The organism is Robertmurraya sp. GLU-23 (genome assembly GCF_052983275.1).
Window position 1 is genome coordinate 115,344 of record NZ_JBRKCV010000010.1, and the last position, 57,671, is coordinate 173,014.

At 35.1% G+C, this 57,671-nt stretch carries 48 protein-coding genes and 3 riboswitches (1 of these 51 only partly in view); of the genes, 12 read left to right on the forward strand and 36 right to left on the reverse strand.

Annotated elements, in window-relative coordinates; genetic code table 11:
• Nucleotides 1–332 carry the beginning of an acyltransferase family protein gene (locus ACVBAX_RS16215; protein WP_447117930.1) on the reverse strand. It extends 730 nt beyond the left edge of the window, so the window shows 332 of its 1,062 coding nt (coding positions 1–332); the start codon lies at nucleotides 330–332; its stop codon lies off the left edge, out of view.
• A gap of 245 nt (nucleotides 333–577) precedes the next feature.
• On the opposite strand from ACVBAX_RS16215, the gene ACVBAX_RS16220 reads away from it, so the two are divergent.
• Nucleotides 578–1,576, forward strand: a complete 999-nt coding sequence (locus tag ACVBAX_RS16220; RefSeq protein WP_447117931.1) for an LCP family glycopolymer transferase — start codon at nucleotides 578–580, stop codon at nucleotides 1,574–1,576.
• Between the two features lie 23 nt (nucleotides 1,577–1,599).
• On the opposite strand, the gene ACVBAX_RS16225 is transcribed toward ACVBAX_RS16220, so the two are convergent.
• The 7 genes from ACVBAX_RS16225 to ACVBAX_RS16255 all read right to left on the reverse strand — a co-directional run bounded on the left by ACVBAX_RS16225 (nucleotide 1,600) and on the right by ACVBAX_RS16255 (nucleotide 8,098).
• Nucleotides 1,600–2,316: a glycosyltransferase family 2 protein gene (locus ACVBAX_RS16225; protein ID WP_447117932.1), complete on the reverse strand. Its 717-nt coding sequence runs from the start codon at nucleotides 2,314–2,316 to the stop codon at nucleotides 1,600–1,602.
• Nucleotides 2,313–3,272 carry a lipopolysaccharide biosynthesis protein gene (locus tag ACVBAX_RS16230; protein ID WP_447117933.1) on the reverse strand — a complete coding sequence of 320 codons (960 nt, stop codon included), beginning with the start codon at nucleotides 3,270–3,272 and terminating at the stop codon, nucleotides 2,313–2,315. Before ACVBAX_RS16230 ends, ACVBAX_RS16225 begins: the two co-directional genes overlap by 4 nt.
• Nucleotides 3,273–3,361: 89 nt before the next feature.
• Entirely contained in the window at nucleotides 3,362–4,498 is a 1,137-nt protein-coding gene (locus tag ACVBAX_RS16235; protein WP_447117934.1) for an SDR family NAD(P)-dependent oxidoreductase, read from the reverse strand.
• 118 nt (nucleotides 4,499–4,616) lie between these two features.
• The gene (locus tag ACVBAX_RS16240; RefSeq protein WP_447117935.1) at nucleotides 4,617–5,924 is read right to left on the reverse strand and encodes an O-antigen ligase family protein; all 1,308 of its coding nucleotides are present in this window, start codon (nucleotides 5,922–5,924) and stop codon (nucleotides 4,617–4,619) included.
• 101 nt (nucleotides 5,925–6,025) lie between these two features.
• Nucleotides 6,026–6,508, reverse strand: a complete 483-nt coding sequence (gene pssE / locus ACVBAX_RS16245) for a PssE/Cps14G family polysaccharide biosynthesis glycosyltransferase (RefSeq protein ID WP_447117936.1) — start codon at nucleotides 6,506–6,508, stop codon at nucleotides 6,026–6,028.
• Complete coding sequence (pssD, locus tag ACVBAX_RS16250; RefSeq protein ID WP_447117937.1) at nucleotides 6,505–6,990, reverse strand: PssD/Cps14F family polysaccharide biosynthesis glycosyltransferase; 486 nt, start codon at nucleotides 6,988–6,990, stop codon at nucleotides 6,505–6,507. Before pssD ends, pssE begins: the two co-directional genes overlap by 4 nt.
• A gap of 4 nt (nucleotides 6,991–6,994) precedes the next feature.
• Complete coding sequence (locus ACVBAX_RS16255; protein WP_447117938.1) at nucleotides 6,995–8,098, reverse strand: glycosyltransferase; 1,104 nt, start codon at nucleotides 8,096–8,098, stop codon at nucleotides 6,995–6,997.
• 240 nt (nucleotides 8,099–8,338) lie between these two features.
• Here ACVBAX_RS16255 and ACVBAX_RS16260 point away from each other — a divergent pair, with 240 nt between their 5' ends.
• Nucleotides 8,339–9,643 (forward strand): UDP-glucose dehydrogenase family protein, encoded by a 1,305-nt coding sequence (locus ACVBAX_RS16260; protein ID WP_447117939.1) that lies wholly within the window; start codon nucleotides 8,339–8,341, stop codon nucleotides 9,641–9,643.
• A 17-nt stretch (nucleotides 9,644–9,660) separates the two neighbouring features.
• Here the strand turns inward: ACVBAX_RS16260 and murJ are convergent, their stop codons facing one another.
• The 8 genes from murJ to ACVBAX_RS16300 form a co-directional block, all read right to left on the reverse strand.
• Entirely contained in the window at nucleotides 9,661–11,202 is a 1,542-nt protein-coding gene (murJ, locus tag ACVBAX_RS16265) for a murein biosynthesis integral membrane protein MurJ (protein WP_447117940.1), read from the reverse strand.
• Nucleotides 11,203–11,217: 15 nt separating this feature from the next.
• Nucleotides 11,218–12,129, reverse strand: coding sequence for a glycosyltransferase family 2 protein (locus ACVBAX_RS16270; protein WP_447117941.1), 912 nt, complete (start codon nucleotides 12,127–12,129; stop codon nucleotides 11,218–11,220).
• 148 nt (nucleotides 12,130–12,277) lie between these two features.
• Nucleotides 12,278–14,509, reverse strand: a complete 2,232-nt coding sequence (locus ACVBAX_RS16275) for a SpoIID/LytB domain-containing protein (protein WP_447117942.1) — start codon at nucleotides 14,507–14,509, stop codon at nucleotides 12,278–12,280.
• A 113-nt stretch (nucleotides 14,510–14,622) separates the two neighbouring features.
• Nucleotides 14,623–15,315: a hypothetical protein gene (locus tag ACVBAX_RS16280; RefSeq protein ID WP_447117943.1), complete on the reverse strand. Its 693-nt coding sequence runs from the start codon at nucleotides 15,313–15,315 to the stop codon at nucleotides 14,623–14,625.
• A 59-nt stretch (nucleotides 15,316–15,374) separates the two neighbouring features.
• Nucleotides 15,375–17,468, reverse strand: coding sequence for a cell wall-binding repeat-containing protein (locus ACVBAX_RS16285; RefSeq protein ID WP_447117944.1), 2,094 nt, complete (start codon nucleotides 17,466–17,468; stop codon nucleotides 15,375–15,377).
• 70 nt (nucleotides 17,469–17,538) lie between these two features.
• Nucleotides 17,539–19,155, reverse strand: coding sequence for a cell wall-binding repeat-containing protein (locus ACVBAX_RS16290; protein ID WP_447117945.1), 1,617 nt, complete (start codon nucleotides 19,153–19,155; stop codon nucleotides 17,539–17,541).
• Nucleotides 19,156–19,284: 129 nt separating this feature from the next.
• Nucleotides 19,285–21,777, reverse strand: coding sequence for a S8 family serine peptidase (locus ACVBAX_RS16295; protein ID WP_447117946.1), 2,493 nt, complete (start codon nucleotides 21,775–21,777; stop codon nucleotides 19,285–19,287).
• Nucleotides 21,778–21,788: 11 nt separating this feature from the next.
• Nucleotides 21,789–22,199, reverse strand: a complete 411-nt coding sequence (locus ACVBAX_RS16300; RefSeq protein ID WP_447117947.1) for a hypothetical protein — start codon at nucleotides 22,197–22,199, stop codon at nucleotides 21,789–21,791.
• A gap of 146 nt (nucleotides 22,200–22,345) precedes the next feature.
• Here ACVBAX_RS16300 and tagU point away from each other — a divergent pair, with 146 nt between their 5' ends.
• Nucleotides 22,346–23,287, forward strand: coding sequence for a polyisoprenyl-teichoic acid--peptidoglycan teichoic acid transferase TagU (gene tagU, locus ACVBAX_RS16305; RefSeq protein WP_447117948.1), 942 nt, complete (start codon nucleotides 22,346–22,348; stop codon nucleotides 23,285–23,287).
• Between the two features lie 133 nt (nucleotides 23,288–23,420).
• Here tagU and ACVBAX_RS16310 read toward each other — a convergent pair whose 3' ends face one another.
• From ACVBAX_RS16310 to ACVBAX_RS16365, 12 genes are all read right to left on the reverse strand, one after another.
• On the reverse strand, nucleotides 23,421–24,800 hold the full coding sequence (locus ACVBAX_RS16310) for a sugar phosphate nucleotidyltransferase (protein ID WP_447117949.1): 1,380 nt from the start codon (nucleotides 24,798–24,800) through the stop codon (nucleotides 23,421–23,423).
• A 118-nt stretch (nucleotides 24,801–24,918) separates the two neighbouring features.
• Entirely contained in the window at nucleotides 24,919–26,220 is a 1,302-nt protein-coding gene (locus tag ACVBAX_RS16315) for an O-antigen ligase family protein (RefSeq protein ID WP_447117950.1), read from the reverse strand.
• A gap of 1 nt (nucleotide 26,221) precedes the next feature.
• Nucleotides 26,222–26,983: a WecB/TagA/CpsF family glycosyltransferase gene (locus ACVBAX_RS16320; protein WP_447117951.1), complete on the reverse strand. Its 762-nt coding sequence runs from the start codon at nucleotides 26,981–26,983 to the stop codon at nucleotides 26,222–26,224.
• 24 nt (nucleotides 26,984–27,007) lie between these two features.
• On the reverse strand, nucleotides 27,008–27,691 hold the full coding sequence (locus ACVBAX_RS16325; protein ID WP_447117952.1) for a sugar transferase: 684 nt from the start codon (nucleotides 27,689–27,691) through the stop codon (nucleotides 27,008–27,010).
• A gap of 138 nt (nucleotides 27,692–27,829) precedes the next feature.
• Nucleotides 27,830–28,942 carry a glycosyltransferase family 4 protein gene (locus ACVBAX_RS16330; protein ID WP_447117953.1) on the reverse strand — a complete coding sequence of 371 codons (1,113 nt, stop codon included), beginning with the start codon at nucleotides 28,940–28,942 and terminating at the stop codon, nucleotides 27,830–27,832.
• Between the two features lie 10 nt (nucleotides 28,943–28,952).
• On the reverse strand, nucleotides 28,953–30,122 hold the full coding sequence (locus ACVBAX_RS16335; protein ID WP_447117954.1) for a glycosyltransferase: 1,170 nt from the start codon (nucleotides 30,120–30,122) through the stop codon (nucleotides 28,953–28,955).
• A gap of 83 nt (nucleotides 30,123–30,205) precedes the next feature.
• A complete protein-coding gene (galU, locus tag ACVBAX_RS16340) occupies nucleotides 30,206–31,117 on the reverse strand; it encodes a UTP--glucose-1-phosphate uridylyltransferase GalU (RefSeq protein WP_447117955.1) in 912 nt (303 codons plus the stop codon).
• 327 nt (nucleotides 31,118–31,444) lie between these two features.
• On the reverse strand, nucleotides 31,445–32,695 hold the full coding sequence (locus tag ACVBAX_RS16345; RefSeq protein ID WP_447117956.1) for a flippase: 1,251 nt from the start codon (nucleotides 32,693–32,695) through the stop codon (nucleotides 31,445–31,447).
• Between the two features lie 44 nt (nucleotides 32,696–32,739).
• The gene (locus ACVBAX_RS16350) at nucleotides 32,740–33,651 is read right to left on the reverse strand and encodes a glycosyltransferase family 2 protein (RefSeq protein WP_447117957.1); all 912 of its coding nucleotides are present in this window, start codon (nucleotides 33,649–33,651) and stop codon (nucleotides 32,740–32,742) included.
• A 9-nt stretch (nucleotides 33,652–33,660) separates the two neighbouring features.
• The gene (locus tag ACVBAX_RS16355; RefSeq protein WP_447117958.1) at nucleotides 33,661–34,776 is read right to left on the reverse strand and encodes a glycosyltransferase family 4 protein; all 1,116 of its coding nucleotides are present in this window, start codon (nucleotides 34,774–34,776) and stop codon (nucleotides 33,661–33,663) included.
• Nucleotides 34,777–34,852: 76 nt separating this feature from the next.
• Nucleotides 34,853–36,595, reverse strand: a complete 1,743-nt coding sequence (locus tag ACVBAX_RS16360) for a phospho-sugar mutase (protein WP_447117959.1) — start codon at nucleotides 36,593–36,595, stop codon at nucleotides 34,853–34,855.
• A gap of 146 nt (nucleotides 36,596–36,741) precedes the next feature.
• Entirely contained in the window at nucleotides 36,742–37,809 is a 1,068-nt protein-coding gene (locus ACVBAX_RS16365) for an acyltransferase family protein (RefSeq protein ID WP_447117960.1), read from the reverse strand.
• Nucleotides 37,810–38,362: 553 nt separating this feature from the next.
• Here ACVBAX_RS16365 and manA point away from each other — a divergent pair.
• The 4 genes from manA (at nucleotide 38,363) to ACVBAX_RS16385 (ending at nucleotide 44,197) form a co-directional block, all read left to right on the forward strand.
• Complete coding sequence (gene manA / locus ACVBAX_RS16370; protein ID WP_447117961.1) at nucleotides 38,363–39,310, forward strand: mannose-6-phosphate isomerase, class I; 948 nt, start codon at nucleotides 38,363–38,365, stop codon at nucleotides 39,308–39,310.
• Between the two features lie 175 nt (nucleotides 39,311–39,485).
• Nucleotides 39,486–40,766, forward strand: coding sequence for a flippase (locus ACVBAX_RS16375; RefSeq protein ID WP_447117962.1), 1,281 nt, complete (start codon nucleotides 39,486–39,488; stop codon nucleotides 40,764–40,766).
• Nucleotides 40,759–41,646 (forward strand): glycosyltransferase family 2 protein, encoded by an 888-nt coding sequence (locus ACVBAX_RS16380; RefSeq protein ID WP_447117963.1) that lies wholly within the window; start codon nucleotides 40,759–40,761, stop codon nucleotides 41,644–41,646. The genes ACVBAX_RS16375 and ACVBAX_RS16380 overlap by 8 nt, the downstream gene beginning before the upstream one ends.
• Before the next feature lie 481 nt (nucleotides 41,647–42,127).
• A complete protein-coding gene (locus ACVBAX_RS16385; protein ID WP_447117964.1) occupies nucleotides 42,128–44,197 on the forward strand; it encodes an LTA synthase family protein in 2,070 nt (689 codons plus the stop codon).
• A gap of 61 nt (nucleotides 44,198–44,258) precedes the next feature.
• On the opposite strand, the gene galU (ACVBAX_RS16390) is transcribed toward ACVBAX_RS16385, so the two are convergent.
• Nucleotides 44,259–45,137, reverse strand: a complete 879-nt coding sequence (gene galU, locus ACVBAX_RS16390) for a UTP--glucose-1-phosphate uridylyltransferase GalU (RefSeq protein WP_447117965.1) — start codon at nucleotides 45,135–45,137, stop codon at nucleotides 44,259–44,261.
• Nucleotides 45,138–45,312: 175 nt separating this feature from the next.
• Nucleotides 45,313–45,398: riboswitch (cyclic di-GMP riboswitch) on the forward strand.
• Between the two features lie 21 nt (nucleotides 45,399–45,419).
• Here galU (ACVBAX_RS16390) and ACVBAX_RS16395 point away from each other — a divergent pair.
• Nucleotides 45,420–45,551, forward strand: coding sequence for a hypothetical protein (locus ACVBAX_RS16395; protein ID WP_340905653.1), 132 nt, complete (start codon nucleotides 45,420–45,422; stop codon nucleotides 45,549–45,551).
• Between the two features lie 62 nt (nucleotides 45,552–45,613).
• On the opposite strand, the gene ACVBAX_RS16400 is transcribed toward ACVBAX_RS16395, so the two are convergent.
• Nucleotides 45,614–46,078, reverse strand: a complete 465-nt coding sequence (locus ACVBAX_RS16400; protein WP_447117966.1) for a hypothetical protein — start codon at nucleotides 46,076–46,078, stop codon at nucleotides 45,614–45,616.
• 901 nt (nucleotides 46,079–46,979) lie between these two features.
• On the opposite strand from ACVBAX_RS16400, the gene ACVBAX_RS16405 reads away from it, so the two are divergent.
• Entirely contained in the window at nucleotides 46,980–47,468 is a 489-nt protein-coding gene (locus tag ACVBAX_RS16405) for a VanZ family protein (protein WP_447117967.1), read from the forward strand.
• Between the two features lie 78 nt (nucleotides 47,469–47,546).
• On the opposite strand, the gene ACVBAX_RS16410 is transcribed toward ACVBAX_RS16405, so the two are convergent.
• Nucleotides 47,547–48,317: a transposase gene (locus ACVBAX_RS16410; RefSeq protein ID WP_447117968.1), complete on the reverse strand. Its 771-nt coding sequence runs from the start codon at nucleotides 48,315–48,317 to the stop codon at nucleotides 47,547–47,549.
• A gap of 316 nt (nucleotides 48,318–48,633) precedes the next feature.
• A complete protein-coding gene (locus ACVBAX_RS16415; RefSeq protein ID WP_447117969.1) occupies nucleotides 48,634–49,374 on the reverse strand; it encodes a hypothetical protein in 741 nt (246 codons plus the stop codon).
• Between the two features lie 70 nt (nucleotides 49,375–49,444).
• Nucleotides 49,445–49,527, reverse strand: a riboswitch (cyclic di-GMP riboswitch).
• A gap of 314 nt (nucleotides 49,528–49,841) precedes the next feature.
• Between ACVBAX_RS16415 and ACVBAX_RS16420 the strand changes: the two genes are divergently transcribed.
• The 3 genes from ACVBAX_RS16420 (at nucleotide 49,842) to ACVBAX_RS16430 (ending at nucleotide 52,758) form a co-directional block, all read left to right on the forward strand.
• Nucleotides 49,842–50,300, forward strand: coding sequence for a hypothetical protein (locus ACVBAX_RS16420; RefSeq protein ID WP_447117970.1), 459 nt, complete (start codon nucleotides 49,842–49,844; stop codon nucleotides 50,298–50,300).
• A gap of 518 nt (nucleotides 50,301–50,818) precedes the next feature.
• Nucleotides 50,819–50,908, reverse strand: a riboswitch (cyclic di-GMP riboswitch).
• A gap of 371 nt (nucleotides 50,909–51,279) precedes the next feature.
• Nucleotides 51,280–51,750 (forward strand): sigma-70 family RNA polymerase sigma factor, encoded by a 471-nt coding sequence (locus tag ACVBAX_RS16425; RefSeq protein ID WP_447117971.1) that lies wholly within the window; start codon nucleotides 51,280–51,282, stop codon nucleotides 51,748–51,750.
• Nucleotides 51,751–52,215: 465 nt separating this feature from the next.
• The gene (locus ACVBAX_RS16430) at nucleotides 52,216–52,758 is read left to right on the forward strand and encodes a competence protein ComK (RefSeq protein WP_447117972.1); all 543 of its coding nucleotides are present in this window, start codon (nucleotides 52,216–52,218) and stop codon (nucleotides 52,756–52,758) included.
• Nucleotides 52,759–53,065: 307 nt separating this feature from the next.
• On the opposite strand, the gene ACVBAX_RS16435 is transcribed toward ACVBAX_RS16430, so the two are convergent.
• The 4 genes from ACVBAX_RS16435 to ACVBAX_RS16450 form a co-directional block, all read right to left on the reverse strand.
• On the reverse strand, nucleotides 53,066–54,364 hold the full coding sequence (locus tag ACVBAX_RS16435; RefSeq protein ID WP_447117973.1) for a hypothetical protein: 1,299 nt from the start codon (nucleotides 54,362–54,364) through the stop codon (nucleotides 53,066–53,068).
• Between the two features lie 68 nt (nucleotides 54,365–54,432).
• Nucleotides 54,433–55,443: a diguanylate cyclase domain-containing protein gene (locus ACVBAX_RS16440; RefSeq protein ID WP_447117974.1), complete on the reverse strand. Its 1,011-nt coding sequence runs from the start codon at nucleotides 55,441–55,443 to the stop codon at nucleotides 54,433–54,435.
• Between the two features lie 169 nt (nucleotides 55,444–55,612).
• Nucleotides 55,613–56,035, reverse strand: coding sequence for a hypothetical protein (locus tag ACVBAX_RS16445; protein ID WP_447117975.1), 423 nt, complete (start codon nucleotides 56,033–56,035; stop codon nucleotides 55,613–55,615).
• Nucleotides 56,036–56,327: 292 nt separating this feature from the next.
• Nucleotides 56,328–57,164 (reverse strand): NERD domain-containing protein, encoded by an 837-nt coding sequence (locus ACVBAX_RS16450; RefSeq protein ID WP_447117976.1) that lies wholly within the window; start codon nucleotides 57,162–57,164, stop codon nucleotides 56,328–56,330.
• Nucleotides 57,165–57,671: the final 507 nt, after the last annotated feature.

The window sequence follows — 57,671 nt, forward strand, 5'->3', positions numbered from 1 at the left end:
CCTAATAAGAAGATAGACAGCATAACACACAGGATAAGACCAGGGAAGATCCTTAATACTCTAGCTTTAAAGTAATAAACAGGATCCTTCGATCGATCAAAACTTTGAGTGATAAGAAAACCACTTATCACAAAGAAGATACTAACCGCGAATTCACCAAACGTCATTTGCCCTTTTGTAAACACAGCAAATGGCTCTGAAGCATTGTTACCGGTCGTTAACGGATAAGCATGCGAAAATAAGACCAAACTAGCTGCAATGAAACGAATAATATCTAAGTTGTTTTTCCGTGTATCAATACACTCATTTATATATTTCCCCTTAAGAAACATTCAGCATCCACCTTTTCAATTTTTAATATATAGAAATGAAATGTTTCTCTGAAACTAACTTTTTTCACTTATGGGTAACCTGTAATACCAAAAGAAATTATAGCATTAACATGTCGGATTTTGTATCACTTTATTTTCCAATTACTTAATATTTGTTGATATTATACAGCATCAAGATTATAATTTTGGTTATGCAATAAATTTGTAAGACCTTTAAAAATTCTATTAAAGAAGGGATTTTCTAAGTGATTAATAGAGCAAATAGAGTAGAGAAGAAAAGAAAGAAAAAGCTCCGTCTTCTTCGAGTATTCTTCTTAAGTCTTTTTATATTATTTGTCGGTGCCGGCGTTTATTTTTATAATGTATACTCAGATGTGGCGAATGCTGTCGATAAAATGCATAATCCTATAGATCGAGAAGTATCAGAAAAGCGTGAGCAACAAGTTGAATTTGATCGAGAAGATCCTTTATCTATTCTTCTTGTCGGGGTAGATAAGCGCGAAGGAGATAGTGGTCGAACAGACTCGATGATTGTAGCAACGATTAACCCTGATACAAATAGCACGAAATTACTAAGTATCCCGCGCGATACAAAGACAGAGATCATTAGTAATAGTGATCCTGATAAAAATAGAACAACTAAGATGAATTCAGCGTACGCTTATGGTGGAATAGAAATGACCATTGATACTGTTGAAAACTTCTTGAATGTTCCCATTGATTACTATGTAGAGGTTAACATGGAAGGCTTTAAAGACATTGTCGATGCAGTCGGTGGAATTGATGTTAATAATCAATATGAGTTTGAACTAGATGGTACAACCTTATATGAAGGCCAACAACATCTCGATGGGGAAGAAGCTCTTCAGTATGCAAGGATGAGAAAAGAAGATCCACTTGGTGATTTTGGCCGTCAAGAAAGGCAAAAAGAAGTCATATCAAAAGTTGTTAAAAAAGGTGCAAGCTTATCCTCATTAGCGAATTATGATGATATTTTAGAAGCTCTACAAGATAATGTACTAACAAACTTAACTCTTGATGATATGATTGGTATCCAAGCAACGTACAAAGGTGCAGCGAAAAAGATCGAAAAGCTTCAAGTAGAAGGTGAAGGCAAAACGATCAGTGGTGATGGTTGGTATTTTTTTGTAACAGATGAAACTCGACAAGCTTTGTCTGATGAATTACGAACACATCTTGGTCTTCCGACAGATGCTGTTGCTGAAATAGATGTTGATTACTAAAAAAAGCCCAATATGGGCTTTTTTTATTTGTGTTTTATATATGACTGTAATAGTAAACCCGAGATTTGAAATCTCCACATAATCTTCTCTTTTAATGAAGAAGTATTTTCAACAGTTGTTACCGTAGACTCATGTCTTCGATAATAAATAAGCTTTTCAGGTATGAGCAATGCACCTTTATTCATATCCGCCACTAGCCCAATCCACATATCATGCATAGGGGCATTCCTAGGGATAGGAAGAACTTTGTCCTTTAGTTCCTTCCTAAATGACATAGCACAACCAATATAGCTGTTTTTAATAATGTTTTTTATTACACCTGCACGACTGCCTCGATAGTCATAAAACGATTCCATCGTTGGCTGTAGATTATTATCTACTACTGTGATATCAGACATAATCATTAGAACAGCAGGATGTTTTTTATAATAGGTCTTTACTGTTTCAACCTTTTCAGGTTTCCAAATGTCATCTTGATCACTTAAAAAGATGATTTCATTTTTCGTATGTTTAATCGCATTTTCAAAATTAGGGGTAACTCCTTTTTCATCCTGCATAAACAACTTTACTCGAGGATCAGTACTAATATAATCATTTATAATTGAAACAGTATTGTCCTTTGAATGATTATCAGAAATAACCAACTCATCTTCATCGTCAAGTTGAGAAAGAATGCTATCAATCTGCTGTCTAATATATTTTTCTCCATTATAAGTGGCCATTGCTACAGAAACATTCATTGTTGTCCTCCACTAGCTTTCGAAAAGAAATTGTATCCTTCTTCTCCGGTTATACCAAGTATGTCTTTCACAAAATACTGAATCGAGTATCGTTCCTTCACTTTCTCGTCCACTGGAACATAGGGAGTAGTCATAAATTCTGTCGGTACAACCACATGATTTCTGTCAACAACACAAATATTATTTGGATGATAGAAATCATAATTCTTAATTTCTTCATTAGTAGTAATCATTTTTTTATTTGCACCGAGCATTTCAATGGTTCTCATCGTTAATCCCGTTTGTTTTGGATGCTGAATATCAACTACAGCCCTAGATTGTTTTAACTTAGATGTCAGTTGTTCACTCGGTAATCCAACAAAGGAAAATTCAGATATCTTACTACCCTTCACATCACTAGTAAACCATTTTCTTTGATAATACATTAACTTACTAGGTAGAAATAAATAATAAAACACCTTAAGCTGATTTTTCTCGAATTGCTCCCTAACTTCTTTTAAAATGCGATAGCGATCACTATGGACTGTTCCAACGAAGAATAGGTCATAGCAAAGTTCTGTCTTTTCTTTAGCATTTTGTTCATATTCAATATCAAAAAATAAAGGTCTAAAGGTTAAACCGAACTTCTCACAATCTTGTTTATCAAACGAGAAAACTTCATCAAAATACTCTAACTTTTCTAGGGTATTTACCTTATTAGCTACTGAATCCCAAAGCATTAGTACCATTCTTGCTTGTGGATTCAATTCTTTTACCTTATTTAGGAAAAACTGAGGAGTCGCCTCCGCCTGACAGATAAAGATATAATCGTACTTTTTATTCGTTATCTTGGAAGTGATTTCTTCATAATATCTATTTACTTGTCCTGTGACAAAATTCCGGTTGATTCTTAATAGGGCTTTTGAAAATACAGTATTTGAAGGGCGTTCATCGAAATAATCAACTTCTGCCCCCATAGACTCCATTGCCCTCATTATTTTTTTATGATAATTAAAAAACAAGGGACATAAAAATAAAATTTTTTTATTTTGCAATGAAGAGACCATTACTTATATAACCCTTTTTTCTTCATTTCTTCAATTGATTTCTGATAGTTGTCTTCAACGACTTCTTGCTGGTTTACCCAATCAACAAATTTGCTAATTCCTTCTTCAAAGCTTACCTTAGGCGTAAACCCAAGCTTCTCATGAATTTTAGTCAAGTCAGCGAAGTTATGACGAATATCACCTAAACGATAATTGCCACTAATAACAATATCCGTTTCAGACTGGTATTTTTCCTTAAGAAGAGTTGCCACTTCCAATACGTTTGTACAAACACCTGTCCCTACATTAAAGCTTTCATAATTTGCTTCTTCTTTTTCAATTCCTAGAATTGTTGCGTCAACGATATCATCAATAAATACAAAATCCCTTGATTCTTTTCCGTCCTCAAAGATATTAATATTGTTTCCATTTTTAATAATCGTTGAAAAGATGGACAGAATTCCTGTGTATGGATTCTTTAATGATTGTCCAGGACCATACACATTCTGATAGCGATAACCCACGACTGGAATATTTAACGACTTACCTACCACCATACACATATCTTCCTGCATTTGTTTCGTAATTCCGTAGATAGATGTTGGATGAATTTTCGTTTCCTCTGTAGTAGCCATAACCTCCACATCACGGTTACAGATTGGGCATTTCACTTCGAAATCCCCCTTACTCATATCTGCTTCTGTTCTCGCTACAGGGTATACCGTTCCGTGCTCTGTACAATGGTACATTCCCTCACCATAGATAGCCCTTGAAGCAGCAATCACTATTTTCTTCACTTGGTGCTCTTCATTCGTTAGAATGTCTAATAGATTCGATGTTCCCTTTACATTTACATCAATGTATTTATTGATTTCATACATGGATTGACCAGTACCCGTTTCAGCTGCTAAATGAACAACCACATCTTGTCCCTTTAATGCCTTTTTCCAATCCTCACTGTTCACTACGTCACCTTGTATAAAATTCACTTTGTCTTTAATGTTTAAGAAGAGTTCAGACTTTGTTCCATCTTCCCCATGAATTTGTGGAGATAGATTATCCAGAACCGTTACTTGGTAACCTTTATCTAATAGTTTTAAAGCTAAATTACTACCGATGAACCCTGCTCCACCAGTGATTAATATATTTTTTATCATAAAAGTTCCTACTTCCTTTAGTAAAGAATAGTTATCACAACTATGTACGATACACCTAAGTTTCGCACACTATTATACAAAAAGTAATAAATAAGTTCAAACATCGTTTTTACTATGCCTAATAGCCTTGTTCCTCTACATTCTTATTTTGAGCAAAGGTGAGCACAAGTAAGAAAAAAACAATTCCTATTGGGTTATTAATAAAGGGATTGATATTCGTTAAAAGAACCATTCCAACAAAAGCACCTATTAAGGAACGATCTACTGTTGTTATTTCATATCCATTCTTGTAAGCAATATGATAATGGTATAACACAAGCAAGCATAGATATAGCCAGATGGATAATCCTATCGCCCCTTGTTCGACCCAAATATCCAGGAAACTCATTTCAATTCCTTCTACTCGACCTGCAATGCTGGTTCCATATCCTTCACCAAATATAAAGTTGATCGGATTCCTCAGTAATATCTCTTTTGAATCTAATAAAAACTCTATTCTTGCACCCACACTCGTATCCTTCACATTGCTTTGTTCTTCGTTTGTTTGATCCTTAAATCTTTCCAATGTTGTATATTGGTACAGATATGGAACAAGAATCGTTAGCAAAACAAGCACAACGACTTTTGTCATGATTTGTCTGTTTTTTAAGATGGCCCTGCTTTTTTGTAACCATTCTTCAATTGAATCCGTAAAGATCTTCATATCGAAAAATACAATCACAAATAAACCTACTAATAAAGCAATAGAAAAACCTCTCGTGTCTGACCAAAAAATAGATATGGATCCTAAGAGCACATTGAGAGTATTAATCGTAGAGTATTTTTTTGACAGTATATCATTTAAAGATAGCACTAAACCTATTAGTACATAGAAATGACTCTTATAAAACACGCTATGACTCCGTCTAAATAGTAGATCGTCATTCATAAAACTTTTCCAAAAGGCCATATAAGACTCGAAATTCGAGCTAAAGATGGTCTTACCTAATAAAGCAATCACAATCGTGTATATGGCTACGACAAGTGCTCCATATTTTAGAAGGCTAATAATTTTCTTCTTTGAAAACCTACTCTCCGATATATAGTATGCTAGTGGAAAATATGCAGCAAAAAATGAAACTCTAAAAAAATCCATAGCTATTACTGATCGAGAATTTCCATTAAAAAATCCAATCAAAGCACTAACGAAAAACCAAGATATGAGTACATAAACTCCAATTGAAACAGGGTTGAACCGAATAAAAGTATTCACATCTCTGTTGAAATATGCCTTTTCTTTTACAATCCGAAAAAGGAATGTAACAAAAAGTAAGATAAACAATACCTGTCTAATGGAAAGAAATCCGAAGTCGATGAGTCTCCCTCCACCACCTATAAACAATTCCACAAAAAATATGGTTAGTAACATTTTTTCAAATGTATTCATACGCGTTTCCTTCCTGTGTAACTAGGCTTATCTTAAACAAAAGCTCCTCTTTGTTCAGTACCTTCAGAATGCTTTGTACTAACGAAAGAGGTCTATAACTTTTATGCTTGATGATTAATAAAGTCCTTAAGTAGATTTAATATCTTCTTATTTCCACTATGAAATTCGGTAGGTTGAAAATGTGCCACCTGTTGAATGATATCCCTAAATTTTAGTGGCTCATTCCAGTATAAAATATGACCTGTTTCATAAAACTGTTTCACAATCTCTAACTGGTGATCATCATTGTGTTCTCCATATTTTATTAACCGGGGAACAGCAATCACTTTTTTTCCCATTTTCATACCCATCGTAATTGAACCCGTACCGCCATGGGTGATAATTAAGCTTGCCTTATTATATAACTCCGCCATATGCTCGTACGTTGTAAAATCAATGATTTCCATTAAATTCGATTCATATTTGGTATGACCTGCCTGTACAAGGACTTCCTCTTGAATCGTCCCTGCTATGATTTCTTTCTCTATTTCCTCGAGCAAACGATTAAAGGGAAGTTCATGAGTTCCTAACACTACAACTATCAATAGATTGAACCTCCATAAACCGCTTTCGGATAATGCTTTTTCATACTTTGCCATTGGACGATAAAAAGATCAGCTATTGGATAAACCATTTTACCTGATATGGTTGGTGTCGATGTTTTAGCAAAACTTTCAATAAATACGACCTTTTTCCCAAATACCTTGGCTATATAGCAAATCGGAACGGCTGTATGGGCTCCCGTTGTTACAATCACATCTGGTCTTTCTCTTAAAAAATAATACAAAGATGTAAGGATATTATAGCTTAGCTTAAAAATATATTTAAATGGATAATTCCTTGCACCATACATAAGAAAAGAGATACGATATTGCTTGCTTAGGTCCTCTGTAATGATCGATTTTTCCGTCACAATATGATAATCATATTCCTCGAAAAGGGGTTTTAGTTGTAGCAATTGAGTCAGATGTCCACCTAGTGAGGAGATAAAAAGCACTTTTTTTCGTTTTCGTTTTGCATTTCCCATTTTATTACCCTCCAGAAGGAAAATAAACATTGATAACCTTTTGTAGTAATTGTCCTTGTTCGTTTTCCTCTGCTTTTTTTAAGCCATTTTTAATTAATGTATCTCTCGTATCCTTTGATGAAAGAACCTCCACCATAGCATTTGCCAATTCAACAGGATTTTTCACACTAGTTATGATACCAGCATTTCCTGATAATAGATGTCTCAATCCTCCTACGTTCGTTCCAATTACCGGAGTTCCACATGACATCGCTTCTAATGCCACAAGTCCAAATCCCTCGATATGTGCAGGTAACACTAGACAGTCAGCTGCACTCATCCAAAGCGCAATGTCAGCTTGCTCCTTTGTCCCTAGGAAATGCACTCTGCTTTCTAGTTGTCTCTCGTTTATCTCATCCTCTAATTGCTTTTTAAATAATGGTTGTTTCTCTGCACCAATTAAATAGAGTTGAACATCATCCCTACTATTGATAGCAATTTCAAAAGCTTCAATAAGCTCTAGTAACCCTTTTTGCTCAATGAGATTCCCTACAAATAAAACAACATCTTCTTTCCTATCAAATCCGCACTGAATTCTTGCTTCCTGTTGATTAACCGGTTGAAAGATCTGACGATTTACTCCCATATTTATAATAGATAGTTTATCAGGAGGTATTAAATAGTCCTTCTTTATTTGTTCATCAAGATCTTCTCCAACAGCAATGATATGGTCAGCCCCATGCAATACCGTTCGAGTCATACGAAAAAGTCGAGGGCTCTTTTTAGCCATCTTCTCAATGTCTCCACCGTGTGCCGTTACAATGAGTCTTGTTTTAAATAGCTTTTTAAAAATAAGACCTAAATATCCACTTGGGAAAACATAATGAGCATGAACAACATCATATTTGGATCCTTTAAAAATTAGAAGGAAAATAGTCTTGAGAAACCAAAATAGATACTTGGTTAAAACACTGACTTTTCCGCTCTTTGGATTTGTAATAGCAACCACATCTACCTGTAGTTGTTGCTCCTTTAATGCATCTACTTGATTTTTAACAAAAATGCCAAAGCTTTTGTACTGAGAACTAGGATACATATTTGTTATAACAAGAATATTTTTATTCTCCATTTTGGTATCACACCTAATTTTACTCTACTCGTAGTTTCTTATTTTAAAAAAAACACATAAAGACATTATAACAATTTTCACATATGAAAAGAACCAAAAACGTAAATTCGTGTCGCCTTATGTCTTATTTACTAGAAATATTACAGAACCAAAAAATATTATATATCGTTTATGATTTGAGCTATAATAGAATGGTTGTTAAAATACATGGGGAATATTACGGTTTAAAGAAGGGATAACATGAAGATAACCATTACTGGTACAGGCTATGTTGGTCTCGTGACTGGTGCTTGCCTTGCAGAAGTAGGTCATCAGATTACTTGTTATGATATAAACGAAGAGAAAATCTCCATATTAAAACAAGGAATCTCACCTATCTACGAACCAGGCCTTGATGATCTGTTACAAAAAAATATAAATAGCCAAAACTTGGCTTTTACATCTTGCCCAAAGGAAGCCTACCAAGATACAGATTGTATCTTTATTGCTGTGGGAACTCCATCAAATGAGGATGGATCTGCAAATTTGACCTATATTGATAAGGCAGCCATTGAAATTGCAGAGCATTTACAAAAGAGTAGTACCGTCGTAATTAAAAGTACGGTCCCAGTTGGTACAAATGAACGGATTGGACGCTTAATACAAGAAAGAGTTTCTCCTTCTATTAATATAGAGAGTGTATCGAACCCAGAATTTTTACGTGAAGGAACCGCTATTAAAGATACCTTTCAAGGTGACCGAATTGTTATTGGTTCCCACTCTTCTGAAGCTGCAAAGAAAATTGAACAAATATATGAACCGTTCCAACTACCTATCGTGCATACAGATATCCGAAGTGCAGAAATGATTAAATATGCCTCCAATTCCTTCCTCGCCTTAAAGATTAGTTTTATTAATGAAATTGCTAATCTATGTGAAAGAATTGGTGCGAATATTGATCATGTATCAAGAGGAGTTGGACTTGATAAACGAATTGGTAATAAATTTCTTCATGCTGGAATTGGTTTTGGTGGCTCATGCTTTCCAAAGGATATTAACGCATTAAATCATTTAGCTAATGATTTAGACTATGACTTTAAAATCCTACAATCGGTTATAGATGTGAATCATAGACAAAAAGAGCTTCTATTCAAAAAAGCAAAGACCTATCTTCACTCTATGTCTGGAAAAAAAGTCACCGTTTTAGGACTAACCTTTAAACCGAACACGGACGATATTCGTGACTCTGTTTCTTTGCAATTGATTCAAGACTTACTTTTAGAGGATGCAGAGATAACAGTATATGACCCAATTGCAATGCCACAAGTTGAAAAAATTTATGGCAATAAAATAACTTACGCGAAATCTGCATTACAGGCACTCTCAGACTCTGAAGCTGCATTCATCGTAACGGAGTGGGACGAAATTGTTCAGTTATCTTTAGAAAAAGTGAAAGAAACGATGGCAGTTCCCATCATCTTTGATGGACGTAACTGTTATTCAATAGAAGAAGCAGGTAAACACGGGATACAGTATTACTCTATCGGTAGACCTACAGTGAAGTAATTATACAAAAAGGGAGCTCAGCTGCTCCCTTTTTCCTTTTTTATAGAAAAGCGGTTATTCGCAAGTAATTCGGTTAGTGTATTTGATCGCATTAGCTTTAAAACCCCAAAGTACACTAGTGCTCCAAGTGGAACCAGCATGGCCAACAATGTCCAATCATTCAACTGAATAAAGAAATCGATTTCTTTAAGGACCGCCACGATTCCAAGCATTATTCCTGTCGCCAAACCAAACTTTACAAATTCTTTGGTTAGATCATTTAAATGAAACCCTCCGGAAATACGGTTTAACGTTGTAAAGGTGAGAACCGAATACACCATACCCACAAATGAAGCAGATAAGGCCAGTCCCTCTGGACCCATCCATTTCGCAAACAAATAGTTAGATACAATATTTAATACAATAGAAAACAAGCCAATTCTCATAAAAGAACTACCCTTGCCCAATGTATAAAAACCTTTAGCCACAACGGCTTGTATACTATAAAAAAAGACGGAGCCCATATAAAACAAGGCGTATTCACTAGTAAGCATCGTAGTAGCAGGAGTAAAAGCCCCTCGCTCATAAACAATCCGCACGATTGGCTCAATCAGAATCATCATCCCTGCTACAGAAGGTGCAATAAGCAGAAACATTGTTCGAAGACCTTTTTCAATTCCACGATTAAATAAATTCATATCATTATTAGACATGGCTTTAGCCAATGAAGGATAAATAATGGTTGCAATCGTTACACCGAAAATAGCTTGAGGAATCGTAACCAGTCGAAATGCATAGTTTAAATTCGAAACAACACCTTCTCCCATCCTCGAAGCATACAGCATGTTCACCATCAAGTTTATTTGCCCTACTGCTATCGTTACTCCTACCGGTAAAAAGATGAGATAAAAGCGATTAATTTCCGACCAATGTGGGCTCTGGTTCCAAGCCATCATTTTATTGGGCTTTAAAACAATCACTTTTAGAACAAAGGACAGAACAGTACCTACCAAATATCCGATTGGTACAGAATAAATATCTAAAGTCCGGTAAAAGACTAACGCAAATAAAAGTGTGGTTAACACAACAATGGTTTGTGAAAAGGTAGAAAAGGAAAACTTCTTCTGTGTATCAAAGTATCCCTCATACACTGCATTTATCCCAACAAATATGATGGACAGAAAATACAGTACCATCGTCCACACAGAAATACTAAATCCATCAGGATACTGGCTGAATTCAGGGTATAACCATTTCACAAGGGTTGGCGAAATCCCAGCTCCTATCACAGCAACAATGATAGAGAACACAAATGTACCCTTTACGATATTCGTAAGATGGGAAAACCCTTGTCCCAAACGATCATACGAATAGTAACTAGGAAGAAACGCGTCCTTCATACCTGTTAACATAAACAAAATAATCGCATTCGGTATCGTCATGGAAGCAAAGTACGCATCAGCCTTATACGATGCTCCATAAAAACCAGAAATCACTAAGTCTCGAAACATACTAGAAAACTTTAATAGTATGGTGGAGAAAAGAAATAAAAAAACGGAGATTCGAAATTTAGACATCATTCAATTTCCTTCATTTTAATAGCTCTTTAACGCGTATAATAATTTAAAAATAATCGTATCTCTTTGATTCTGCCTATATAAAGGGGTATTCATGGTATAAAGGAAACGATTTATGAACGACTCCCTTTTATAAAGAAAATCCTCCACAAGCTTTCTTTGATCAGATGAAAGCTCGTCTTTAAATAAACGGTAAAACTCTTCTGCTTGCTTCGTAAACGGCTTTTCTTTTCCAGTTTTCTGAAAGTTTTTATAGCGTATCATCGCACTCTTTAGTTTATTGTTTGCCATTCCTAATGTATTTGAGGAGTGCTGACGATAAAGAAGATGCGACTCTTCATCGTAGACAGTTTTGCCAAATGCAGTAGCAAGCAAATAAAACCAAGCATCATGCATGGTTACTTTCTCTACATTCGGAACCCTTGACTTGAAAAGCTCAAGCATGGCACGATTAAACACAATCGTACAACCAGTAGCAATATTTTGAATTAGCGCATTTTCCAATCCTGTGCCTCTGGGTGGAATTTGTGAATGCTTTAAAAACTGAAGCTGGTCATCAACTAGATCCAATTTAGAAAAATAAAGGAGTGGAATTGAAGGATCTTCCTTCTCTAATAAGGAAATAGCTCTAGATAACTTCGAAGGCTTCCAATAGTCGTCCTGATCACAAAAAGCAAAAAAATCAGCATCAGCATGCTGAGCCAATTCAAAAAAGCTTGAAATGACCCCTACATTTTTTCCTTTAATTGATTTAATAGTAGAATGTTTTTCTTGAAAATCCTCTACTAAGTGGAAAGTTGAATCTTTTGATCCATCATCGCGGATTAATATGTTTATATTAGGGTAATCCTGTTTTATTAAGCTTTCTAGCTGTTCTTTAATATATTTCTCACCGTTATAGGTCGACAATAATATCTGGACTTTATTCACTTCATTAGCTCCTATCAACAAAATACGGTATTTGTCTACATTAGAAAAAGTATCAATCATTAATGATACAGGTTTCTACCCACTAAATCAAAGGATAAAAAAAGTACCCCATGTATAACTACAGGGTACTTCATAATTTTATCGTTCCTTACTGAGTTAGAATAGCACCTGGATAATAGAAATTTAAGATATCGCCATAACCATGTCCCATATCACCCATGTTCTTTGCACCATACTGACTCATTCCTACTGCATGTCCATAGCCGAGACCATTTACTGTTACATTTGAGCCATTGTCTACAACACTAGTAATCTGGTAACTCTTAAACAATGTACCTCCTAATATTGAGCGCATCGTTCCAATGCCAATATTTTCTCGAACCAGAGTGTGCTTTTTGATATCGCCAAGTAAAGCATTTTTAATTTGATTTCTAGCTTCTGGAGTAATGGCAGCATCTCCACCTAAGTAAAAAATGCTTGGTCTCACAGACAAGCTCTTCAACCAATTCGCCGGTTCTGTTGGAAATGCGTTTTGTCTAGTTAAGATAACCGGAGCATTATACTGAGCGGCTAATGCAGCTCCTGGTAACGCATCAATAAATACATCACCTCTCGCAACAAATACTTTACTTAAGTCATAGTTAAATGCTTTTGCAATAGCTACGCTTGTTTCGTATCTCGTTTCCCCTGAAATTCGGCTAATATTTCCTACACCAGCTGATCTTATTTGATTTATTACATTTTCAGACACAGCTTGGTTCCCACCAATTACAGTAACCTTGGAAACACCTCTGCTTCGAATGTATTCAGTCACTTCATTAGGTAGATAATTAGCTGGTGTTAATAGAATAGGAATCTCATTTTTAGCGGCATAAGAAGCAACAGATAAGGCATCTGGAGAATTTTCACTTCCACTAGTAATGATGATCTCTGATTTATTCGGAATGTAATACGCAATATTAGTTGCGGTACGGTATCTAGTGTCTCCTGCTATTCGCTGTACCTGGAAGCCGTTATTATTAAGCTTTTGGATAACTGAATCAGAAATGGCTGCAGGTCCACCCAATACATAAACCATTTTAGTGCTTAAATTTAAACTTTTAATCTTGTTCAAGACTACTTCAGGTAAGTCATTTGAAGTTGTTAAGAGTAAAGGTGAATTAATCCTTTTTGCAAAAACTGACCCAGTAAGGGCATCTAAAGGTATATCTCCACGACCTAAAACAACCGCATCAGATGTACTCCATCCATAATTTGCAATTGCAACACTAGTTTCATAGCGAGTTGCACCAGATAATGAAGTGGCGTAGTTATCAGGTAATTGACTTCCATCCCCTCTAACAAATGTTCCATCTGAATTTTTTACATAATAATCAACAAGAAGTGAACCAGTTGTACTTTTCCCACTACTATTCTGACCAAATATATTTAATTTTGGAACACCTACTACCTTAATATCTGCATTTGGATGAAGATTATTTCTAATATAGGTTTTAATATTATTAAGAACGGCTGTATCTCCAGCACTTTCGGAAACAGAATTCCACCAAGAACCAGGGTTTAATAGATCAAGGCTGGATGTATTGATCTGTTGCTTATTAATTGAAAGGCTCCAAGGAATCTTTGGATCATATGGATCGGGTTTTCCAGGTAAATAAGCAACTTGGCTTGTCCCCCAATAATTAGAGTTAGACTCTGTATGACCACCGTTACTAGAAGAATAAACTGCAGAAATTAATGCACTATTCGATCCATACCTTAGGACTTGGCCTGCTGTTTCGTCAACAGCTTGATTGGAATTTGTGTATGTGGAATTGTTCCAGAAGAACCCACCATATACTTGATACGTAATTGTATCATCAATTACATTATTGATGCGTGCAAGTGCATACGTTCTAGCAGCGACTGCTTGTGCTTTCAATGCGTCTTTATTCCAACCCGCATTCATTTCATATGGTACTACGCCTTTTAGATAGTCTTCTAATCCAATCTTGTTAATCGGTCGTATATAGCCGTTTTCGATTGTAAATTGGAAACTACCTAAATAATTTCTTTTATTAATAGAACTATAGGCAAAACCTTCAGGTGAGATTGTAAAAGAATTAGCCGATTTTATCAGCGTATTATCTTGGTAAAGATTTAATGTCCCATTTTGAAGGCGGACATAATAATTAATTCCCGCATACAAGCTTTGATTACTATCCCCATCTATAATGTATCTTCCAGATACATTTAAGGAGATACTCTGCTGGTTTCCCAAAAAATTCACTAGTTTTACAGATACAACACTACCGGCTCCAGCAGCCTTAGCATTTTCTTGAAAAAAGCTGAATTGTAAAACTAGGGTCAAAAGAACTAGTGTAATAATCGGTCTTTTCACCCAATCCCCTCCATATTTAATTTAGTTTCTCTACATAATAATACAGAAGTTGACAATTCGACACAATAGTTTCATAGAATTACTAAAAAATAGGAATATATTCCTAACAACAATTACTTTGTCTCTACCAATTTAAGAACTGACTTTGCAGAGTAACCTTGTTCTCCTGTAAGCTCAAATTCCTCTATAATCAGTCCTAACCCAGGAGCAAAGTAATTCTTATATATTGTATCCGCACCCTCTACTTCATTTGTCACTTTTTTAAAGAGAATAACACCAGTATATTTTCCACTTGGTACACTTACTGTTTGATCTGTGTCAACTAACTCCCAGCTTGACTCTCCATCTTTATAATAAATATCAATAGGGTTATTAACCTTTAGGTCAGTAAGGTAATTCTTATATGGATCCACAGGCTCTCTGTCTTCAAACACAAGTGAAATTTCCTTTTCAGTCCAACGATAAACTTGTACAGTAATCGCTTGTCCAATCCTCGTTACTTTCTGAATATATTCCTCATTTTCATAAACATATTCCTCGGTGTATGTTTGCGAATTATCTTCTTCGACTACAAACGTTTTTACGATTCCCACTTTGGGTCTGTACACTTCCATTCCAGATGGCTCTTCACTTTTTTGTACCTGTTCAGAATCATTACTCTCGCTGCTTACTTCTTTTCTTTCAGTAGTCTCCTCAGTGTCTATATCCTTTTTCTTATCTTCCTGCTTTGTAGTTGTATTTTCTTTAGAACAAGCTCCTAGGATAATCGAAATAAAAAGCACTACTAAAAATATTCTGATTCGCATTTTGATTTCTCCTTTTTGCAAATATAGCAAACTCCAATATGGAGTTTGCTATATTACGATTATTTTACTTTATTAACAAGGATGTTCTTCATAGTGTCAGACACAGCCATAGGCCCACCAACTACCTTTACTTGATTCACACTATTCTCCTCAACGTATTTAAATAGGAATGATTCTACATTCTTATTCAAAGTAGGTCCTACTAGGACAAGTGGAGCTTTATTTGCATAAGATAGTGGAGCAGCTGCTAATGCATCAGGGAAATTCATCCCTGTAGAGATGTTTATTGTATCTGATTTCATTTCCTCTTTAAAATAGAAGAGCATGTTAGCTAAAGTCTCAAATCTCGTAGCACCAGCTAGACGAACAACATTCTGTTGACTATTTTGTGATAGTATTTGACTCTCAATATTCCAAGGAAGTACCTCAACACCACCAAGAATAACAATCTTTTTCCCTCTCATGTAGTTTAAAGCAGCATCAGAGAGCTTGTCCTTTTCAGTAAGTACTATTCCCCAATTATTAGCGGCTGCAATTGGTGCAGCTGCAAGTGCATCTGGATAGCTTCTAGCAGATGCTACAAACACCCCATTTACATCTCCAAGCTTCTCGGTAATGCGATTGTTTGTTTCAATTCGAGTAGCACCTTGAATTCTCTCTACTTCTATACCCAAAGACTTTATCTTGTTTTCGATATCTGTAGAAATAGCTTGTGGTCCACCAAGGACAACCACTTTTCTAGCACCTAACCGTGTAAGCTCGTTTTGTACTTCATCTAAAAGATATCTCGAATTATTTAATAATATTGGTGCATTGTCATATCTAGAGGTTAAAGGTCCTGCTGATAAGGCATCAGCTGCGTCTTCACCAGTTGATAGGAGGACTACTTTTTGCTGCTTGTCGGCTGCGAACCCATTTGGATACAGCTCTTTAGAAACAGCAACAGATGTCGAATATCTTGTCTCGCCACTAACCTGTTTCTGATTGACGGATTTAGTTAACCCTTCTGGAAGGTTAGTCCAAAGAATTTCATTTGTATCTTTTCGAACTATTCTTGTGTTAACTTTATTACTCGCAAAACTCACGGCTTCATTAAAATCAAAGAATACGTTTTTCTCATTCGTATTTGTTTGCTGTACTTCATAGTTAGCAGAAAAGAAGTTAGACCAAACGGTATTTCCAGTAGCTTTATGAACTATTCTTGTATCAGCAGTTCCATTCGCATATCCTAGAGCTTGCTCGTATGTTGCAAAGCCTTTAAGTAGGCCAGTAGATTTATGGTAGACTTCATAATTACTGTTTTCCCATATAAAACTTTGACTGTCTTTATCAAAAATTTGTACAAAACCTGACAACTTAGATGCATAATTAATCGCATCAGTTTTAACCTTAAATGTTTCAACCTTTTGACCATCTTTATATACGTCAAAAGCTCTGAAATATTCAATGATCGAATTAGCTATTGACTGAGCAGCTCGATTTTGAAAATCAGCAGATATGATTCGACTTTCTTCATCTCGATTAGTCATATAGCCAAGCTCCAATAAAACAGCTGGCATTTGCGCATTTCGAATGACATAAAAACTTTGATCATTATGAATTTTACGATCTATCATCCCAAGATTACTAACGAATGGGCTATGAATGGATTGAGCCAAACGCTGATTGTCTTTTAAATATTTTATTTGTAGAGGGTCATGTGGCCAATCTGGCTGAAAATGATTCACCCCATCATAATAATAAGTCTCATACCCTTTAACAAATGGGCTTGTCGGAGAGGCATTATGATGTATCGAAACAAACACACTATTGTCGTTGTTGTTTTTTGCATAACCGTTTGCGATTTGCATACGACGTTCGAAATCTCCACCAGTACCACTAAGATATGTTGCAAAGTCTACATCAGCTTCTCTAGTCATTTTAACGGTAATACCAGAGCTTCTAAGATAGTCCCTTATTTTAAGTCCTACCGATAAATTCACATCTCTTTCACAGAGATCCTTAGGTGACTCCTTGGTGTATCCACACGTTCCTGTAAATCTACCGCCATGACCTGGGTCAATGACTAATACCTTTTCAGCAAATGCTGCCGTTGGGAATAATAGTACCACTAGAATAAATAATCCTAGTAGTCTAACAACCATACGATTCATGAGTGTGCCCCTTTCAATGTAGAAAATTTATAATTAAACATGAAAAACATGTAATAGTTTCACTAGTTTATTAGTTTGCCAGATGAGCTTTACTAATCGGGTTATTTTCAACCATATTAATTAAATCTGGAACAGATAAATAACCAATCGAATATCGTCCTTCCTCAGGTATATTCACCTTGTATGCGTACAGAGCATCAATTACTTTTTCGGGGTTTTGAGCTCTCACAACAAATCCTTCAACCTGATTATGGAGATAAGGAGAAATATAAAATCTTCCACCTGTAACCTTACCTTCTTCTAATAGCTTTTTAAGTGCTAATCCTGAGTTTCTATGATCCGAATGTGTTTCGAAAAATGAGAGTGTTCTATGTTCTGCAAATGGATACTTATTTTCATATTCACTAATGATAGATGAGATTGATTCTACAGTTAGCCCTTGATCAGGAAAATCATACACATGGATATTTTGAGAGTTAACTCCAAGCCTAGTAATAGAATCCATAAACTCTCTTACTCTTGCATTACCGAACTCTTCTGGGGTTAATTCAGGATATATATTCATTAAGCTTTGAAGAACTGCTGATGATCTACCATGGCTTAACAAAACAACCTGAACATTAAATCCTTTTGCTAGGTACGATTGTATACCTGCGCCTGTTGCCAACACTTCATCATCTGGATGAGGAATGTAAAAGATTACACTTTTTGATGTATCTGTAACCACGTATGCTAATTTTTGCGTAATGATTGTTTGAACATTGTTTGATAGTGCTGCTTCTCCACCAAGAATATATGAGTTAGAAAGTAAATAATGTTTTAATGTTTTAATCATGTAATCTGGTACCATATCTGGTTTAGAAAGAACTACTGGACTATTAGTTTTTGCACCTAACACAGCCCCAGAAAGTGCATCAGCAAAATTACCACCAGTTGCCACATATATGTTTGGAAATTCTTTATAAAAAGTGTCTAGAATTTTAGAAGACGTTTCATATCTATCTGCACCGCTTATTCTGGAAGCTTGAAGTTCTCCTTGAATCGCTGAACTAACTACTGCCTCTCCACCGATAATAAATCTTTCTTTCGCTCTAAGTGCAAACTGTTTTGAATTTTGAGTGAGTCCAGTTTGCTTCGTAAGAATAATCGGTGCTTTAGACACTGCTGCATAAGACCCGATCGAGAGTGCATCTGGGTAGTTATACCCATTAACAATAAAAGCTTTTTCATATATCCCAAGTCTATTAGCAATTGCTTCGGATGTCTCAAACCTAGTTTCTCCTGCAATTCTTTCAACATTAACTTGTATTTTTTCCCTTAAATAAGTTTCAACCTGATTTGAAACCGCATTTGGCCCACCAAGAATAATGACCTTTTTTGTATTGAGTCGTTTAATCTCATTTACTGTTTCTATCGGTATATGGGTAGGAATTGTTAATAGAATTGGCGCATTTAATTTATGTGCTAATGGTACACTAGCTAAAGCATCAGGGAAATCTAACCCCTGTGCCAATAACACAATATCCGAGCTACTCCACCCCTGTTGAGATATCTTCACTGCGGTTTCATACCTAGTCGCACCTGAAAGTCGAGAGGTTTCTGCTTTTACAGATACTACAGAGAATATTCCTAACGACACTATAAGAAGTGTTAATAATCTTACTTTTTTACTAATGCTTTTAAACACCTTTTTGCCCCCTATTATTTCTAACAATTTACTATTCTATCATAATTAATACTTTGCAACCAGATAATGTAATATACTTTTCACAAAAAAGAAAGCACCTTAATTTGGTGCTTTCTAATTTTCTACTACTTAATTTATCCCCATTTCTTCCAGTCTATTTGTAGGAATGGCAGCTTCACCACCAAGAATTGCGGCTGAAAGATTTGATACTCCACTTAGATAATTCGTAACGGAATCTTCTTTTCTACCTGGGTTAATTAGTATAATGGCAGCATTATTCTTAAGTGACAGCCCAGCTGCTGCCACCGCATCAGGATAATCCTCAGATGTCCGAGAGGTAGAAGTCCCTCTGACCAGAAGGAAAGCTGATGAAGTTGATTGGAAAGCCTTAATTGCATTTATGTTTGTTTCATACCTTGTTCCACCATAAATTCTATTTGTAGTCACTCCAAGACTATTAATAGTTTGTTCTATATGGCTACTTACAGCTTTTTCTCCTCCTAATATAGTCACTTTTTTTACAGACGAAGGTAGATTAACTGGAATGCTCTCTGTCCTAACGAGGTAGACTGGAATTTTTTTTGTTGCAGAAATGCTCGATGCAGAAAGCGCATCAGCAACTGTAATTCCATTGACAATAAGTGCCTCTGTACTCTCTAACAAGCCTGCTTCCTGATTTATTTTATAAGCAGTATCAAACCGATCATTTCCACTAATTCTCTGAGTAGCTATTCCTAGCTCTCTCAATTTGTTTTCAACTGTGTAAGATATCGCTGCTGGCCCCCCAAGAACATAGATTTTCGCAGCATTCAATCTTTTGATTTCATTGACAGTAATCGAATCTAACTGATTAGGGTATGTTAAGAGAATAGGTGCATCCTTAACCCCTACTAGTCCAGCTGCAGAAAGTGCATCCGCTGGATTATCAGCCCGAGCTAAAATAACCGTACGTTCTGAATGTGTAAGTCCATTTGGCCAACCTTCTTTAGAGACCTCAACAGCAGTACTTATTCTAGTTTGGCCAAAAATCCTTTTATTAGAAGAAGTGCTCACTGAAAACTTATACGGGTCTATAGACCAACGTAAGTTGTAATCAAAAATAGCAACCGAATAATGACCTGAGCTAGCAGTAAAGGTATAACTCTCACCTGAACCAATATCATGATTGTCAATAAATTCTTCCCATTGAATTTGTCCATTGGATTCTCTACGAACCCAAATGACAAAATCATGATCACGATGATTTTGAACACTTAACTCAAGAACCTTTTCACTTGCCACATCAAACTGAAACCAGTCAATATCGTCTGTAATCTGCAATGATTCTGAGTAAACTTGGTTAAAATTAATTTGCTTACCGTATCCAGGGTTATCACTTATTTCACCATTTAGATCAGGGAGATTGATAGAGAGGGCCTTGTACATATCGAACCTACCAAACCCAGTTGATTGGTTCCAATTTCCACCAGTTGACTTCTCTAATAGCCATTGTATTTGATTTGGACTAATACCAGGTTTTTCATTCAATAATAATGATGCTGCTCCGCTAACAATTGGTGCTGAAAAGGAAGTACCTGAAGGAGATTTATAGGTTTGATTGATTGTTGTGGTCAGGATACCCTCTCCAGGAGCCACAATATCCAATGCACTACCATAGTTAGAAAAAGAAGATTTGTTTCCTTGTACATTGACACTCCCTACACTTATGACAAATGGATATGCTGCAGGATAGCTAACTGATCCCCCTTCGTTTCCAGACGAGGCAACTAACGTAATTCCTTTAGAGTAAGCAGTTAAAAGCGCATCGTATTCGGCTTCATTTCCTTGGGTTGATCCGTAGCTCATATTAATCACATTAGCTCCGCTATCAATCGCATAATATATACCGTTTATAACATTAATTAGTTGAATTTCGCCCCCATCACTAACTTTAATTGGGATTATCTTTACTCTTGGATTTATACCTGATATTCCTACTTCGTTATTTGTTTGAGCAGCAATAATCCCCGCTACATTAGTTCCATGACCAAATGTATCAGTAAAATTCGTATTCTTGGAAGCAAAATTATAGCCGGTCATCAGCTGATTTGCCAAATCCGGATGATTTGGGTCCACACCAGAATCAATGACTGCCACCTTTACCTGCTGGGTTCCTTTAATTACCGACCAGGAGCTAGCTATATTTGTAGAAGATAGGTACCATTGCTGAGAAAATAAAGGGTCATTAGGTGTTTCCTTTTGTTCAACTAGGTAGTTAGGTACGACATATTCAACATTCGGATTCTTTATTAGCTCCTCTATTTTCTTTTCAAAGTTTTCGTTTGGAGAAACATGAACCAATATATATCCTTTTGCAGCTAATCTATTTGTTGTAGCTTGTTGGGTTAACCCTTCATATGCTTTAATCACGTCACCCGACTTTAGTTTTATAATAAGTTGACGATTATGAACATCTGGCTCATTTAATAATGATTTAGTTTCGTTTTTATTTTCCTTTATATAATTATATTTCTCAAGATTCACTTCTTCAGCATTTACCTTATAGGACGTTACTCCCAAACACAGAAAGATCAAAAAAGTGAATAAAGAAGGAGTGATTATTATACGGCAAACTTTTTGCATCCAAAATCCCCCTAGCCTATTGATCTCTTATTCTTCTTTTTTGTAAAACTAGTAAAATACACGAAAATACCTTTTAAAACTAGAAAAAGGAAAAAGAATAACAAAAACCCCCAAATACTGATTATTGCATCATCGAAGCTCATTTCTCCTCTACCAGTTACCTTCTGCTGAATTTCAATAGCAAAGACGATAACGAGAAGAACAGTAAATGTGTAGAAAAACGACAAAGCAGTAATACTATACTTAGAAATAACCTTAAAAACGGCATGTACAACAGCAAAACATATGATTCCAATTATTCCAAAAACCCACAAATGAAGGTCTTTATCAGTTAAATTCCAACCTAAGCTTTCTGTAATATCCATTAATAAGTCATGTATTCCATTCACAAATTCAGCGATTAATATGATAATCTCTTTCATAACATCCCTACTTCACACTTTTTTTCATTTTATTGTAACTTTTTAGTCAGAGCAACGTCCATTTATTAGAAATTGTAAAAACTAGTCTAATTTTATCATTTTTTGTGGTATTCTATTATTGCTGATTTTATTTAGGAGGAGAAAAAATGAGCTCACGTTTAGATAAAAAGACAAAGAAAAAGAAAAAAACATGGGTAAAAGTACTAATTGGAACTTTTCTTTTATTATTTATTGCAGTTGGTGCCTATGCCTTCACAGTATATAACTCACTAACCAATGCGGTTGAAACCATGCACGCTCCTATTAATCGAGAAAAATCGGAGAAGCGTGTAGAAGAGGTTGAACTAGAAAAAGCACAACCATTTTCTGTTTTACTTTTAGGGGTTGATGAAAGAGCAGGGGATAGAGGTCGTTCAGACTCTATTATAGTTTTGACTGTAAACCCTACAACAAACTCTGTAAAGATGCTTAGTATCCCTCGTGATACAAGAACTGAAATCATAGGAAAAGGTACACAAGACAAAATCAACCATGCATATGCTTTCGGTGGTGTAGAAATGTCTATTGCAACGGTTGAAAATTTCTTAGATATTCCTATTGATTATTATGTCCAAATTAATATGGAAGGTTTTAAAGATATTGTAGATGCAGTTGGTGGAGTTACGGTAGATAACGATCTTGATTTTACTTACGAAGGCACTTCTTTCCCTAAAGGGCAACTAACTCTTAATGGCGAAAAAGCACTTAAGTATTCTAGAATGCGTTACGAGGATCCTCGTGGTGACTTTGGTAGACAATTAAGACAAAGACAAGTAATTAAGGCAATTATTGATGAAGGTGCTAGTTTGAGTAGCTTAACAAACTTCGGAGACATCTTTCAGGCACTAGGAACAAATGTAAAAACTGATCTCGCTTTTGATCAAATGGTTACCATCCAAAGTAAATATCGTTCAGCAAGTAAAGAAATAGAACAGATAACCATCGCGGGTCAAGGTGGTAAAATAGATGGAATTTATTATTTAAATGTACCGCAAGAAGAGAAGGACCGATTACAAGGTATTTTAAAACAGCATTTAGAGATTAACTAACTGTTAACCCTGGTTGTAAATATGCAATCAGGGTCTTATTTAGATACCTTAAAAATGGAATGGTCTTCCGTTATAATACTTTTGATTAAGAAATCCAAAAAGCATGTCCTAACAAATGGACATGCTTTAAAATTTAACTTTTTACCGTATTCTTTATATGTTCAAGGATTCTCTCCCACTCTAATTCTAAACGGAAAATATCCTCTTTAAGCAACTCAGTTCCAGTTTGGACCTCAATAATATCTAAGTCTGTTGTTGCTTTAATTGCGTGTTTTATACCAATAGGAATTTCAATGACATCACCAGCAGAGATATATTTCACTTGACCATCTAGTATAACTTCTCCTGTCCCATTCAAAACCGTCCACATTTCTTTGCGTTTATCATGGAATTGGTAACTTAAGTTTTTCCCCGCTTGTATCCGAATCTTTTTTGTGAGTACTTCTATCCCAGCTTCAAATTGAGTATGATCGAGAACTTTATATTCTCCCCACCTTCTCTCTTCAGCCATTGGTCTTTGCTCGAAATCAGTTATTAGTTCTTTTAATTTTGGACTTGCTGCTTTTTCAGTTACCAAAATACCATCTGGAGAAGCTGCCACTAAAAGATTTGATACGCCAAGAAGCGCTACTGGGATATCCAACTCATTAATCAAGTGAGAGCCTGAACTATCATCACTAATTTTCCCTTTACCAATCATGTTTGATCCCATTTCTTCAGTTAAGGTATTCCAAGTACCTAAATCTTTCCAATAGCCATCATATGGTACAGCAACAATTTTATTAGCTTTTTCTACAACTTCATAATCAAAACTATTTTTCGGAAGGTCCTTATACCTTAATAATAATTCTGAATAGACTAATGGTAATCCAAGGTTTTCCACCATGTTAATCAAATACTCAAGTTTAAAAGCAAACACTCCGCAGTTCCAAAGAGCACTTTCCTTGATTAGTTTCTTAGCAGCCTCTTCGGATGGTTTTTCCGTAAAATGACTAACTGTAAAAAAGGATTGAGAGGGATCTAATTCCTTTGGCACAATGTATCCATATTTTGAGGATGGATAAGTTGGTGTTACACCCATTAACGCAAGGTCAGTGTTAGATTCCTGAACTACCTTCTCTAAAGTAGATACCACTTCAAAAAATCTATTTTCTACGAAAGGGTCTACTGGTAGAACTGCAATAACCTCATCCAACTTACACTTTAATTCAGAATATAAGTAAACAGCAGATAGTGCGATTGCAGGGAATGTATCCCGTCTTTCGGGTTCAATAACAATAGGGACATCCTCACCTAATTGCGAATATATCATCTCAACCTGAGACTTACTCGTAGCAATAACAGCAGATTCATGTAATTGAACAGAACGAAGTTGTTCATACACTCTTTGAACCATTGAAACGTATTCTCCATTTTTACCCTCTAGAATTTTTAAAAACTGCTTTGAACGTGCATCATTAGATAACGGCCAAAGTCTTTTACCGGAACCACCAGAAAGAAGTACTAATCTCAAAATTTATTTCCCCCTACGATTTATACGTTATGAGCTTTAATTAATATTAATTTGCCCATTTTTTTATCTAATATATGGATAATTTTTTGAAGTTAGACTGAGAGGTACGAATAATTTTTCATGCCTTTTTCGCACTATGTTTAAAATGGTAAAATACCAAACCTGCAAAGTAGGAAAAGTAAGTGCCCGCAATCCCACTAGGTAGAACATGACCACCAAAGGTTGAATACACGGCACCGATTATAAACGCAATAAGTATAATCTGCTTCTCACCAACAGAGTTTCTTATATCATTTAAAGAGATATTACAGATCGAAATATATATGGCCATATATAAGATAAATACAAATATCCCATTATAAAAGAATATGGATAGCGGATCAAACTCTACAAATGCATCATATCCAACTTTCTCACTGATTAACTTCTGCCCTTTGTTAAATGTAGAACCAATAAATATATAAATAGGATTATCAGCTAATACCTCGAACATCGGTTGAACAGCTTTGTTTCGTCCACTCAATAAAAATGTAATAAAGTTTGAACTACTGAATAGAAAATGCAGTTGATAATTCACCCAACTTACAAGTGTTTCCCAAAAGAACCACAAGAAGGAGGATATAACTGCAATAGCTGATACCAAAATTTTTATCGCATTTTTTAAAAAAATTTCTTTTAACTTCAATTGATCTTTAGTAATGAATAATACCGCTATAAAGCTTCCTAAAATAAATATCATACCGCTCTTAGTACCCAGAAGAATAGATGCAAATAATGTTACTAACACGTTTGCAGATCTGGGTATACGGTGATCTCTATTGTGAATTAAACTATACAATGCAATTGGAAAACACATTGAAATAACTGCAGTAATGTCGTTTTGCCCAAGAAAAAATCCCTTAAATCCAACTCCTTGTCCACCATAGGTGTTAAACCCTGAGTTTGTTAAAGCAGAAAATAGTATAACAAAGGAAATAAAGCCAACAACCACTTCGATATACTTTATCGATTTGTTTACAAAAGTGTCTGTAAGTCTTGGGAGGGCAACAATAAATAAAACAGTAAGTACTAAGGTGTTAAGAATTCTAAGATTCCAGATCATCTGGTCTATAACTGAATCTCCAAAAAGAATAAAATCTATAATCGTTGTTAAAGACATAGTCCCTATAAGTAAACCCAAATAATATAGGTATTTTTTAGAATATAAATAGATTACCACAAGAGATATAAACATAAAGATGGGTCTAATCAACTGGCCCGGCGAAAAAGAAAAACCAGCTAACAATCCATTTAACAAATCAATAAAAGGGGTAGCAATTAAAATAATTGAAATGAGATTTACAAGGTATTTTTCTTCTTTATCTTTTATTCGCATTGTTAGTTTTTCAACTATTTTAACCATACCAGCTTTAGTTTTCATGCTAGCTCCTTCTTCTATTTTTATTGAAAATTTCTTTTAATACCATCAATAAGAATTGACTATCTTCAACAAGGTATCTTTTCCATAGTCGTTTAGGTTCTTGCATAAGTCTCCAAAACCATTCTAGTCCAGCCTTCTGCATAAAGACAGGAGCTCTTCGAACATTTCCAGCTAGAAAGTCTATTGTTGCTCCAATACCAAGGGACACCGGAACATTAAGCTCTTGATAATGCTCATAAATCCACTTTTCTTGCTTAGGTGCTCCAACCCCTACAAAAAGAATGTCTGGTTTTTTGGCCTTAATATCATTAATAATTTCATTTATTTCATCTGGTTTCTTCTCAAAACCATAAGTTGGTGAATATGTTCCAACAATCTGCATTTGTGGATAATCCTTAAGAAGGTTTTCTTTTGCCTTTGAAGCAACACCAGGACCCGCCCCTAAAAAATATAGCTTGTAACGTTTATCTTCAAAGTGTTCCGCCAGATTAGGGATAATATCGGAACCTGATACCTTTTCTTTTAATGGCGTTCCCAATAGCTTTGATGCCCAAATAATTGGAACACCATCAGCCACTACCAAGTCTGCTTGATTATATACCTTAGAGAATTCCTCATCGGATTGTAGTTTCATTATATGGTCTACATTGCACGTTACAATATATGATGGACTTTTCTTAGCGATTTGATTATCCATAAATAGTTGGAGATCTTTAAAATCATAGTTGTCAAAAGCAACACCAAACATGTTTATTTTTTTCATTTATTTCTCCTTTGGAATATTCAATTAATAAGCATCTTTGGATCCTAGTAGGACTTTAAAGGTTTTTAAAGTAATCCATAAATCAAACCAGATAGATCTTTTTCGTATATACGTTAAATCTAATGAAACCATCTCTTCAAACCCCAATGAGCTTCGACCACTAACCTGCCATAATCCCGTACATCCCGGTGTAACAAGTAGACGTTGCTTATGGTAATCATTGTATTCGCTAACTTCACTAACCAATGGTGGTCTTGGACCAACAATACTCATATCTCCTACCAATACATTCCATAATTGAGGCAGTTCATCAATACTCGTCTTCCTAATAAACCTACCAATTTTAGTGACTCTTGGATCATTTTTCATTTTAAACATTGCACCAGTAGATTCATTTTTATCCATTAGATTTTGCAAAAGTTCTTCTGCATTTGATACCATCGATCTAAACTTATACATATAAAATGTATTTCCATTTTTACCAACACGCTGTTGTTTAAAGATTACACTCCCTTTAGGGTCTTCAAACTTAATGCATAAGGCAACAATAAAGAACACAGGTAAAAGGAGAATAATCCCTATTAAACTACCAAAAATATCCATAGTACGTTTAGCAAATGAATACTTTACATTCTCTTCAAATAACAATATATCACTACTATAATTAACCGTCGGCTGTTTTATAGTCGCGTTTTCTAAAGTAGGCATTCTATCACCTGAGCCTTTCACTTAAAATATTAATCTATAATTATTTCACTTAAGAAGCATATTCATAGATGAATTATTTTCATAAAATAATGCCTCTGAATATTCAGTGGCACATTTAATATCATAACAAATCTTCGTTCATTTTTTTAGGTATTCTTCAAAAATAATTTTGGAAACTTTTTTCCAAGAAAAGAATTTACTTCTTTCTAAACCTTTATTTCGAAGCTCATCCCTTATAGCACCGTTAAAAACGAATTTTTCTAACAATTCAATTAGCTCATCTTGTTTGTAGGGATTAAAGTATAATGCCGCATTTCCTCCAACCTCAGGTAAGGAAGATGAATCCGAAATGATTACCGGTGTTCCACACGCCATTGATTCAAGAACCGGCAAACCAAATCCTTCATAAATGGATGGATAGACAAAACAACTGGCCAATGTGTATAGTGAAACCAAATCCTCATCAGAAACATAACCTGTAAATAAGATACTATCTCCTACATGGCTGTTCTCAATAATTTCTTTGATTTCAGCTGAACCCCAGGCAGCTCTTCCGGTAATCACAAGCTTATAGTCATTATTGAATCTTTTTTTAAACTCAATAAAACTTTTGATTAAGAAAATCAAGTTTTTCCTAGGTTCAATACTTCCAACCGTTAAGAAATACCTTTCAGGTAACTTGTATGTAACTTTCACCTCATTAAGCAGATCTTCATCAGTTTCAGGTTTAAAGTTTGAGGAAATGGAAAGTCCCGAATTTACAAGTTTATTTTTTAAACTAGGAAAGACATCAAGAATATTTGATACAGATGCCTCTGAGACAGTAAAGATAGTTTTTGATTTTTTGATTCCTAAATTACTTAAAGGCTTCATATAGAGTTTATTTTTCAATGAAAGTGTTTCTGGAAATTTCCACATGGTCGCATCATGAACGGTAAAATGTGTTCCTTTATTAAATAGAAATAAAGGCGGTGGAAATGCCGGAAAATGAATGACCTCGGGCTTGTACGTTAGATTTATATATGGAATCCAAAATTGCTCACAAAACAACTGAGAATTCAAAGGACATACTAATGGCGTGTACCCCTTTATGTCCTTTAAATAAGAAGGTACTTCTTTTCTAAATAAAATATATAACTCATTTTCCTTAGGATCATTTAACCTGATAATATTTAATACAAGGTTCTTAGTATAATTCTCTATACCCGTAATAGTCCTTGCAAGACTTGTTGCATCAATCATTATCTTCATTATTATTCCTCTATTTCAATAGTAAGTCCTCAGTCTGGCTTATGACTTCCCTCGCCTGAAACTTATCTACAGTATTTGTAGGGATGGATATCGGATGACCAATGATTTGAGCTGCATAATTAGAAATCTCATCTATAATTAATTCATCCTCTTGTTGATCCACTAAATATCCGTTTACTCCATTTTGCAAGTACTCCTTTATATCTCCAACATTGGTAGCTATTACTGGAACACCCGAGCTTATAGACTCTAATGCTGACATACATATTCCTTCAAATGAAGAACAAACAATAGAAAGGTCAGCGCAATTGACTAATTCTACCAAGTCATTTCCATGCTTGATATGATCAATAAATACTGTATCGGAAAGCAGATTCATGTCATTAAGACTCTCCATAAGTTCCTGCTTTGCCCCTCCTGTCCCAACAACCAAAAGTTTTGTGGTTGGATGGATAATTTTTACTTTTTTCAAAATCTCCGGTAACAAATAGACTCTTTTGGGATTATTTTCTATACGCCCAAAAAACATCATTACGTGATCATTGGAATTAAATCCAAATCTTTTACGTGGTTCAGATTTATCCATCGGCTTAAATAGATCCATATTTACTGGTACAAGTGTATAGAATATCTTATCTTTATATTTACTATATTTCCTCTTATAATACGGTACTCCATAGTCATTATGGTTATTAAGTATAAAAACCTTTGTTGACCGTTTAATACTTATTTTTTCAAGTAGTAGATACACTTTTGCAATATACTTTCCCCAGAACATCGTTGCGTACCTTCCTGAACCATGGATGGCCATAACAACCTGTTTTCGTGGAAATAGTAGTGTAAAAGGCAGTACATACTCCATCCTTTGAGCATAAATAACTTTTATACTTCTCCAAAAATTAATGTTAAATAAAATGAACACAATAAGATGGATAAAATAGAAAACAGAGATAGGTTTTCTGTTGGAAAAATTAATTGGAATATACGTATATTCTTTACCACCTATATCTCTTTTTTCTTTTTCCCAAAGCTTAGTACCCGATTCTTTATTTTCAGTCCCCAATAAGAAAACTTCACTTTGTGAATGCTGAATAAACTGAGAGACATATTCTGCAATTCCACCAGGTGATACATCAGCGAGGTTACCTGAAAATAAGATAACTATTTTATCTTTAAGCACATCTATCATCTCCCTACTATAAAGCATGGTTAGCTTTCACCTTTAAGTTAAGCGAACCCAAAAAGAATCGGGTTAAACAGAAGTTACTTAGAAATAAAATTCTTTCCTGTGCCCATATTGATTTCCTTTTTCTCTAAAACTTCACTTAAGAAGTCTAGGATATCTTGTTGTAATTCCTCATTTTTTAAGGCAAATTCAATTGTTGTTTTTATAAAGCCGAGCTTTTCTCCAACATCATAACGGGTACCCTCAAAGTCATATGCATATACATCCTGGACATTATTTAACCTTTGAATCGCATCAGTTAACTGAATTTCTCCGCCCGCTCCTACATTTTGCTCTTCTAAGAACGTAAATATTTCAGGGGTTAGAATATATCTTCCCATGATAGCTAGATTTGATGGGGCTGTCCCTTGTTCAGGTTTTTCAACAAAAGCACCTACTTTATACATACGACCATTCTGCTCAGTTGGGTCGATAATTCCATATCTATGTGTTTCTTCATCTTCAACCCTTTGGATACCAATAACTGATGAAGATGTAGAATCATACTGATTAATAAGTTGTTTAAGTGCTGGAACACTACCCGAAGTAATATCATCACCTAACAATACCGCAAAAGGTTCATTACCAATAAAACTTCTAGCACACCAAACCGCATGACCTAGCCCTTTTGGCTCTTGCTGTCGAATATAGTGTATATTAGCTAAATTTGAAGGCTCTATTACTTTTTCCAACAAATCAAGTTTTCCTTTTTCCACAAGATTGCTTTCTAATTCATAAGCATTGTCGAAATGATCTTCAATCGCTCGTTTTCCTTTTCCTGTTACTATTATAATATCTTCGATTCCTGAATTAACTGCTTCCTCAATAATATATTGGATCGTCGGTTTATCAACGATTGGTAGCATTTCCTTGGGCATTGCTTTTGTAGCAGGTAGAAATCTTGTTCCTAATCCTGCTGCAGGAATAATAGCTTTTTTTATCTTTTGCAATTGTGTTCCTCCTTAAATTATATAAAGTTATGGAATAGCACTCATATCAAAAAACATAGTAGCACAATCGAATGAGGAATATTGTAACTTTTTGTCGAAAACACTTTTATTATGTAATATAACGTAAAATTCCCCTTTATTTTGTCATACATCATACAATTTTACTATTATAGATACTAAAAAACCACACTATTGTCAAAAACCATCTGAAATATTATTATCACCTTTTATTATTTAATCTATTAGTTTCAGTTCAATATTTCTAATATCCCGGTAGCGAACAGAAAAAGAACCCGTGGACAACCACAAAGGTTCGTATGTGTAAATTTAGTTTTGAGTAGAGTATTGGATACTCTTTTCACGAGTTATTCTTAGGCTTTGTATGGTAATGAATAATTCGACTAAAAGTATAGAGATAGCCATTCCAATAATACCCAGGAAATAGGTGGCTGGTATGGAGAAGAATAAAAATGCTACGGATATCGTTACATACATCTTTTGCATTTGGCTATATTTTTTCATTGATAGAATAAAAGGATTTAGCAGTACATTAAGAATAATCGTAATAATGACGAAAGAATATACCTCTAGTAAAGAAGTCAGTTCTGGATTTCTTTCACCAGTAACTACCCAAACAACTAAGCCCGAGAAAAAGTACAAACCGATTCCCAAACAAGATGATATAGATGCTCCTATAATAAGGATCTTCTTTTTGGCATTCTGAAATTTTATTTGGCTTTCTTCAAACAAACGTGCCAAATATGGAAAAATCGCCTGAGTAAACGGTTGTGCCACACCAACTACAGCAGCAGAAATCCTTTGAGCTATAGAATAATACCCTGCCTCTACTTTCCCTAACACTAATCCTGTAATAAGTACCGCACCCTGTGCATAGATGTTACCGGCAAAGCTCGAGATAAACACGTGGCCTCCCTCGACAGCATACTGCTTTAGATTGGGTAACACATCTTTAGTAGAAATCTTAATATCAACAAGCTTTTTTATGAAAAACAAGCTTATAATCCCCGCTATCACGTACCCAATTGATTGGAAAAAAGCAGCAAGAACAAAATCACCTGATGAGCGAACAAACAGGAAAATACAAATAGTTGAAAGTGCTTTAGATATTACGTTGACGATGGTTATATACTTCATCTGCTCCAAACCTTGGAATAACCAAACAGGAAATATAGCATTTCCCAGAACCAATAAAAATGACACATAGTATACAGAAGTATTTTCTCGCAGGCTTGGGACAAGAGAGACTATAGTAACCATTATAAAAAAACTAAGAATAAGTAGCATAAACTTAAAAAACATGACAGTGTTAAATATTTTATTTATTTCAGTAGAATTCTCTCTGTTTAATGATACTCGTTGAGTGGCTGTCATATTAAAACCATAATCGGTAACAACTACAAAATACTGCATCATTGCTGTAGCAAAGGTAATAACCCCAAAGTTGTTACTCCCTAATACCCTTACAAGGTAAGGCAGAGTAATTAAAGGGAGTAGATAATTAAGTCCCTGCAAAGTAAATAAAGATAAAAGATTTTCTATAAATTTTTTCTTATTCATACAATCTCACTATTCTTTTTTATTGTTAATAATTCGAAAGACATTTAAATACGTTCAAGTATTTTTCCAGATAATCCATCCCGTGTTGCCTTAAATAAAGCTCGAATATAGGCGGGTCGACTTCTATAACTAAGTAGTTTTTTAGGAATAGATAGCAAAAACAAAAAGACTAAGAAAATCGGAAATGTTTGCTTAAAATGTTTCCTCATAAATATGATTTTATTTCGATGAGAGTAATACAAAGAATAAATCTTTTCATCAATGTTATTACTAGGTTCGTGCCAAACCATTGCCGAGTTTATTGTGCAAATTTTAAAAGTTGGAAATTCCTTTTTTAAAGATAAGCAATAGTCTGTTTCCTCATAGTATAAGAAAAAATCACCATTCATAAAGCCAAATTCTTTAATTATATTGCTACGAAACATCAAAGCTGCCCCAGAAATAACTGGATGCTCACTAATATCTCCATTCACCGAGGTTGAATTCGATATCGTCCGACCGGTGTAAGGGTTTATTTTCAAGCCTGCAGATTGGAGGATATCAGTTGTCTCATACGAATCAACCGTATAGTTCAGATTATATAAAATAGGTCCACTAACAGCAATATTTTCATCGTACTCCATAGCCTCTACAACTAAATTAATACAATCAGCGTGTACGATAGTGTCATTATTTAACACAAAAACATATTCAGCTTCCTTATTGATTGCAAAATCGACTCCTATTTTATTTCCTTCAGCATATCCTTTATTTTCATTAACCCTGATGAAATCAAAGTTATATTTTCGGGCCAGCTCCTCAACAGATTGAGACGATAAAGGGTTAGTTGAGTTATCAACAATAATCACATTAAGATTAGAGTATTTTGAATCAACTAGACTTCTTATACAAAGTTCAGTTTTCTGCTCAGAGTTAAAGTTTAAAATAATGACTGACACTAATGGTAGGTCTTTCATTTAATCAAATCACTTTCTTTTGTTAATTTTATCAGTAATATAGGAAATGAGCCTGTCTGTTATTTGACTATAGTCGTAACTACGTCTTACAACGCTCTTAGCACGCTCTCTTTTCTCTAAATCGAACACTATCTTATTTTTAGATGCTCTCAATAGGGCATTGGATAAACCCTCCACATCGTCAATTTCCACTATTGATCCAAACTTGGTCTGGTTAACTACCTCTCCAGTTGCGCCAACATCAGTCCCAATAATATAGTTACCTTCCCCAGCAGCCTCAATTAATGCAAGCCCTGAGCTTTCCCATCGGGAGGGGAAAACAAAAATTGCACTTTCTTGATAAACTGTTTTTAAAAGCTCTCTTTCTGAAATATTTCCAGTTAAATGAATCCTATTTGTTATCTCCTCACTTAAATGTTGATCCAAGAGCCATTTATGAAAACTATTTTCAACTGGGCCCACTAGCTTTAAAGTAAAATCTGTTTGATCGGCAATTTGTGCAAAAGCATGCACAAGTATATCCGTAGCCTTTTGATAAGTACCTATTCTTCCCACTGTTAGAAAGGTTGGTTTCACCTCTAGTATTTCATTAGTAGACTCTTGACTAGAAAAAGATAACCCGTTCGGTAGATATTTTAATTTCCCCTGAAGAAATGGCCATACCTTCATAATTCCATTAAACATTGATTCTGTCTCTATTGTCATTAAATCGAAATATTTCATTGATAAAAAATACTGTAGTTTTCCATACCATTTAGACGTATTTTTATTCCACAGCTCTAAATTTCTATAATCTGCATCCATCTTTAAATAGGTAATCCCTTTGCTATTGAAAAGCTTAAATAGAAATGCTAGTAATGCAGCTACCTTACTGAAGTGAAATAATTGAAAAACATCGTACTGATCCCTATTTCTAAATAAGTAAATAATAAATCCTACATATAATTTCCAACCACTTTTATTTAATTCATGTAAGCTTACTCCCTCAAAATCTCCAAAATCCCTTTTCTCATCTGTTACTATCGTGACATGAAAACCTTTTTTAGCCAGTTCCCTTGGAAACATCCCCACGTCCTTTGCTTCATGGAGCTTTTCAATACCAGGGAAAAACAATAAAAATTTCATTTTACACTTCCGTTCTAGAATTTCGTAATAAAGACTAAGAATTGGCCATATAAATGAATCCCTTTTTAATAAACAACTAGTTAGCCACTAATTTATTTACTCGTTTCATTACTGCTTCCTTAATACTCTCTATCTTCTTTTCACTTTCTTCTAAACTTTTACCTTTTATACCAAAATAAAACTTTGCCTTGGGCTCTGTCCCTGAGGGTCTTAGACAAAACCATGAACCGTCAGAAAGATGATATTTAATAACATTCGATCTAGGGAGATTAATTGTACTTTGCTCTTCATTTAGGATATTCGTTTTTATACCTGTGTAATAATCCTCAATAACTGTTACTTTTTGCCCCGATATCTCGTGTAATGGCTGCTTACGAAACTGCTCCATTATATATGAGATTTTTTGTGCACCTTCCATTCCTTTTAAAGTAATAGATGTTAGTGCTTCTTGATAATAGCCGTACTTTTCAAAAATCTCTATTAAGCCTTGATAAAGAGTTTTTCCTTTTGTTTTATAGTAGGCTGCGACCTCAGCTGTAAATACCGCAGACTGTACAGCATCCTTGTCCCTAACAAAATCACCTATTAAGTATCCATAGCTTTCTTCATAACCAAATAGGAAGGTGTTAGATGCGGTTTGTTCAAATTCAAGAATTTTTTCTCCAATAAACTTAAACCCTGTAAGTGTATCAATAGTAGGAATGTCATAAGCACGAGCAATATCTCGACCTATTTCAGATGTTACTATAGTCTTGACAACAATTCCATTTCTCGGAAGCAACCCCTGTGCCTTTTTTTGTGAAAGCAAGTACTCTAACATAAGAGCTCCTAGTTGATTACCTGTTAACACTTTATAATCGCCATTTAAGGTTTTCACAGCAACCCCTAAGCGATCAGCATCCGGATCAGTTGCGAGCAAAACATCCGCATCTAGTTCCTCGCCATATTTAATTGCTAATTCAAAAGCTGCGTGTTCTTCTGGATTTGGAGAAGACACCGTTGTAAATTCAGGGTCAGGAAGTTCTTGCTCCTTAACCACTGTAATATTTGCAAAGCCGAACGCTTTAAGTCCTTCTCTAACAGGAATATTTGCAGTACCATGCAGTGGCGTGAAGACAATCTTTAAATCATTTGAAACCTCATGTACCACTTGCTTATTTTGTTGTATTTTCTCTAAAGCAGCGATATAAGCATCATCGACTTGCTTTCCAATATAGCTTAAGACCCCATTATTGATCAACTCCTGTTCCTCAGCAACTTGAACCAACAATTCGTCTTCAACATTGTTTACATAGCCGATGATTTGATCTGCACTTTCCGGTGGAATTTGACCCCCATCCTCTCCGTACACTTTAAATCCATTGTATTCAGGGGGATTATGACTAGCTGTAATTACAACTCCTGATATGGCATGTAAATATCTCACCGCGAACGATAGTACTGGAGTTGGACGTAGTTGTTCAAATAGGTAAACCTTAATACCATACTTACCAACTGTCTTAGCAACTTCTAATGCAAATTCAGGAGACTTATGACGAGAATCATAAGCTATAACTATCCCTCTAGCTTTAGCTACCTTCCCCTTAGCCTCAATATATTTCGCCAAACCTTCTGCCGCTCTCCTTATAGTATAAATATTCAAGCGGTTAATACCAGGTCCAAGTTCTCCTCTCATTCCTCCGGTTCCAAATTCCAAATGCTTATAAAAGCAATCCTCCAACTCTTTTTTAGAATTATTTAAATCCGATAACTGCTTTTTTAGCTCTATATCTAAATCTTTCTTTTTAGTCCAGCTTTCTAGTTTAATATTCCAATTCATAAATAAACTCCTACATATAGTATTTTATACCCAACATATTATATATATTTTTTTACATTTTTTACACTGTTTTTCCTTATATGATTTTAATTAGGTTTTTTCAATGAAAAAGGGGAACACTCGGTTCCCCTTTTCAAAAACACACTCTATGAGGCCTTCTTAACCTGAGTAGGATTATTTTTAACCCTAGAAAACTGCCGTTTACTTAGTTTATTCATGATAGGTTTTTCAATAATCATGTGAAATAAAACCGCTGCAATTAAAGTAAGAAGAGAAGTAACCATTAGGATTTTAATAGGCGTAAAAACATGTCTTACAACAAAGTTTAAATACAGTAGGATAAACAAATAATTGTGTGTTAAATAAATTGAGTAGGATGAGTCTCCCAATAATAAAAATACTTTTGGGACATTAATTACATTTTTAAAATCAATAAAAGCAGTTGAAAGGACAATTAAAGCAAACGAAACACCCATAATCAAAATTGACTCAGTGGAATTCCGCACAATCACGCTTTTTATAAGGAGAATTGAACCTAAAGATGCTCCTAATAAACCTGCAACCAAATATATATAGTGACGTTTAAGTTTAAATTTAAGAGTTATATATGCCACTATACTTCCAAAAATGAATTCAAGATTATAATTATTAAAAATAAATTTTAAGTAGTAGTTTTCAAACGTAATAATATTAAAGGAATTTAATAAGATGCCGATTACCCATAAAGCCATTAATGGGAAGGAAAACTTCTTGTTTAATATAATTAATAAACCAAAAACACCATAGAAGAATACTTCATAAACTAAAGTCCAGCCTACAGAAACAATAGGAACTTGTGGGTGCGGTAATAAAAAGAAAGATTTAATAAAACCTCTTAAATCATATGCCACAGCCCAATTTGGATAAAGAAAATAGAAAGCCATGAGTGTGAATGTAACAATCCAATATATAGGATATACCCTTATAAAACGCTTAAAGTAAAATCGTAAAATAGATGTTCTATTACCAATATCCTTATGATGAACATAGAAAATAATAAAACCACTTAATACAAAGAAAAAGTCAACCCCGATCCACCCTATACTGAATATCTTTCCAAGCGCTCCTAATTCAGGATTTCCCATATTTGACTGGCCATGATGAAATAAAACAAGTATTGCTGCCAGTCCTCTAAAAGCCTGTATAAGTTGCATTTTTTGATTGTGTTTACTCATTTTATTCCCCCAGTATATTAATTTACAACCCTCATTATTTTACACTTTTTATATAAAATAGCTAGTACATAATTACCATTGTAAATAACTCTCAAATTGCTGTTTAATTACAACCAAAAAATGGATAAAGAAAAGACATTCCTATGAAAGGAATGTCTTCATAATTGAAATAATTTGCAAGAACGCCGATATCGTTTAATCTACGATGACATTATATAGGACAAATGCTATACACTGCATTACCCAAACTAAATAAAGTAAACCTAAAGTCAATATAAAAGAAATATACTCCCCAGACAATACAATTCCACACCACATTATGCATGCAACAGATAAAATAACCATATATGTACCGTGCTTAATTATCCACTCCATGATGTTCCCTCACAATACTTAATATTATTTCCTTAAATAAAAATGATGCAAAAAGGTTCTTATTGCCTCTAAATTATATATACCCGAAAATTTCAACTAAAAACATTTTTGAAAAATTTTGCACTAAATAAGAGTTATAGTACAATAGTAGTACTTATATATTGGAGGCTTTTTACAAATGGTAGAACCAATTTTTTTCAAACCTGTATTCCAGGAGAGAATCTGGGGTGGTAAACAATTAATATCATTCGGCTATGATATTCCATCCTCAAAAACAGGTGAATGCTGGGCATTCGCAGCTCATGAGAACGGGCAAAGTATTGTTAGAAATGGACAATTTGAAGGTAAAACACTTGGAGAGCTTTGGAGCTCTAATCGTGAACTTTTTGGTGGAATTGAAGGAGATCGGTTTCCTCTTCTTACAAAAATTCTTGATGCGAACGATGATTTATCGGTACAAGTGCACCCTGATGATGAATATGCCTTTACTCATGAAAATGGAGAGTTTGGTAAAACCGAATGTTGGTATATTGTTGATAGCAAACCCGGTGCAGAGATTATTCTTGGTCATACTGCTCAATCAAAAGAGGAGTTTATCCAGAAGGTTGAAGACGGACAGTGGGACGACCTGCTTCAGAAGGTACCAGTAAAGCAAGGTGATTTCTTCTTTGTTCCAAGTGGAACGATTCATGCTATAGGAAAAGGAATTGTCATATTAGAGACACAGCAAAATTCTGATACTACTTACCGGGTTTACGATTATGACCGAACTGACAATAATGGGAATAAAAGAGAGTTGCATATTACTAAGTCTATTGAGGTTTCAACTATTCCCCACCATGCATCAGAGGTGGAGACAGAAGTCAAACAAACAGAGGATTTAACGATAACAACTTTTGTAAGAGACCGCTATTTTACCGTTCAAAAATGGAGTTTATCAGGTAAAACGACATTACAGCAAGATCAGCCTTTCCAACTAGTTAGTGTACTTGATGGGGACGGAGCACTTACTATCTCTAACAGTGGCACATTTGACTTTAAAAAAGGGGACCACTTCTTATTACCTGCAAACTTAGGCGAGTTCTCACTTGAAGGAAACTGTGAGTGCATCGTGTCATATTTATAATCACTTTTTTGGCAATAGTTCTATACTGTTGCCTTTTTTATAGCCTTTTTCTCACAATTAGGTTTCTCGCCCCTATTTAACTGTTATATAGAATTAAGAAGTGCTAAAATAAGCAAGTATTAAAAACTTATATATGATTTTTATTTATGTATTTAAAGGAGATCTTTTACAACTAATGTCCACAAAAAAAAGACTAGTAACCAATTTCTTATCCTTAGCAAGTGTCCAGGGCTTAAACTTAATCCTTCCAATAGTTACGTTACCATATTTACTACAGACTGTCGGTGTAAGTAAATTTGGATTAATTAGCTTTGCTCAAGCTTTTATCCAGTACTTTATTCTTTTTACTGACTATGGCTTTAATCTTGTAGCGACAAGAGATATCTCATTAGCCAGAGATAACAAGCAACGATTATCGACTATTTTTTCGACGGTCATGCTCATTCGAACACTTTTGCTAATCGTAAGCTTTGTTATTCTTGTCTTATTGGTCCTATTTGTCCCAAAGTTCCAAGGCGATAGCATCGTTTACTTTATAACCTTTGGTATGGTGGTTGGAAACGTTCTTTTCCCCGTTTGGTTCTTTCAAGGAATTGAACAAATGAAGACCATTTCTATATTAAATGTGATTTCAAAATCTATTTTTACTATTGGTATATTTGTTTTTGTACAAAACCCGAATGAGTATTTGTTAGTACCCATTTTAAATACCCTTGGTTCAATCGTGATTGGGATCATAGCCATTTTCATTATTATAACCCGTTACCAAATTCGTTTTACAAAGCCTTCTCTTGATGATATAAAAAATCAATTAAAAGAAGGCTGGCATATCTTCGTATCTAACGTAGTAACGAGCTTATATACAACAAGTAATATCTTCATTCTTGGGTTCTTTGCCTCTAATACCATAGTTGGATATTATTCAAGTGCTGAGAAAGTTGTAAAGGCTGTGTCAAGTGTTATTTCTCCACTTGTTCAATCTATTTATCCATACTTAAGTAAGGCTCTACAAGAATCGAGGGAGAGAGCTTTATGGATATTGAATAAGATGTTTATAATAATTACTGTCGGAATGGGATTATTATCCTTAATTGTAGGCGTATTTGCGGAACCCCTAGTCATTCTTGCTATAGGGGAAGAATATACAGCAACCATCCCTTTATTACAAATTCTTTCTCCGATGCCACTTGTATTAGGTTGGGCAAATATATTTGGGATTTTGACAATGATTAACTTTGACTATAAAAAAGAACTATCCAGAATTTATATAGCCGCTAGTCTATTTAGTGTTGTCTTAATGATCCTACTCATCCCTCCCTTTAGAGAGTACGGGACAGCGTGGATTGCGATATTAACAGAAACCTTTGCCACTCTACTAATGGTCATCGTTTTATGGAGGAAAGGTGTTCATGTTTGGACCCCTAATAAGATTAGAAAGGAACATGTAAATGGTTAAGGAACGTGTTGCTGCGATAATGGTCACATACAATCCAGAGAAAGATCTCATAGAAAATGTGAAGTCTATTGCTGGATCAGCATCAAGTTTAATTATTATCGATAACGGCTCTGGTGGGATATCTATAGAGTATTTAAAAGAAGTTGAGAATATCCCTTTCGTTACGGTCATCTATAATGGGATAAACAAAGGCTTAGGTACCGCCTTAAATCAAGGTATTCAATTGATTCTAGAAAACGTACAATTCAAAGAGATCGAGTGGATTGCCACCTTTGATCAAGATAGTAAAATTAGTGAAGACTTTTTTAGAAGGCTGCTTCAGGTGTATGATACATTATCAGAGAAAGAAAAGGTTGCGATATTAGCTCCTAACTGGGTAGACGAAAACCTTCTTCATGAAGAGATGTCCGAGATTAACCAAGTAGCTGATGTATCTGAGCCTAAAACAGTTATTACTTCAGGAAGTCTCATAAAAAAGAGTGTATTTAGAGAGATTGGCCTTTTTATTGAGGAGTATTTTATCGACTTTTTAGATATCGAATTTTGCTTACGGGCAAGAGATAAAGGTTATAAAATTATCATGGCACAAAGCGTTTCAATGCTTCATAATCTCGGCAACACAAAGAGACATAATCTTCTAGGATCAAAAGTAATGGCAACGAATCACAACTATATTCGCCGCTATTATATTACACGTAATCGAATCCATACCTATAAAAAGTACTTTAAGTCTGAGAAAGAGTGGCTTAGAGAAGATTTAACAGCTACTTTTAAGGAAACGATTATTGTTTTATTGTTTGAAAAAGACCGATTCAGAAAAATAGGAAGTATGATCAAAGGTTCCATTCATGGAATAATTGGAAAAACAGGACCTATGTAAAAACAAGGCTATCTCATCAGTTTATATTTAACTGTTAGAGATAGCCCTTTTATTAATCCAGATTAAGAATATTTGAAATAACATAATACAAACATTGAATCGTCCATACTAAGTACGATAGCCCACAGGAAAGGAGCAAATCAAAAGAAGTTCCAGATAACGCTTTCATAATCCAAATGCATGAAGCTATGGATACTATAAACATAAATGTACCGTGTCTAATTATCCAATCCATTGGACCACCTCATTATCTTCTATTTACTATATTTATTTGCTACAAAGATAAAATAGTCCTTCATTCAAATAATTACATATTTCACTCAAAGCCTCTCATAATTGTCATTAATTGTCGGAAATTATCACTTGCATTTTTTGGATATAAGTTTACATTCCTGTAACAAAACTTTATTTATTCTCAATAAATGCTTAAAATAAAACCAATGGAATGATTTGTGCCTAAATTGCTTAAACGGAGGATCTAATGAAGAAACAACAAATCCAACATATTCTATTAATACTAACTGTGAACGGCTTCCTTTCCTTGTTGGCTCTTTTCTTCATCAAATTGGGAAGAAATAATTATGATATTACCAACTTCATTGCATGGATGCACAACGATACTAAAAAGATGGCCACTTATTTTGTTATTTTGTTTTTGATTTTTATTTGTACATATAAACTTCAAATGAAGGTTTACAAATTCCTCAAAACACGCTTCCTTTGGTCTTTGGTTATCGGAAAGTACCTTTCCATTATCTTTTTAACTTTGTTCACATCAGTTATAGTCAATTACTTTTTTCAATATTCCCAATGGCTTAAGGATCCTGTCTCAACAACAGAATGGATCTCTAACAATTTTTATGTTTTCTTAGCTGGAATCCTTTACTTACAATTTGTATTCCTGTTGCTCTTCGCGATCATAGGGAATATTTTTATAAGTTCATTGCTAGGTAGTGTCTTGTTTGTATTAATTGGATTCATACATTTTAATAAATTGAACCTACGTACAGAGCCTCTCTATCCAATGGACTTTTTACAAGTAACACATATGAAGGATGTCGTACCGATGGTAGCAGAGTTTCTTTCCATACGCTCTATTCTTGTTGTGCTTTTACTTGTACTTATTATCAGTTTTATTATTTTTATGTTGCCAAAAATGAAAATCAACCGTTGGAGTAGAGTTGCTATTCTACTTTTTTCAATCTATATGGTATATGCTTATACATTTTTCCCAAAAACATTTATGAAGAAGCTAACAGATGTATCTGGCATAGCGGTTGTTCAATGGAGTCAGTTGTCTAATTATGAGGAAAATGGGTTTATCTTTGGTTTTATTTCCAATCTTTATAATGCTAGCTTTGAAAAGCCTGAAAACTACACTAAAGAAAATGTTATAAAAATCGCCAATAAATATAAGAAATCCAACAATGAGGAGACAAGTAATGACGAGTCTAGTCGCCCTAATATTGTTTTTATAATGAGCGAGGCATTCTGGGATCCGACCAAGCTAGAAAATGTTTCGTTCTCTGGTGATCCTTTAGCTAACTTACGCAAACTTATGGGGGAGAATACTTCTGGACAAGTCCTTTCCCCTGTATTCGGCGGAGCCACAGCGAATGTGGAATTCGAAGCTTTGACTGGAATTACCACTTCATTTCTTAAAATAGGATCCGTTCCATTTCAAGAATTTGTTGATAATAAAAGTTTTGTCCCTACCATTGTTAGTGATTTGGAGCAAAAAGGATACAAATCCTTAGCCATACACCCTTACAATCGGGTATTTTATAAAAGAAATAGAGTATACGAGACGTTCGGAATTGATACATTTTTGGATCAAGAAACCATGAAGAACAAAGGAACAACGCCTGGTGGGGTCATATCCGATGAATCCTTAACTTATGAAATAATAGATAACTTAAAGAATGAAAACAGCCCATTATTTATTCATGCCGTTACGATGCAGAACCATATGCCCTACAACCCGGGAGCGTATGAGGAAAATAAAATTAAGGTTTCAGGGCTAAAAGATGAGTCCAATGCTATGCTGGAGGTTTATACAGAAGGAATTCGAAGGTCCGGTGAAGCCTTGCAGCTATTGATTAATCAGCTAGAAGAAATAGATGAGCCAACGATGATTGTGTTCTGGGGTGACCACTTGCCTGTTCTTGGAGCAAATTTAGGAATTTATAAGGAAGCCCACTTTGATGATCCCGATCAAAATATCAACGAGTTAAAATATTACGAAACACCTCTATTAATTTATTCGAATTTTGATACAGAGGACAAAAACTTAAATACAGTTAGTCCATTTTATCTTGGGCCGATCGTATACGAATTAGGCGGATTAGAAAAGCCAGCATTTTATCAAATCCTTGATCAGTTAAGAACCCATTTCTCTGGGTTAAAAAGTACAGTAAAGATTAATAGCGAACGAGAATTTGTGACTGAGCTTTCTGCAGAAGAACAGGAGTTACTTGAAGATTATCGCTTGATTGCATACGATTTATTACTTGGCAAACAATATAGCCGAACCATTTTATTCGAAAATTAAAGTTAATTCCAATACAATAGAAGCAGTCCACTCAAAATGGACTGCTCATTTTTATCTTACTCTATTCTATACGATGGTCCATAATGGTTGATAGGTAATCATAAAAATCTTTTCTAATATCCTCTCTTCTAAGAGCATATTCCACTGTAGCCTGTAAAAATCCAAGCTTATCTCCTACATCATAGCGTCTTCCTTCAAAATGGTAGGCATATACAGCCTCTTTTTGTGCTAATTCTCTCAGTGCGTCTGTTAGTTGTATTTCTCCACCCTTACCCGGTTTGGTTTCTTTTAAAACTTCAAAGATACCAGCACTAATAATATACCTTCCAAGAATGGCGACATTCGAGGGTGCATCCTCTATTGTGGGTTTTTCAACAAGTCCTTTTACTTTATAAATTCGATCCTCTATATGTATTCCGTCAATAATACCATACTTATTCACATCAGCCTGGAGAACCTCTTGAACTCCAAGAATGGATGTTTTGTATTCTTCATAAGCTTCTATCATTTGTTTCAAACATGGTTTTTCACTATAAACAATATCATCACCTAGTAGAACAGCAAAAGGTTCATTTCCAATAAAGCTTTTTGCACAATAGATGGCATGCCCTAACCCTCTTGGCTCCTTTTGACGAATATAATGGATATTTACCATTTCTGATATCTTCCTTACTTCGTTTAAAAGCTCAACCTTGCCTTTAGCTTCTAGTTCTAACTCAAGCTCCACCGATTTATCGAAATGGTCCTCAATTGATTTCTTATTTCTTCCGGTAATAATTAAGATCTCTTCAATACCTGATTGTACAGCTTCTTCAATAATATATTGAAGGGTTGGTTTATCTACAATTGGGAGCATTTCTTTCGGCTGAGCTTTGGTCGCTGGCAAAAACCTCGTACCCAAACCAGCAGCAGGTATGATTGCTTTCTTAACAATTCTCATGAGTCCATCTCCTTTTTACATAAAGCAGGTTTTTAGGAATTCACCTCCTATTTATTTATCTTACGTTATTATTTCAAGGAGCCCAATAACGAACATCAAAAAATATTCGACAGTTTTTGACACATAGCACCATTTTCCTATTAACATTTTAACTATCTTATCCGATAATAGTACTAGATAAAAAAGGCAAGGTCACTGAAAAGTGATTTACGCAAAGCTATAGGGGCCTCTATCTTTGGATAAAGCCAGCCAGCTACTATCAACATTAAAGGAGAATGGAAAATGTCAAAATTCTTAACACCAGAAGAAGTGATGGTAAAGAGGAAGAGAAATAAAGCGATTCTTTACGCATCAATTATCCTAGGTACGATGTTATTAAGTGCTGTAGTCACCATCCTAACTAGCCAACTATAATTCTTATATACGAGAGAAGCAGCCTATCTTTACGACAGACTGCTTCTTAATTTTATATACCGTTAAGTTTTAAAGTCCCAGAGAATGACCCAATTTCCTTTTTCCTCCGTTACGTAGACATATTGAACAAACTCAAATGTTCCGTACTTACCCTTATAAAATTGCGTCACTTTAACCTCAAACACTGAATCTAGGCTTTTACTTTCCTTTGTCATTTTCCAGTTCGATAACTTTCTTTTTTCACTGATTTCAAACTCAAAGGTATCTGCACCGAAATGTCCCATAAATACATGAACTCGATCCTGTATGTATCCTCCCTTTGGAAACCTCTCCTTCATGGAGGAATGTAGAAGTTCCCACGAATTCGAATAGTCCCCGGTTTGTTCATATTCATAAAATTCCTCCACCACGTGGATTGCGTGTCTAGATGGCGAAAAAAGTCCAAAACGTATTAGAAGATACCCCCCTACCAAAAAGAGAAGCAAGAATAGGAAGGGAAGCAATCCAACTCTTTTTCTTCTGTACATAAGTAACCTCCAAAAGAAGTCTGTTACTAATCCTTATGCCAAAAAAACGGAAACATACGTAACCTTTGCCCACCCCTAACATTCCTTATGAATTAAAGGAAAAGAAAAAAACCAGCCTCAGCACTGGTAAACTCAAACAAAATTAATCTCACACATTTTTTGAATAACAGTGACCAACAATATTAAGGCCATACCCCAATTAATCAACCCAAAATAATTAGATTGAAAACTCTTTGATACAATAATTCCAAAGTGGACATTAAAAACCACCAACAAAAGCGCAAAAGATAAAACAATATTAACTAACATCTTCTTTCACCTGGTTCTTCTAACTGTCGAATGTAGTAGATATAGTAACATTTTCCTATACACATTATTTTACACACATCCTAAAAAAAGTAAATAAATTTATCCTGGGGACGCAGGGGCAGGTTCCTTGTCCCAAGGGTGTGCCAAATATTCAAAGAGTTTGGGAGGAGTCAATTCCGTCCCTCTTCCAGGAAAAGTCCATGGTTCTGTCCCTATGACCATCTATTGCTTTATGGATTTACTTACCTTGCCACATCTGATACATTCACCGGTGAAATAGTTATACTTATGATATCTACGAAAAAAACAAATGATGGACTTTATTTTCAAGTAGAACAACTCCTTAACGATCTATCCGTTCATTAATTATCATTTTAAAGTTTCTTATAAAGAACAACATGAAAAAAATGTCGATTATTTCTAAGAAATAACCGACATTTTTCAACAATTCTCATAGGGACAGGTGAACTGTCCCTTTATAAATAGGGGGACATGGTGCCTGTCCCTTTATAAATAGGGGGACATGGTGCCTGTCCCCTTGAATAGTCTCAAACTTCCTTGTCAAGGCTAGGATTAGTGTGAGGAGGTAACTATGAAACAAATATATGTTGCAATATGTATTGGGAGCATGATTATTATTGGGAATACACTTGGGGAGGTTGATAGGGACGAGTTTGATTCGATTGAACAGATATACAATAAACAAGCAGATCCTTTGTTTCTATTAGACACAAGTAGCTCTTTCTATTATTTATACTCTATCAAAGAAGACTATCCCTCCTTAGCTATTAGAAAAACCGGACACTTTTTCTTCTATGGATTTATTGCTATTTCCCTCTTTAGAGTTGGAAAGTGGCAAAGCATACTAATAAATGGATTCTTCGCTACAATCTTTACAATATTTATCGGAATCTTGGATGAATTTTACCAATACTTCTTATTAGGAAGAAGCGGTCGGATGCTTGATGTACTGGTTGATGGAGCTGGTTGCTTTATTTTTGTAGTCATTTATATGGTTGCAAGGGGGTTGGTGAGACTTAGGGACAGGTCAGCTGTACCATTGGAAGAGAGAGGGACATAGATCTGTCCCTCATTTTGATTTCTCGTAACATATGGCTTGGTAACCCTTCTGCATTTTATGGGACGGGGAGCCTGTCCCCTATCCCCTGTCCCTCGCACGTTGAACAACACTTTTTGAAAAACCCGTAATCCTAGAAATTTGTCTAATTGTTACTCCATTCAATTTCATTAACATAGCTAAAACAGTATCTCTTTCGCCCTTGCTGATTTGTTGCAGCGCGCTATTGCTATTAATTCCTAATGTTCGTAAATAGTCGATCACATCTCGGTCTGACAATCTTACTCTTCCCATTTCTTCCATGCAAAGATCATCATTTATTTCATTCATATACCTAGCGATTAACTGGATTGCTTTTTCTCTATCTTCTGATAAGAGACTCAGTACAAATTTTGTATCTACGATGGTCGAATGATACAAATAATCACCTATACTTGTCCATTTACACTCAAGCACATGGCCTGCAAGACCTGCTTTTAAAGGATTTTGGTGAATATATCTAAGTACTATAAAAAAGTAAGCCCGAGTTTCAACCACTTCACTCTTAAAACGATCTTGAAACAAATGTCCACATCGTTCATATTTCATGTTGTACCAATATACATAGCTTGAACAAATTCTTTTTATGAACTCTGAAACGGTCACTTCTAGTTCCTTTACTAACAGATGCACATGATTATCCATTAAACAGTAACCATACAGTTTAATATTACATTGCTTCTTAAATCTGCCTAACGTATCAAGAAATCTTCTCTTATCATCATCCTCCTCAAAAATTATTTGTTTGTTAATTCCTCTAAGGATAATGTGGTATACTCCATTTCTGCTTTTCTTCCTAGATTTCCTTGGCAAATAATACTCACCTCGGCATACAGTTTTGGTCTTAATGAGTTTTGGTTTTGGGTGTAGGAATTATTGATTAATGATACTAAACGAATGTCATGGTAGGAGATACGTATAAGGGAGTTACTTAGGGGACGAATTACTTACACTTTATTATTCCACTTCTGATTCTATAATCCTGCTGTTTATTTATTATTTCTCTATTTCAAAGGGTGTTTCTTTCGAGGGGACGTGTTCCTTGTCCCAAAGATACTGGTATCTTTCAACTTTGCCTATTTTTATTTAGTGAATAAAGGGACAGTGTACCTGTCCCCATTTCCCATCATTATGAATTTAAATTGTTCTGAATATTCCCATCAGCGTTTGTTCTTAGGTATCCGCCACCTTGCTCCTCTGTTAGTTGTGTATTTGGAATTCCGTCTCCATCACGTGTGTACCCTTCCACGTATGTACCATCCGCACGTGAATATCCACTTACCTCATGAGGTTTCACGTGATGAACTCCTGGGTCTTCCGATGTTTCTAAACTGGAAGCGACTTGCACTTCCCCAGTATGACTGGATACGTTACTTGTATCCACACTTCCATCAGCGAGGTTTTGCTGGTTTCCAGTTGGATCACCAACATCTACACCATCTACTAAATCCACGACTCCCACAGCTAATGCTCCAACAGCAACCGTTTTAGCTATATTCTTCACACCACTTTTAATTTTTTCATCGTCATTATATTTGAAGCCTTCATAGACATCTTTGCCATTGTGGTACGTTCCCTTTGCTGTCTCATATACTCCCTTTGCTGTACGTGACACAGAGTTACCTATATCATTTAAACCTTGTTCTACTTTTCGATCATCCTTTTGAATCATTCCAGTAGTAGTATTCCACGCTCCATCAGCCACTTGCCCTAAAGTGTCTCCTGCAAATTCAGACGCCTTCTTTACTCCTTCTCCAACTTCCTTAATAAACTTACTTCCCGTCACATCACCAACTACATTAACGGCTCCTCCAACAACGAATCCAGCAGCTTTCCCTGAAAACTTACCTAAATCTCTTAAAAACCCCATCCTTCACCCTCCTAAAAAGTTAAAAGATCCACCTAAATAGGTGGATCCCCAGAATGCTATCTCCATCTACTTCGGCGACTCGGCTACCATAGCTTTTGCTTTAGGCCCGTAGTTTTGCGTCCCTACCTTTCAATAGGTTTGCCATTATCGTATAGTCTTAAAGTTATAGGATTATTTTACCATAAAATAACTAAGATTCAATACGGATCTTCAGGGGAACTAATATTATTTGTAGAGTCCATATTCTGAAAATGGCCACATATGCTGTTTTGCCAGACAGTTAGTAATAGATTTTTCTCTATATGTGAGCCTTCTTAAACAGTGAGTAGAGTTGTTACCTCTTATTATTAAATAAACTTCTAATTCATTAGTATATTTATCCTATATTAATATAGAGAAAAAAGTTAATTGTTAGTATTATAAGAGGGGGTAATTTATGTACATGAATTAAAAGAAGGAGAATTAACATGCTAGAACTTTTATTTACTATCTTTTCCTATGTCATTAAGGGAGGCGTTACATTATTGACACTACCCTTTATTTCTTTAGAATTGGGGCTCGTAAACTACATTCACTCTCAGGAATCTACCATTATTATAATAATTCAATTAATATTATCAGCGATTATTTCTTTGATGTATGTAATAATGTTAATTACTTTTTTAAAGGCTTTTCCAAAGATCATGTTTCAAATGAGTAGGGACTATAATAGAGCAATGGCAAATGGTGATGAAAATTTTGATGAAGATAAAAACCTTGATAGACTTAAACAAAAATATTACCATGACAAACTTCCCAATATTTTAACTAAGTCAAAGAAGCTTCTTGATGTAACTGGCCTTCTATTAATCGCAAGTTCTATATGGAATATTATTATTTACCGTGGTTTAGGAGAGAGTAACTTATTAAGCCTTTGGCTATGGTGATGTACGAAAACCCATACTTTTGAAACTGGTTCACTTTTGATGAATGAACCGTTGAATAAAAAGTAAAAATTCAATCAAATGTTTGATTGAATTTTTTTGTCCCTCTCCACTATGAAACTAATGCCCCTTTGGAAACTCAAACTCCCAGTAATATCCATATAAAACAACAGAAAACCTTCTTAATCTATGTATTACTTCGCTTCTCTTTAGCTAAAATGGCATTTCTATGAAAAGCAATTGATTCGTTTCTTCGTCAATTGTTCTAATCCAAAACAATAGGACACTGTATCTGTCCCCTGGTTCTGTCCCTAGATATTAATCGACTCGTTTAATTTCTCTCTATAATACATAATCTTTCCCTCTATTTCTCCCTGTATGCCTGCATCCAAACAGCAGTCTGATAAACACATATAATAATATAGTCTTGCGGTGTGCCATTTCATTTTTATTTTTACTATCCGACTATTTAGTCCCATAAAACTCTCCTTTAGATTTTCTATAAATCGTAAGAGTCCGTATTCGGAAACTGGCAAGCATAATCACTTAAAATGATCTTAGCCCCTATAGTTTTGCGTCACCATCTTTCAATGGTTTTGCCATTATCGTACGATTTATGGTTACAAGACTATTATAGGATAATTTAACCACTTGGCAAGGCTTTTTTATAGGGAAAGGTCCCTAGTACCTATATTTTTATGAAATATTATTACACGGGGTTAAGCCATGTTATAGTACCCCTACGCCTCGCTACACCTCTAGGGTCACATTACCTGTCCCCATGTTCCCCTTTTTCCCTAGTTTTATAAATTTAGAGCACATTTATTCCGTTTATCTTTATTTCCTCTTCGAAATCTGATATTTCAACACTTTTTTTAGTAACCAACTCCATTTTCCGTGATTGGAACAAGGTCTTACCTTCCATTATTGTGAGGTTACCCGGGAATACAAATGGTAGCGCGCTTCCTGAAAGGGAAAGCTTGTGGAACAGTTTAATGAAATCGTAAAACAATATGAGCCTATGATTCACAAAATTATTTTGACACTAGGAATCTATAAAAACAGAGAGGAGTTCTTCCAAACAGGATTAATTGCACTTTGGCAAGCTGCTGAACGGTATAATCGAGAACGTGGCGCTTTTTCCTCTTTTGCATATTCCTATATTAAAGGCCACCTCCAAACTGAGATGACCAAGAGAAACAAGTATGATGAACATAATGTAAGCGTAGATGATGAAAATTGGGACTTAATCCCTGACTTATCCTGTAAACTTCCATTTGAATGGGAAGAACTTGATTGTGACGGATTAACAGAAAAAGAGAAAAAATGGCTTATGTACACCGTGATCTATGGCTTTACAGTTAAAGAGATTGCGACAATCGAGAACGTTTCACTATCAGCGGTTAAGCTCTGGCGATCAGGAGCGAGAAAGAGACTGAGGGAAAGAGACTGAGGGACAGGTTGACTGTCCCAACTCTTTCTTAATGCTTTACCTACAAAGTTATAACCATAATCATAAATGAAAAAAGCAAGAGCTTTATCCCTTTAAAGTATTGAATAGCTAACTGAATGACTTAAATATTGTTCAAGCCTCCCTTTATATGACAAAGATTACTTTCAATACCTCCCTATCCACCTGTGGGTAGGGAGGTGATTTTTATCACAAAAGCCTTGATTACTACTCACACACTAACCAAGTCAAAGCTCCCAAACTCTACTCACTAGTGGGACAATGGACCTGTCCCCATGGTTCACAAATTTGTCTTGGAAGAGATCCTGACAACAGGTATTTAATTCTAGTTCTTTTTTCATATAATCACATACAAGGGGAAGATTCTAAATGTAAAGGAGGTATTGTTAAGAACAGTTAGGGGTACGTTAACCGTATATAATTTGAAAGCTGAGGGAGCTGAGAATCTTGGTATTATTAGATTGCTATATTATTAATTCGAATACTCTTTACATGTATGGTGTTTATGATCGAAATGGAAAGCTATGTACCATTGTTAGAGAACTGGAAAAGACCTTCTTCATAGATGATTCCCCTCTCCATATACTAGAAAATAGCATTAAATGTATTGGCTATGATTTAAAAGGAGCTATGTCTTCAGCTAAATGGATTCTTGGTGGTGAAATTCATATGCCACCTGTTATGATTAACCCGATTCAAAGAATTTGCTTATTCTCTAACAAATCAGCCAAGAATGACGCCACGATTTGGTTTAACCCTGTACATATTGTTCGTACCCTGAGCTACAAGAAGAAAACATACATAGAATTCTCAAATGGTACCACTCTCATTATCCATTGCTCGATCTTAGCCTTTAACACCAAGCTACAAAATGCCATGCAGCTCAGAAACATAACAACTGAAATGGGGAAAAATCAAAGTTCGATGTTGATGATACTGGATCCAAATAAGAGAAAGCCAGGGAGTAATCCTAAAAAGCGGAAAAAATAAAATGATTTTCAATCAAACGTTTGATTGAATTCTTAATGAGTTACATAACGGTAGGTCAACCTGTTTTTGGGTTGACCTTTTCTATGCACAATCATCAATCATACTCGTTTAAAAGCTCTTCTTTCTGCATATTCTTTACATAACGAACAACAATAGATTTTCTTTGTAGAGACTAGATATTTCGTGTATTGTCTCGTTTTCCTTTTGCAGAAGTAACATTTCTTTGAAAAAAACATATGAATAGCCTCTCTTTACATAGGAGTAATTCGAAAAGGGACAAAGTGCCTGTCCCTATGTCCCAATAACCTTACCTAATTCTATTTAAATAGCCTTCTATTAGTATTTGATAGTTTCTAATCTTATCAAAGTTCTTCGTATAGACAGTCTTGATGTGTCGTTCATTTTCTAATCCTTTATACAATGGGGCTTCATGCTTCACCCTTTGCGTAGTATCTGTAATATCCTCTCCTTGGGCAAGTTGAAGATTGATCTTCACCAACCGTGCTAAGTACTCTTGGTATATAAACGATTCTTGAAGATGGCTCTTTCTATCTTGGTCTAGGATATCACCTATTAATATATTAAGACGACTTCTTGCAATAATGGCTTCGTTCATCATAGGTAACCAGTCTGTTCCCTTATAGTCCTTTTGGATAAGCTGAAGAAAGAAGGTGGACCTTGCATCATTATACTTAATAAAACCTTCCCACATGACATCCTCTTTACAGCTTTCTAAAGCTTTCTGAAAGGCTTTTTTGGACTCTATTAAATACATCGTATAGAGCTCTATTTCTTCTCCTTCTAATGTATGGATTCGCTGGTGAATATCCTTTAATATATCAATTTCAAAGAAGTCTTCATTCTCATAACCTAGTCGTTTGCGGAGGACATACATCGCCTTTTTATTATAAAACAAGCCTAAGTAATTATAATACACCGTTTGAGTCACTGAGTTCTTTAACATCGTGCCCCTCACCTCTAGCAGGGAGGAAGTCACGTTATACTCTTTTGAATGAATAAGTTGTTGATAACTAATGACATATTTAATGAGCTTCACGGTTTCTTCAATTAATATCATATTCCCCGTACTTATCGAAAGCAAAGCCTCTTTCCTTTTATCAATAAGCTGTAGGATTTTCTCCATATTCTTAACATTTTCTTCTTTATTCTCATCAGATGACTGAAAAAGAGAAGGAAAAAAGACAATTAAATCAATGAAGTACTGTAAATTTGAAGCAAATTCAATCGCTGTCTTTGATTCCTTTGAAAAACGAGTAGTTAAACTTCGAAAAATCTTTGCCCCAACTTGTTTTGAATCCTGCATATTGTATTCCTTTAAAAGACTTGTTAGAGATGCCACATAATTCTCGTTCTCTAATACATTTCCCTCCATCTGAGAGATGACATTTACACTATCAATAGATATATAAGTTTTCATCGCAATAATAAAAGCAATAAAAGAGATTACAAGAGACATAATCGTAACAATAAAAACCAATAAATTGGCTGTGGATTGGAATGGATAGATTTCCACTGAAATAAAAGCAGCAACTGATATTACAATTGCGATAAATACATAATAGTACGGTATACGTATGCTCTTCATACAAATCTCCTCACTTCAATGAGACGGAGGGACAGGTCCATTGTCCCTCCGCTCTATACTAAATAGGGTCACAGTGCCTGTCCCCGCGTCCCTTTCCTCTTTTCCATGTACATATCTCCATCCGCTTCTTTAATCATAGCATTTAGATCAACACAGGAAACTTCTGTTGTATAGGACGAACCGATACTTGCAGAAACTTGTATCGTATGATTATTGATGCTCAGCGGCTGATCCACTGAGGACTGAATTCGTGTCGTTACCCCTATTAACTCTTTTTGGTCTATATTCGATAATAATATCACAAACTCATCTCCACCCAATCGACAGAGTAAATCCGACTCCCTCAGCTCTCCTCTTACCCTTGATACAACCTTCGCCAGCAATTGATCCCCTACATCATGACCATATGTGTCATTTATGTTTTTAAACTTATTCATATCCAAGAATAATAGCGCGATAGAATCGACTTTTGACTCCTTTAGTTGGTCAAACTTCTGCTTAAGCAATAACCGATTAGCTGCCCCAGTCAATGGATCATGATAGGCTATTACCTGAAGCTTATCATTTGCCTCTTTTGTTTCCTTCCATAACCGGAGAGTCATATGAATAAATGTTAAAAGAAAAGCCGTAGAAAATACGCCAAACAAAACGAGATAGACAAAATCCCCCTTTACGACGTTCGGGAATATTTCCTCATATAGGTAAAAGAAAGAATAATAGTTTATTATCATCGAGCCTGTAAAAGCTAGTAACACCACTCGATAGCTTTGATAGATAGCACTTAGAGGAAGGCCCAACCACATAAATAAGTAATTGACTAGGTACGAAGAATCAGTCAAAAGATAATAAAAGTAGATATATGTACAGGTGATCATTACATACATGATCACTATTGGATTTACTTTCTTAAGAATCATTGTTAACAAAAGAACACCCACAGTGATGAATAAAAAAGCTGGTGGGAATACACTTGTTAATCCTTCAATAACAATATTAATCGTTACTTGGATAGTGAAAAAAGCAGCCATTAAGGTGAATAATAATATGTTTCTACGATGGATTAATTCATTGCCAATCATAGATGTCATTCCTGTTCGTGGGTTGTAGTGAAGACAAGAACCATTCAAATACAGCTTCATTCTTCTGCAAAATTATAGCATATGGGAGTCCACGGGGACAGGTTCATTGCCCCAAAATCAGGAATAGGGATAAATTCTCAAAGGGACATGGTGCCTGTCCCCGCGTAGTTTAATTATAAAAAGACTCATATAAACTTAGTATTTCCTGTTGTTTAATAGACACCGCGACATAGTGGATCAATGAGTAATCCTCCACCTCTAGTAATTCGGAAATAACACAGTCCATCACTGCTTTTCCACCTTTGTAAAGGTTATATTCCCCCCAGCTTTTAATGGCTAGTTCTCTCGTTTCAGGATTGTATCGTACTAGCTTGTGATGATCCGTGAATCGATCCATTAATGAATGAACACTTTCAATCGAATAGCCCAAATCAAAAGCCATTTGTTTTTTTGTAATTTTATAGATTCCAATCTGAGTAGTTTGTGGATTAGTAAGTAGATATAAATAGAAATACTTATCCTCCGGAGTCATCTTCTCAAGTACATTTGGATTGTTCCAAATATCAACACGCACCGTTCTGTATTTTGCCACGTAAACCTCAATCCTTTCATCTATAAAAATTACCTATCATAGTACATATATAGATAAATGAAGAAAAAGGTTAGTTTTATTCAATAAAAAAAGTGATCTTTTATGGTAATTGTCTGGTAGTCGCTGACATACTATTCTCCCAATCCAATGCCATCCCCTGTACTAAGAGGAAAGCATAGTAACCGTCCCAATGCTTTCTAATAGGATAAATAATAAAATAAGAACTACCACTGCGTTAAAGTTCTTATAGTAAATTTAACCCAGTAAGCGTAGAGACGGTTCCAGTGCTTCCTCAAGAAACCTGCTTTGTATACCTACATTTTGGAAAGTTACTACACCCGTAAAAAGATCCATACTTCCCTTTCTTCAGAGACAACTCTCCACCACATTTTGGACAGACATTTTGCTTACTGACTTCTTTTTCTTTCAGTACCTTTTCTTTAAGGTTACTTTTTATTTCTGCAACATGCTTATTCTTTATCTGTTTCTTTTCTTTTTTATCCACAATTATTAGTCCTTCTAGCGCTTGATTGATCTCTCTCAATTCTAAATCGCTAATCTTCCGAACATTCCACTCCGCGATTACTTTTGTTAATTGTGCGAATTGGATAACCCTAGCTGATTTAAAATCATCTGTAAATTTTAAAGTGGATTTTTGGGAGAAGGCAATGATAGAGTAGATCGACTCGAAATCCTCTTTATCTATGTATTTTTTTATTGATTGAATATGACCATAGTTTTGCCATATTGGATTGTAAAATTTTTCTTTTCGTTTATAGATTGTCTGAGTCCAATACCTCTTGTCCTCCCTACCAAATATCCATCCTTGATAATGTTTCGTTTCAATTACAAAGATCCCATACGGCGATGTAACTAAGTGATCCACTTGGCTAGTTCCACCTTCCCCATTTGGTACATAAAGGTCATGATATATTTTATATTTAGATCCAAGTCTATTTAGTAATCTATTTACATACCTCTCACCTATAGCACCTTTGATAACTGGATAATTTTTATTCAGCATGATCATTCCAGCTAGTAGTATGAAAGGTATTACGGTCGGTGCTAAAAAAAGTAGTATAGGTAAGAGCACGATAATGGCTAGTACTATAATGACCCCTTTTTTCATTTAAGAATTTCCTCCCTATGTAGATGTTAGGATTAACCCCTTCATAATTTTACCATTAAGTTTAGTGAAATAATATTTATGTGGATAATTTCACATATTTTATAAAAAAAGGCCCTCCAACAGATTATAGGTATTTGAACTTGCAAATCTTAACCTATAATGAATTTTTTACCTAGCATCGAGTCAAGGTACCTGTCCCCCTGTCTTTCCTTGTGTAAATTTTCGAGACATCATAATAACACCTAGGAAAATATCCTCACCGGCGCACAAAAAAAGTGGTAAAATAAACCTAAATAAATAGCGCAACTTCCGGAGGAACTATGAGTATAGAAGAAAACACAGGGACGGTTCCAATGCTTCAAATAGCACTAAAATATTCTACCTGTTTAATGAAAAACAAATCCTATGAGGGAAAATTCAGTCCAAAGTTTGTATATTTTTTGGCACACAAACTTCATGTAAATACTTGCAAAAAGAATCTCAACACGTAGATTAGGACAAGGAATT

Excerpts from the sequence above, each read along its gene's own strand:
- ACVBAX_RS16450 (WP_447117976.1), bottom strand. The coding sequence starts at position 57,164 with ATGAAAAAAGGGGTCATTATAGTACTAGCCATTATCGTGCTCTTACCT.
- ACVBAX_RS16365 (WP_447117960.1), bottom strand. The coding sequence starts at position 37,809 with ATGAGTAAACACAATCAAAAAATGCAACTTATACAGGCTTTTAGAGGA.
- pssD (WP_447117937.1), bottom strand. The coding sequence starts at position 6,990 with ATGGGAAATGCAAAACGAAAACGAAAAAAAGTGCTTTTTATCTCCTCA.
- ACVBAX_RS16295 (WP_447117946.1), bottom strand. The coding sequence starts at position 21,777 with ATGCAAAAAGTTTGCCGTATAATAATCACTCCTTCTTTATTCACTTTT.
- ACVBAX_RS16385 (WP_447117964.1), top strand. The coding sequence starts at position 42,128 with ATGAAGAAACAACAAATCCAACATATTCTATTAATACTAACTGTGAAC.
- ACVBAX_RS16285 (WP_447117944.1), bottom strand. The coding sequence starts at position 17,468 with ATGAATCGTATGGTTGTTAGACTACTAGGATTATTTATTCTAGTGGTA.
- ACVBAX_RS16280 (WP_447117943.1), bottom strand. The coding sequence starts at position 15,315 with ATGCGAATCAGAATATTTTTAGTAGTGCTTTTTATTTCGATTATCCTA.
- ACVBAX_RS16420 (WP_447117970.1), top strand. The coding sequence starts at position 49,842 with ATGCTAGAACTTTTATTTACTATCTTTTCCTATGTCATTAAGGGAGGC.
- ACVBAX_RS16375 (WP_447117962.1), top strand. The coding sequence starts at position 39,486 with ATGTCCACAAAAAAAAGACTAGTAACCAATTTCTTATCCTTAGCAAGT.
- ACVBAX_RS16225 (WP_447117932.1), bottom strand. The coding sequence starts at position 2,316 with ATGAATGTTTCTGTAGCAATGGCCACTTATAATGGAGAAAAATATATT.
- ACVBAX_RS16330 (WP_447117953.1), bottom strand. The coding sequence starts at position 28,942 with ATGAAGATAATGATTGATGCAACAAGTCTTGCAAGGACTATTACGGGT.
- ACVBAX_RS16315 (WP_447117950.1), bottom strand. The coding sequence starts at position 26,220 with ATGAAAACTAAAGCTGGTATGGTTAAAATAGTTGAAAAACTAACAATG.
- ACVBAX_RS16355 (WP_447117958.1), bottom strand. The coding sequence starts at position 34,776 with ATGAAATTTTTATTGTTTTTCCCTGGTATTGAAAAGCTCCATGAAGCA.
- ACVBAX_RS16300 (WP_447117947.1), bottom strand. The coding sequence starts at position 22,199 with ATGAAAGAGATTATCATATTAATCGCTGAATTTGTGAATGGAATACAT.
- ACVBAX_RS16440 (WP_447117974.1), bottom strand. The coding sequence starts at position 55,443 with ATGATTGGCAATGAATTAATCCATCGTAGAAACATATTATTATTCACC.
- ACVBAX_RS16320 (WP_447117951.1), bottom strand. The coding sequence starts at position 26,983 with ATGAAAAAAATAAACATGTTTGGTGTTGCTTTTGACAACTATGATTTT.
- ACVBAX_RS16260 (WP_447117939.1), top strand. The coding sequence starts at position 8,339 with ATGAAGATAACCATTACTGGTACAGGCTATGTTGGTCTCGTGACTGGT.
- ACVBAX_RS16325 (WP_447117952.1), bottom strand. The coding sequence starts at position 27,691 with ATGCCTACTTTAGAAAACGCGACTATAAAACAGCCGACGGTTAATTAT.
- ACVBAX_RS16435 (WP_447117973.1), bottom strand. The coding sequence starts at position 54,364 with ATGAAGAGCATACGTATACCGTACTATTATGTATTTATCGCAATTGTA.
- ACVBAX_RS16255 (WP_447117938.1), bottom strand. The coding sequence starts at position 8,098 with ATGGAGAATAAAAATATTCTTGTTATAACAAATATGTATCCTAGTTCT.
- ACVBAX_RS16400 (WP_447117966.1), bottom strand. The coding sequence starts at position 46,078 with ATGTACAGAAGAAAAAGAGTTGGATTGCTTCCCTTCCTATTCTTGCTT.
- ACVBAX_RS16235 (WP_447117934.1), bottom strand. The coding sequence starts at position 4,498 with ATGATAAAAAATATATTAATCACTGGTGGAGCAGGGTTCATCGGTAGT.
- ACVBAX_RS16240 (WP_447117935.1), bottom strand. The coding sequence starts at position 5,924 with ATGAATACATTTGAAAAAATGTTACTAACCATATTTTTTGTGGAATTG.
- ACVBAX_RS16360 (WP_447117959.1), bottom strand. The coding sequence starts at position 36,595 with ATGAATTGGAATATTAAACTAGAAAGCTGGACTAAAAAGAAAGATTTA.
- ACVBAX_RS16230 (WP_447117933.1), bottom strand. The coding sequence starts at position 3,272 with ATGGGGGCAGAAGTTGATTATTTCGATGAACGCCCTTCAAATACTGTA.
- ACVBAX_RS16345 (WP_447117956.1), bottom strand. The coding sequence starts at position 32,695 with ATGAATAAGAAAAAATTTATAGAAAATCTTTTATCTTTATTTACTTTG.
- galU (WP_447117965.1), bottom strand. The coding sequence starts at position 45,137 with ATGAGAATTGTTAAGAAAGCAATCATACCTGCTGCTGGTTTGGGTACG.
- ACVBAX_RS16395 (WP_340905653.1), top strand. The coding sequence starts at position 45,420 with ATGTCAAAATTCTTAACACCAGAAGAAGTGATGGTAAAGAGGAAGAGA.
- murJ (WP_447117940.1), bottom strand. The coding sequence starts at position 11,202 with ATGATGTCTAAATTTCGAATCTCCGTTTTTTTATTTCTTTTCTCCACC.
- ACVBAX_RS16350 (WP_447117957.1), bottom strand. The coding sequence starts at position 33,651 with ATGAAAGACCTACCATTAGTGTCAGTCATTATTTTAAACTTTAACTCT.
- ACVBAX_RS16405 (WP_447117967.1), top strand. The coding sequence starts at position 46,980 with ATGAAACAAATATATGTTGCAATATGTATTGGGAGCATGATTATTATT.
- ACVBAX_RS16415 (WP_447117969.1), bottom strand. The coding sequence starts at position 49,374 with ATGGGGTTTTTAAGAGATTTAGGTAAGTTTTCAGGGAAAGCTGCTGGA.
- manA (WP_447117961.1), top strand. The coding sequence starts at position 38,363 with ATGGTAGAACCAATTTTTTTCAAACCTGTATTCCAGGAGAGAATCTGG.
- tagU (WP_447117948.1), top strand. The coding sequence starts at position 22,346 with ATGAGCTCACGTTTAGATAAAAAGACAAAGAAAAAGAAAAAAACATGG.
- ACVBAX_RS16380 (WP_447117963.1), top strand. The coding sequence starts at position 40,759 with ATGGTTAAGGAACGTGTTGCTGCGATAATGGTCACATACAATCCAGAG.